The following is a 57,671-nucleotide window of genomic DNA, read 5'->3' on the forward strand; positions in this document are numbered from 1 at the left end:
AGGTGCGAATATTGAAAATGGCCAACTAAATCGAAGCAATGGTGTCGGGCTGCCTAACATTCAGGAAAGGCTTAGCTCATTGTATTCAAATAACTTTTCTTATGTCGTGTCTCACAATCAACCAACCGGTATAAAAGTGAGCATTCGAATTCCTTTTGAGGTGAATGACGGTGACAACTAAAATTAAAGCGTTGATTGTAGATGATGAACCCCTAGCCAGAAAAGGCTTGGCAGTGAGGTTACAAGAGTTCGACAATATAGACGTTTTGGGAGAATGCCAAAATGGTCTAGAAGCTGTCTCAGCCATTCCTCAATTGCGGCCTGATTTAGTGTTTCTTGATATACAAATGCCAGGCTTGAACGGTTTTCAAGTGATTAATAAGTTGAGAGAGTTACAGCAACCTATTCCCATCATAGTATTTGTTACAGCTTACGATAGTTATGCCATCAAAGCCTTTGATATCCATGCTTTAGATTATGTGTTGAAACCCATTGATGAAAAACGTTTACGGGTAGCAATAGATAAAGTAACCGCTGTATTTGGGCAAACGTCTGAAGGTGAGCAGAAAATTAAACTGGCAAAATTGGTGGCAGAATTCACCGGTGATGATTGCGAGGATATTTTACAGCGTTTGGCATCAGGTGAAAGTCTTGAGAATAAGCGTTACCCGTCAATTCTTGCAATTAAAGACGGTTCCGAAGTTACCCGAGTTGCTGTAAACGATATTCAATGGATTGATGCCGCGGGGGATTACATGTGTGTTCATGCGCTTGATGGAACCCACATTATGCGTCGCACCATGAAAGAACTTGAGGAAGAATTAGATCCTAGAAAATTTGTTAGAGCCCATCGCTCAGCAATCGTCAATATTCAGTATGTAACTAAAATGGTCAGTCATGTTAGTGGCGAATACCATCTGGTGCTGAGTAATGATACTGAGCTTAAAGTGAGCCGCAGTCACAGAGATAAAGTGAAGGAAATGATCAGGGTTTAGGCTTAACTCAAAACTTAGGGTAAACAAGTTTAGTTTACATCCTAGCTAGTTCTTTTATGTTTATATATGAACAATTTTAAGTGCCGCTTCTTTGTCATATGCAGCCCTGGCTCATTAGTTCACTGGATGCTATCAAGACGGTCGGTCTCAATAGGTCATTTATGACACAGATTTCAATTTAATTTGCGTTTAGGGACGTTTTAATATGTCGAATAAATCTTGTTGGATTTTAACTAAATAGGGATCTAACGTTTTATTTTGTTGCCAACTGGTTGCTAAATCATGACAAACCAATTGTTGATTTATCTCGCCGACCATAACGCCTGTTTTGCCTTCTAATGCCATTTCAACCGCAAAGGCCCCTAGTTTAGTGGCCAAAACTCTGTCTTGGGATACCGGAGAGCCGCCCCTTTGAATATAACCAAGAATGACTGGGCGGCAATCAATCTGGGTTTTTTCTGTGAGTACTTCAGCAAGGTTAGTGATGCCTTGAGGCCATAAATTTTCGGTTACCACAACAATATAGCTAGAATTTCCCCTGCGTTTTTTTACCGCTTCAATATGGTCTATTAAGTTTTCTAATTCATGCTCACAGCTACGAGATAATTCGGGCAATAAAATATGATCTGCGGCAGAGGCAATGGCAGCATTGAGGCCAATAAATCCTGCGTGACGCCCCATAACTTCAATAAGAAATATTCGTTCAAAGGCATCGGCTGTATCTCTGACTTTATCAATGGAATCTAACGCGGTTTCAATGGCCGTGTAGTAGCCTATTGTTGCGTCCGTTCCATTTACGTCGTTGTCGATAGTGCCAGGTATGCCTATGACTTGGCCTGACCAATGTTGAGATAAGTGCTTCGCGCCTCGAAACGAACCGTCTCCACCAATAACTATTAGTGCCTCAATCCCCAGTGCATCAAGATTTTTAGCTGCCATTTTAGCGGCATCATCTGCTTTAAAACTCAAACATCTAGCACTGTTTAAAATAGTGCCACCGCGTTGAATGATGTTGGTTATGTTTGTAGATCTTAACTTTAAATACTCTTGTTCAAGTAATCCATTGAAACCATGGCGATAGCCATAAACTTGCAGTCCGTAACGTAAACTTGTTAACACTATGGCGCGGATACAAGCATTCATTCCCGGTGCATCACCGCCTGACGTGAGAAGCGCAATTTTACGCATATAAATTATCTCCTTGCTTGGACTAAAATGATAACTCCTTGTTAAACATAGTCCTTATACAAGAAACTATAAAGATTTGCATGGTTCAGGTGGTCAAAATAGCAGGTATTGCAAAACTGTAATAATTCATGAATTACCCTTGCCTCACTGAGTCTTGTAAGCAATGATGTCAAATATATGCATACCACATAGTGAAATAAGAGAATATTTTAATGATGTTTAAACATGTAGTTATCAGTGTTTGTTTAGTCGCAATACTATTGCTCAGCGGCTGTACTTCAAAATTTGCTTATAACAATATTGATTGGATGATGTATTGGTACATAGATGATTATATTGATTTAGATAAATCTCAAAAAGGCTTACTTGATGAAAAAGTTGAAAAATGGTTAAAGTGGCATCGCCAACAAGAGTTAGCCAATTATCGTCAGCATTTAATAGATGTAAAAGCGGATATTCAATCCGGTTATTTAACCTCACAAGAATGGTCGAATCATATGGAGCGCGGCAACCAACACTGGGCGCGCTTTAGAAATGAAATCAGCCCCGAATTAGCTGAGTTATCCATTCATCTTAGTGACGATCAAATACACGAAATGTTTGACGCATTAGAAAAGGAGAACCAGAAAAAAGAAGAAAAGCGGAATAAAAAATCTAAAGAAGAGCGTCGGCAGGACGCCATAGAGGACACCCAAGATCAAATAAAAAAATGGGTGGGTAAATTGTCCAATTCACAAAAAGAACTGATCCGCACACATGCCACTAAATTCCTCTCCACCTTTGAGCAATGGATAGCGTATCGTCGCAGTATTCAAGCATCCGTTAAAAATATCATGTTATCGCGGCATGAAGTGCCGAATTATGCTGAAGAAGTAAATTATATGTTTCAGCACCCAGATCTATTTAAAAGTCAGGAATATCTGCAGGCAAGTGAACACAATCGTAGAGTTTATATTCAATTATTAGTGGAGCTACAACCCACGTTTACTGAAAAGCAAACTAAACATATTCAAAATGAATTAGATGACTTGATTGACGATATAGACGACTTAATTGACGATTAGTCAAATTTCAGTTTCAGTACTTGCACAAATCACTTGATGTTTTGAGTTGCCATCTGCTTACAAAGTGTCGGGCACAACAGGAAGTCTAGCGATTTACCCAGGTGATCCACGTACCCTTGGGATAGATTTTTCAATTAACTATTAAAAACAGCAATAAACACTTTTTGTTTAGATAACAATAGGGTTAAATAGCGCAATTGAACCATCAAGAATAGTTAGCGGTATTAAAAATATGAGATTAAGATTAAATGGATTTTTTCTTTCTTTGATTACGGCTGTTCTGTGGGGAGTTCTCCCTGTATTTTTGCAAATATGTCTGCAAGCCCTAGATAGTATGACTATTACTTGGATTCGTTTTCTGTTCGCTGGGCTTGTGGTGTTTGTGTTGTTAGTGAGTCGCAATGCGTTGCCGAATATATTGAAACAGCTGCCAAGATCTCAATTTATCTTGTTAATTGCCGCATTGGCTTTAGTCGTAAACTATGTATCTAACGTCAAAAGTCTTGATTACGTCAATCCAGAAACTGTGCAAGTGATGATGCAAATAGCGCCTATTTTATTAATGCTCGGTGGCATAGTGTTTTATAACGAACACTTAAATCGCCTTGAAATAATCGGCGCTATTATATTATTCGTAGGCTTGGGTTTATTTTTCAGTCCTAATTTAGGTCGGTTGTTTTCTTCAATTAATGCTTATAACGCAGGGATATTGTTAGTCGTGCTTGCTGCTGTTTCTTGGGTAGCTTATGCGCTTATGCAGAAGGTTCTTTTAAGGTCATTTACTGCTAAACAATTAACCTTACTAATTTACCTAATCGGTATCCTCGTTCTCACCCCTTTTATACATTTATCCGCAATAACCGAATTGAATCATCTGCAATGCTTTGCGTTACTTTTTTGCTGTTTAAATACGGTAATTGCCTATGGTTGTTTTACCGAAGCATTAAATGTATGGAGTGCCGCTAAAGTGAGTGCGGTCATTGCAACTGGCCCCGTGTTTACATTTATAAGTGTGGTGATTGCCCAGCACTTACTGCCAGAGCAATTTAGTTTGATTGCTCTTAATGAATTTGTGATTTTAGGTGCTGCTTGTGTTGTGTGTGGCTCTATGACGACTGCGTTAGCAAAGCGTAAAGTCGTAAAACCCGTTGTTTAGGCAAATTGCTTCACTCAAGGAATTGTATAGTAAAGATGTAAATATCATTTACGTTTAACCATACTCCCTCGAAAACTCACTGTAATGATTAAACTTGTTTACAAGATAACCTTTTTATTAAAGAACATGGGATCATGATCTTTTCCGAAGCGGGGGTTTTACTGTTAATGTTGTTTAGCAATAACTTAGTCGCTTGTCGTCCAATTTCGTAGGGGTTTTGCGTGATAACCGTGATTGGCACCTTAAAGTATTCCGCCATTGGTATATCATCAAAACCTAGCAAAGAAACATCGTCAGGGATGACGATATTAGCAGCATTCAATACTGATAATAATTCCGTAGTAATGGCCAAATGTTGTGTAAAAAACACGCTAGGTGGATTTTCCGTGTGTAAATACTCTATTGGCGATTGTTCAAATCCAGTTTCTCGGTGCCAATATTTAATGAGGCTTTGATCCATTGGAATAGCATGCTTTTGCAAGGCATCTGCATACCCAAGAAATCGATCTTTTCGCGACTTAACTTGATTGAAATCTTGGGTTACAAAGCAAATTCGCTTGTGCCCTAACTGAATAAGGTATTCGGTTGCTTCAAACGCCGCTTTTCGATAATCGGAAATAATAATATTCTTTTCTTGGCCATCATGTTCTAACTGGAAATGCACTATGGGTAAGCCGTTATCACTGTATCGATTAATTAAATCTGTATTCTGCCCAGATGACGCAATAATAATCCCATCTACTCGTAATTGATTAAGGGTGTCTAAGGATTTTGCTTCTACCTTTGGATCCACATCCGTGTTGTAAATTAATAAGTTGTACTCACTATTTTTACAGTAATCGTCAATGCCTCTGATGGTTCGGCTCGTATAAAAACCGGTTATATCGCGAACTATTACACCAATGGTTTTTGTCTTATTCATTTTAAGGCTGCGGGCAATAGGGTTGGGGACGTAATCCAGTTCGCTAATGGCTTTTTGGATCCTCAACTTTGTTTTCTCTGACATATAATCGAAACGACCATTCAAATATTGAGAGACGGTACTATTTGATACTCCAGCTCGTTTAGCCACATCAATAAGTTTTGTTTTTGCCATTTATTTATTTCTTTAAAAAGTACTAATTGGTCGGATATTGACATTTTGCAACAATATGTTAACTTAATCAACTAAATCGTTTTAGTAAAACCTTTTAGTTTTTATATCTTATTGATAATGTTAGATAATGTTTCGAGAGGAAAAGTGTGGAAATTTCTAATATTGAATACCTGGTAATTATTGGTTATCTAGCGTTAATTATTATCGTTGGTTTTGTTTTCAAAAAGTTTTCAGCCAATACAGATGATTATTTTAAAGGCGGCTGTAAGGGCACTTGGTGGTTAGTGGGTAGCAGCGCCTTTATGAGTGCGTTTAGCGCCTGGACGTTCACAGGTGCAGCAGGTATCGCTTACGAATCTGGCTTTTCCGCCATGTTTATCTTCTTTGGTAACGTCCTTGGCTTCTTCGTTAATTTTCTGTTTATGGGGCCATGGTTACGACAAATGCGAGTGACCACCTTTCCAGAGGCGATTGCCAGTCGTTTTGGTGAAACTACCCGGGATTTTTATGCCTACTACGAGGTCCCCATTCGTATTTTATATTCCGCAATGGCACTTTACGGGCTGGGCATATTTTGTTCCGCCGTCTTTGGCTATGACATCAACTACGTGATAGTGGTGTGCGGCATTGTGGTATTGCTCTATTCGGCAACGGGCGGTCGCTGGGCGGTAATGGCCACCGACTTTCTACAAGGGTTAATCTTGGTGCCTTTAACCCTAATTGTTGCTTGGTTGTGTTTGGATGCACTTGGGGGCGTGGGCAATTTATTTGCAGAAATAGAAGCACAAGGTCTCAGTGAAGAATATAGCATGGTCAATTCTGCGACTTTATTTGGAGGGGCGTACACTTGGGGCTGGGCTAGTGCAATGATGGCAAAACAATTCATTGTGTTTAATTCTATGAATGCTGCACCACGTTACTTTTCTGTAAAAGATGGAAAGGAAGCCCGCAAAGCGGCCTTGTTTTGTTCAATATTAATGTTATTAGGCAGTCTGATTTGGTTTTTACCACCAATAACCGCGCGACTTCTCTATCCCGAACTGGTAATGGCCTTTGATATTGCTAAACCGGCAGAGGCCAGTTACGCCGTGGCTAGCATTAGCTTGTTACCGCTGGGATTGGTTGGCTTGATAGTCGTGGCTATTCTTGCTGCAACTATGAGTTCTATGGATACAGGTTTGAATACGAATGTAGCCATTTTAATTAAAGATATCTATCCAAAACTGGCTCGCAGATTACGCTGGCGGTCTAAAGGGGAGTTGGAACTCTTAAACTACGGACGGATGTTAACTTGGGTGATGGGCTTTCTAATTGTTATTTTAGCTCTGTATTTTGCACAACAAGATGGTTCAGGCATTTTTGAGATCATGTTACAGGTGGGCACTCTGCTATCTATGCCCATTACAATTCCGCTGTTGCTTGGCATGTTTATTCGGCAAACACCATGGTGGGCAGCACTGTCTTCTATCGCTTGCGCGTTAATATTTTCTAGTTTGGCATTCTTCGAAGTTCCCTTAAGTTACTTTGGATTTTCCCAAGCTTATAGCGATGGGTTTGATTGGAACTTCCAACAGCAATTTTTTGGGGTGTTGGGTACAGGCACATTTGGCTTTCTAATCTCTATGTTGTTTGCACCAGATGCCAACTCCGCACATCGCAAAATGGTTGATTTGTTTTTCAAAAACATGAAAACACCAATCGATTTTGAAAAAGAAATTGGAGAGGGGAATGATTTAAGTCAATTAACCGCAATAGGTCAGTTTGGCGCGGCAGTAACAGGGTTTATCGCGTTAATGTTGCTCATCCCAAATCCACTAGAAGGCAGAATCGCGATACTGGTGCTTGCAATCATTATTGGAGTCATCAGTGCGTTAATGCTTAGAGCCGGCAGATCATCAGTTAGGCAAGTTAAATCCACCCCGTCTTAGGTTAATTGATGGCGAATGATTATTTAAAAGCTTGCAGCTTATCTATGAAAATGAATTTTGATTACAGGAAGAAACCATGAACTATTTGCTTATCAACGAACAACTCGATGCCCTTAAGGCTGAGATTAAGACCACTCGCAAAGAGCATTTGACTCGTCTTATTGAGCAGTGTCGGTTGTATGAAGATGAGGTACTGTCAAAAGACCATCCCAAAACCAGTATTACCTATATGGGAATGGCCGCTGCAAATTTAAGTTTGGCTTACTTGCTGACTGAACAGGAGCATTATCTGATTGAGGCGAAGCGTTGGATTTTCACCGCCGTAGATTACGATGTATGGGGATATGGCTTCCTCGTGGATGTTGACCTTAGTGCGTCGTGGATGTTGTTTGGACTAGGATTATCTTACGACTGGCTCAAAGATCATCTAACGGAAGAGGAGCGCACTAAGTTTCTTAACAAACTAATTTTACAGGGAAATAAAATATTCGACTATGGTCAAGAAAACCTTGGCCATTGTTGGTCTACAAATTATTGGCAGAATCATAACTGGATAAATTATTCAGGATTGTTGACCACGGCTTATGCTATTCGCCCTGAGCATGAAGGTGCACAGCTATGGATTGACGAAATTAAGGATAACTTCGACAAAGTTTTTGATTATTTACCTGAAGATGGCTCTAACTACGAAGGTACAGGATATTGGCGATTTGCAATGAACTTCTTCTTAGTCGCCGCTGATCTGATCCGCAAAGATGGCGGCACGGATCACTTTAAAACCGGCTTTATGGAAAATACATTTGACTACCGCCTGTACCAATCAGCGCCGAATTGGGAAGAAAATATTAACTTTGCTGATGTACACGACAAGCGCAGTTCCCATTCCATTTGTGCCTATTACAAGATTGCATCAGAGTACAACAATGGCCAAGCGCAGTGGTTAGGGGAAATGGTCCGGACTAAATTTCTGTTTAGAGAAGCCTATCAAAGTAAAATTTTTCCTGGGATCCTGCCTGAGGCGTTTCTTGAATTGATATGGTACAACCCTGAAATAGAGCAGCAATCACCGGAAAATTTACCTCTCACTAAATATTTTCCTGATCTTGGAATGGTAGTGATGCGCTCAAGTTGGGATACGGATGCTACCCATTTATCCTTTAAATCGAGTCCTGCTGGAGGTCATAAACAATGGGAAATGAGTTGGGAGCTGGATAAAAAGAACGATTGGAAGACCCGGAGCCTTACTCATTATCATGTAGATTTTAATCAATTTGTATTGGTGCATAATGGCGCCTCTTTAGTGATTGATGAAGGCTACAATCGTACATCTAAGGCTGAAATTCATAATCTGGTGACCGTGGATGGTACCGGCTGCGTAGGTGAAAAAATATGGGAAGAAGGGGATTTGAGTGATCCTGTACTATTTGATTTAAACTGCAAAGGAATCCATAACGTTTGGCGAGATGTGCCGGAAGAGGCCATTGCCCAAGTGGAAGCTTTTTCTAATGAAGGTGGTTATACCTATGTCGTTGGTGAATCCAGTCGTATGTACTACCCAGAAATGCAACTTACCCGTAACGCCAGGCATATTATTAACAGTGAGTGTGGGTATTTCATTTTATTAGATGAATTGGAAAGTCAGTTGGAACATACCTATACATGGCGAATTCACTCTGAAAAGTATGCCCATAAAATTGCTGAAAATCAGTTTGAGATAGTCAATGGAGAAGGGGCCTTGAATGTGTTTACAGTATTTCCGGAAGCCCGTGAGACAAAAATTGACGAGACGTTAGTTGAAGAGATCATGACTCCTCAACGGCCCGACGACATACGAAGAATTAGTTTAAAAACCCTGTTAATTGAAAATCAGGAAAAAAGTAAGAACACCTATTTCTTGAACGTTTTCCAACCTAAAGATGCAATTCAATCAGACGAGAATCGTGATATTTCAATACGATCCCTTAAAGGAGAAAACTGTATTGGCGTTGAAATTACGTCAAAACAGTTCGTTGAAACCTTTTTATACTCTAGTGACAATAAAATAGCCTACGGCGATATTCATGGCCAAGCGAGGTGGATATCTATCTTACGAGATAAAGCCGGTAAAATTGTTAAAACAACAAGTTATGATGGTGTTTGATAAAAGGTTACTGAAAAATTAACTTAAATGAGATTTATTATTAGGAAGAGTAAATGTTAGATCAATTTAGTTTAGAAGGAAAAGTTGCTTTAGTAACCGGCTGTAAGCGAGGAATAGGCAAAGCAATTGCGTTAGGGTTTGCCGCTGCTGGCGCTGACATTATTGGTGTTTCAGCAAGTTTAGAGCGACAAGGTTCAGAAGTAGAACAAGAAGTGAATGCTCTTGGCCAAAAGTTTAAAGGTTATCAATGTGACTTTTCAGACCGTAAAGCACTCTACAAATTTATCGACGAGGTTAAATCGGACTTCCCCCAAATTGATATTCTTGTGAATAATGCTGGTACGATATTACGCGCACCGGCCGCTGAGCATGGTGATGAACTTTGGGATAAAGTAATTGACGTCAATTTAAATTCTCAATTTATTTTAAGCCGTGAAATTGGTAAGGAAATGGTTGCTCGAGGTCAAGGGAAAATCATCTTTACCGCTTCTTTATTGACCTTTCAAGGTGGCATTACGGTTCCTGGCTATGCCGCCAGTAAAGGCGCCATTGGCCAATTAGTTAAAGCCTTATCGAATGAATGGGCGGGTAAAGGTGTGAACGTTAATGCCATTGCACCAGGTTATATCGATACCGACAATACGGAAGCTCTACGCAATGATCCAGCTCGTGCTGCCAGTATCCTCGAACGCATTCCTCAAAATCGATGGGGAACCCCTGAGGACTTTAAAGGGCCGGCTGTATTCTTAGCTTCTGAGGCGTCTAGTTATGTCAACGGTACTGTTCTGCTAGTTGATGGCGGTTGGATGGGAAGATAATCAGCTGGCAAGGTGATGCAATCATCTAAAATTAACTGTCCTTTGGCCTACCTAATTCACATTTTTGGCAATTAGGTAGATCACCCGTATTCTCAGTCCAATCTGCTCATTGTTCTTTTGGTTTTTGACCAATGGGCGTGCCATCTTTTTTGCAAATTGTATCAAACTCATCGCGATAGTAACGCAAGTTAACACAAGCCTCTTCATATCTGAGCTTAGCCGTTAGCGCTTGCTGAGGATAATCTGTTTTTTGCATGACTTTACGCAGTCTTTCACAATCTTGATGTTGTTGTTTAACTTCCAAAATTTCTTCGCAGGGATTGTCGTTACTCACACAGGCAGATAATGCAATTATGCAAACGCAGGTTCCAACAGTTTTTATTATTTTTTGAAAAGGACGGCAATAATCCATGGAATACTCACAGCTGATTGAAATTCATCAGAAACGTTACTTTCTTTCACCTTAACCGAGTAAGGCGGAAAAAGCCATCGAATAAAAAAGTTACCTGCCTGGGTTACACAACAAGGAGTGACAAAATAGTCGAACTGCGGATTGCAGCTTCTCGTCCGGCCCCTTCAGGGAAAAATTTATTTTTGCGATTTGAGTTTAAACGGATGTCGTTTAAAGAAAAGTGGTGGAGGGGGCAGGATTCGAACCTGCGAAGGCTGAGCCGGCAGATTTACAGTCTGCTCCCGTTGACCGCTTGGGTACCCCTCCAAAGAGGCGCGTATACTAACAGGAAAATTGAGTCTGTAAATAGAATTAAAGATTTTTTTTTAATTAACGATAAAAAGTAGATTAAAAGGAAAATACTTTGGCTGTTGAAATTACCCCAGAATCTAAAGTGGTTGCATCCGATCTTGAATGGTCTGGAACCCTCAATCGTGCCTTGCAGCAAGGGGAAAAGTTCGCATTGTTATTGGCAATGTTGGAAGACAATTATCTGCAACGCCCAAACATTCATGACGAAGACCATGAGCCTAGCCATTTTCCTAGTAGTATTAGCAAACACCACTATCCGCAAACGCCACTTGAAGCAGAACCCCGAGACTGGTCATTTGCGCGCACCACAAGTGAGCTAATGACACAAAATATCAGTGACGCTATTCTTTGGCAAAAAATGCATCCCCAGCCATTGGCCACCTTGAATGATGCGAAAAGAATTGAACCCGAAGTGATTATTAATTGTGGTTTTCAAACTCAACAACGATTCCATTGCAATGAAGCAAGCAAAATTGATGTAGATGAAACCAAACTCTACGATATTTTAAATGGAATGAATTGATTAGTTATATTTAACCTTAATGAAATTATGGTTTTTGCAAAATTATCACTAGTTGGTATAATCCGCGCCGCAAAAATATGCTTTGGTTTTACGTTCCAATTCGCAAAAAGGTAAAATATGTCTAAATTCATTGTTTGCGCAATGTACAAATTCGTTGCGCTTGAAAATTATAAAGAAATGCGTCAGCCACTCCTTGACGTGTTAGAAAGTCACAATATCAAAGGAACTTTGCTACTTGCTAGTGAAGGTATTAACGGCACGGTATCTGGTACTCGGGAAGGCATTGATAGTCTCATTGCCTACCTCAATAGTGATATCCGCATCAACCCCATTTCCTGTAAAGAATCTCTGGACGACGTGCAGCCGTTCTACCGCACCAAGGTGAAACTCAAAAAAGAGATTGTCACTATGGGCGTTGAGGGAATTGACCCGCAAAAAACAGTAGGGACTTATGTGAAACCTGCCGACTGGAACGCGTTAATATCCGATCCAGAGGTGTTACTTATCGATACTCGCAACGATTATGAAATTGAGATCGGGACGTTCGAAAACGCAGTCAATCCTAAAACTGACTCATTTCGAGAGTTTCCACAGTACGTTGCTGATAATCTTGATCCTAAAAAACATAAGAAAGTTGCTATGTTCTGTACAGGTGGTATTCGTTGTGAGAAATCGACTGCGTTTATGAAAGAACAGGGATTTGAAGAGGTTTATCACTTAGAGGGTGGGATCTTAAAATATTTAGAAGACGTTCCCGAACAAAATACCATGTGGAAAGGGGATTGTTTTGTCTTTGATAACCGCGTGGCGGTTGATCATAAATTGCAAAAGAGCCATTACGAAGCCTGTTATGCTTGTCGTTTACCTATTACTGAAGAAGATAAACAGACGCCAGAGTATGAACCAGGGGTAAGTTGCCCTAAGTGTTTTGGCAAACATACAGAAGAGCAAATAGCACGTTTTCGTGAGCGTGAGAAGCAGGTGAATTTGGCTAAAGAGCGAAATGAAGAACATGTGGGTTCAGAAGCGAGAAAGGCAACAAAACTGCGTCGACAACAGAAAGCCGCTGAGCGCAGAGAAAGACGCATAGCAGCAGGTAAGTCAGCATAGACAGACGCAGTTATATCGCGTTAAACTGATGTTTGAATTAATTTAGTAAGTATTATAAGACTTAAATATGACCGACAAAACACCATTGGATCACAGCAAAATTGCTGAAATTCGCAAAGAGTTCGATTTTTTTGACCATGATAAAAACGGTCAAATTGATTTACCTGAGTTTATTGAACTTTTAACCATTCTTTCGCCAAAAACGAAAGCGAGCCATGTGCAAGAAGGATTCTCCCTTATTGATGAAAACAACGACGGGTTCATCGATTTCGAAGAGTTTTTAGAGTGGTGGCAAGAAGCGTGGTGGGAATATTAATTCCATAGATTGATAAATCTATATAAGGGCCCCGTAAGGGGCTTTTTTATGTTCGATAGTGATAATGTGATTTAAGGAAAGCTATTCATGCATGTTGAGAAACATTTTCAACTGACAGATCTCGGTGAGTTGCAAAATATCATTGCACAAAATAGCTTTGGATTGTTGGTAACCGCCGATTTAAGTGCTACTCATTTACCCTTTGTTTGTGAGTTAGACGAAAACGGTAAGCTCTGGTTGTATGCCCATATGGCGAAGGCCAATTCACACTGGAAAACCATCGATAATACCCGTGCACTGGTTGTGTTTAACGGGCCTCATGCTTATATCTCACCTAGCTGGTATGATAAGAAACCCGCAGTGCCAACCTGGAATTATGTAGCCGTTCATTGTTATGGTGATGTTCATTTGTTGGACGAAGGTGAGACGGCCATAAGAATGCACCAATTGGTATCTCACTACGAACCCAGTCTATTGAAAGATGAGGTCACAATGCCCGAGGCGTTTCAACATCGTCTGCGTCAAGCTGTGATCGGTTTTAAACTTGAAGTAAATGACGTTCTAGGAAAAGAAAAGCTGGGGCAACATCGTAGTCATGAAGATCAAGTTGGCGTGTTATCAGGCTTAACCAATAGTACAGATCCCATGGCAAACCTATTAGCTGAATATATGCAAGCTCGTAATCTGGGGAATGGCGAAGCCTAATTGGTAACTTACTTAATATAATGAGTATTGGAAAATGACACCGGCAATCAACCTGGCCAAAAAACGTAAAATTCAATTTACTGTTCATCAATATCAGCATGACGCAGATGCTAAATCTTTCGGTTTAGAGGCTGCTGAAAAGCTCGGTTTAGATGAGGAGCAGGTGTTTAAAACTTTGGTAGTGGAGTTTGATGGTAAAGAATTAGCTGTCGCCATTTTACCCGTCAATACCAGTTTAAATATGAAGTTAATGGCCAAAGCTCTGGGCGCAAAAAAAGCTCAGATGGCCAATAAAGCCGACGTGGAGCGAACTACGGGTTATGTTTTAGGGGGCGTGAGCCCTTTAGGCCAGAAGAAGCGGCTGAAAACCATTATTGATGGCAATGCTCAAAAATTTCCAACGATTTTCGTCAGTGCCGGGCGAAGGGGGTTAGAAATTGAATTAGCAGCCGATGATATGATCAGCTTGCTGGGTGCAAAATACGCCCAAATCAGCCAACACTAGAGTGCTTTGGCATTATTCCATGCAATTGAATTCGGGTTCATCTAATGCGTTTTGAAATTAGTTATTAGCAGCGAAGAAAACAAGGTAATTGTAATACAAGCGGTTTAACTTATTACACCGTTAGTCTTGGAAACTGCTGTTGGGTGTATAAATGTCTGTTATTATTCATCTTTCGATTTAATTGTTAATTGTTGTAATGAACTCAATGCCATCTACTCGCTCCCTTTTTTCCTCTGCCATTTTAATACTAGGCATTTTCTTGATCGCTGCCAATCTGCGGGGCCCCATTACTGGAATTGGTCCAGTATTAGATCAAGTTATTGATAGTTTCCAACTAACAGCTTCGCAGGCGGGGATGTTAACCACATTACCGTTACTGGCATTCGCTGTTGCTTCGCCGTTGGCTCCAAGTTTAGCGAAACGATATGGCCTTGAAATATCCTTATTTGTTGCGCTGGCCTTAATCGGTTTTGGACTTGGTATTCGCTTGTTCGACTCAGTGATTATTCTTTACCTAGGTACTGCAGTCATTGGTATAGGAATCGCCATAGGTAACGTGTTATTACCCAGTTTAATTAAACGAGACTTTCCCCATAAAGTAGCGGTTATGACCTCAGCATATGTATTAGCAATGGGAGTGTTTGGAGGCAGTTACTCTGCTGTGATCATTCCATTGGCTGCTTATCAGGATTTCGGCTGGAAAATGGCCCTAGCCAGTTATGCTTTAATCACATTATTGGGCCTTATAGTTTGGTTACCTCAGTTAAAATTACATACCAAGCCTACCAAAGATCTCACCCAGTCTTTCACTAAAGGGAAGATTTGGCATCATGCCATTGCGTGGTATGTGACCTTGTGTCTTGGTCTCAATTCTTTTTTTACTTATATAATAATTGCTTGGTTACCTAATATATTGATCGAAGGAGGGCAGGAAGCGCAAAAAGCGGCTGTCTATCACGGCGTATTTTTAATAGGTTCAGCTGTACCTGGAATTATCTTAATACCATTATTATCTAAACTAAAAGATCAAAAAATACTGGCGCTATTGTTAGCTATTTTAGGATTCCTATGTGCCTTAGGGTTACTGTATCTACCTAGTTTTGCTTTGGTCTGGTCTGCCACGTTAGGTTTTTGCTCTGGAGCTATTTTTATCTTAGGTTTGTCTTACATCAGTTTGCGCACCCACAATTCAAGACAAGCGGCTTCGTTATCTGGAATGGCACAGTGCATTGGTTATTTATTGGCAGCTATAGGCCCAATGTTTGCCGGGGGGTTACATTCGTATTTCAGCAGTTGGGCACCGGTCTTGTGGCTATGCGCCTTAGCGAGTTTGTTATGCGGTGTGTTTGGTTATTTAGGTGGTCGAAACATCAGTTTACATGAACATGCTTAATGCCTGTGAAAGCGGCTTTTTGCGATAGCTGAACGGACAATAAAGGAATCAAAACCAATTCAAATAGGAACAGATACTCAATTCCTAATTAGAATTAGATGAAATTCAAGGTATAGATAAAGTGGCTTTCGTCAGATCAGGTCTAAATTTCAAGAGATTAATTTCATAAATGATTGAGTTGGGTTATGTGGAGCAACTCGCCAACCGGCCCCCAGAGATAAAACACCTGACCCCAGGACTCAGTTTGAATTTCCGATAATTTTGTCTTGTGTTCGGCATTTTGAGCAAGAGAGTAGGCTTGTTCGATATCCTCTACACATATCTGTAGCATCAAATTTTCGGCTAACTGTTGATTATAGAAACGTTGAATAAAAAAATAACATTCCCCATTTTTGCACAAAGTTAGATCATCGCTGGCGAATTCACAATCGAATCCCAATTGTTGATAAAAACCTATGGAGTTTTCATAATCTAAACTGGGTATAAATACTCTTATATCTTCAACTTGCATGGGATTTCGATTCTCTTAATCTTCAGGCTCGGTAGGTCGGGCTTTTTTACGCATGGGAATGTGACCTACATCAACGCCTTCTTGGGAACGGATCCGTTTTTGTGGTTTAGGCGTGCTTTGTTGTGCTACTTTTTTGGTTTTTTTCTGTACGGCACCTTTTAATGCTCTTTGCTTAGCAGGTTTAAGTCCTTTGAATTTTCCTTCAAGCCCCTCAAACTCACTGAAACTTATGCTTTGTTGCAAGATACCTTTTATGGCAATAAAACTCTGCCAATCTTTAGGGCCAACAAGAGAGGCTGCATTACCTTTACTGCCTGCTCGGCCCGTGCGTCCAATTCTATGAATGTATTCGTCTGCCAATTTAGGCAGATCGAAGTTGATAACCCATTCGACTTTACGTAAATCTAAGCCCCGCGAGGCCACATCCGTGGTAACCAATACCTGATGTTGACCACGACTAAATGAGTTCATAATATTACTACGTTGAGATTGAGTTAAACTCGCGCTCAAGGCTGCACTATCTATGTTATCAGCCGTTAATAGTAATGATAATTTCTCGGTATCTTCTCTGGTGGCAGTAAATACAATTACTTGCTTGTTGTCGGCATTTTTTAGCAGTTTTTTGAGCAGTAAAATTTTATGATCTAAATGATCTGCTAAGTAAAATTGTTGTTCGATGTCGAGATGTTGTTCTCTAGAGTCACCGACACTTATGCGTTGCGGTGCATTCAACATACGTTCTGTTAAGTAATGCAATTCTGCTGAGTCTAATGTGGCAGAAAACATCATTGTTTGGCGCTTTCTATGATCTGCACAGCGGTCTATTAATTTTAACTCATCGGCGAACCCGAGATCTAACATGCGGTCTGCTTCATCTAGGATAAGTAGTTCAAGACCATTCAAATATAGACTTTTGCCTTTAACATGATCCGCTATTCTGCCCGCTGTCCCTACCACAAATTGCGGGTTTCGTTTAAGGGCTTTCACCTGATCATTAAAATTTTCACCGCCTAAAATGAGGGTGGCAAAAATATTTTGATTGGCAATCAACCATTTGAGCTGCATAAATACTTGTTTAGCTAACTCTCTAGTTGGCGCTAGAATCAATACTCTGGGATCTTTTCTACTTAACGCTCGTTGTTTAAAAACCCGTTGCAGCGCTGGAATTAAAAACGCTAGTGTTTTCCCCGACCCAGTTTTAGATGAAGCAAGTAAATCTTTGCCTAGCAAGCCTTGTCCAATGGCTTTTGCCTGGATTTCGGTGGCTTCTTGAAAGCCTTTTACTTCTAAGGCTTTTAAAATTCGATGGTCTAAGGGGAAATCATTAAATTGCAAGGTTAGTTCTCTTTTAAGTCTTGAAATTGAGCTAGTTGAGATATTAACACAGAGATGTAATTATCATCCGAAAACTTCTCCCAATTACACACTGGATATAAAGTTTTTAAGCTATTTCGCTGTACTTCATTTTTAATTGGTATCTCAGCTTGCCAAGCTAAACCATAGGTACCGATAAGTTCTGCCAGAACATCTCTCAGGGCTTTATCTTTTAATAACGTCATATTAGCGCTTATAGTGTCGGTTGATGCAGCTATTTTAGTACTATCAATTCTCGCTTCATAAATGGCTTTTAATATTGCAAAGTAAGCAGTCCGACTGCCGCTTTGAGAACGTTTTAATTTTCGCTTTATACGATCAGATAGACGGGCGAATAAATCTAATTTATCTTGATACAAAAAACTTAATAATAGATTTTCCCCTGATAATACTTCACCAGAACGACGTTGGAGTTTTTCATTGAGTTTTAAAGCTTCACTGAAATGTACTTGTGCTTGTGGATATTTTTTTTCGATTAAACTGATATTTCCGAGCCCATTTTCAACAATAGCAAATACCGATGCGAGTTCATGTTTTTCTGCTATTCCTAGGGCAAGCTCATATAATATCCTTGCTGTTTGAGTATTACCCAATCTTAGTTCCACAATAGCTAAATTCATTATGGGTATGACTTTACCCACTTCCGTGCTGTTATTGTTAGCGCTACACAGGTAACTTATTTTGGCATCCAGTAAGAATCCTGACTTACGCATCCAAATGCCAAGGCCATTTAACCAGGTTGTCCGGTTTGTTTTGGAAAAGTCAGTGTTTTGTAGTTTGCTAAGATGAATTAGTGCATCTTGAATTTGATCTAAGTCTGCGACTCTGATTGACGCAATCATTTTTGCATCATACCAATCGGCTAAAATTTCATGGTTGCTGATGCGCAATAAATGCTCTTTGTTACTTAAAATAGCCAATGATCTCTCTGGTAACACAGATAAATAATCTCTAGCTTCTTGCAACTTATCTTGAATAGGCATGGCAATCATTTGTTTATTTGCAAAACACGGGAAAACAAATACCCAATACAACGCTGCGCTTAATATTCCTTTTTTCAACATAAATCTCAAACTAATAGTTGTTTAAAAATAATCGTGGCCTTTTAGTAGGATTGTAATTGAACCTGGATTAAAAGTAATCAAATTAAGTTAATTGAGAGGGGACAAAAAGGGGCAAATCAAAGGATTATAACAAACATTCAAAGGGAGGAGCTTGCATGTAAAATAGTGTCGTTGAGGGCAGGGAACATATCCCTCAATGACACTTTAAAACGCGACTTAAAATACCATTTCTTTTACTGCATCGCTGACCACTAATTTACCAGCAGTTTTTTCTTTCACTTCATCAACAGAAACGCCAGGAGCAAGTTCTAATAAATGAAATGCGCCGTCTTTAACTTCTACTACGGCTAAATCGGTAATAATTTTATTGATGCAATTCACACCAGTAAGTGGGAGGGTACAACTTTCCAATAATTTTGAATTGCCATATTTATCTGCATGAGTCATTGTTACAATGATATTTTTAGCACCTGCTACTAAATCCATTGCCCCTCCCATACCTTTTATTAGTTTTCCAGGGATCATCCAAGACGCGATATTACCACTTGTATCCACCTCAAAAGCACCTAATACAGTGAAATCTACATGGCCACCTCTGATCATCGCAAAGCTTTCAGCTGAGTTGAAAATTGATGCTCCGGTGATTGTTGTGACGGTTTCTTTTCCAGCGTTTATCATATCTGCGTCTAGCTGCTCTTCTGTTGGGTTGGGACCCATGCCTAAAAGACCATTTTCAGACTGCAACATTACAGCGATATCTTCAGGCACATAATTGGCCGCTAGTGTTGGAATACCAATGCCGAGATTAACATAATCTCCGTCTTGAAATTCTTGAGCTACGCGCATAGCAATTTGATCTCGCGATAAAGCCATTAGATATCTCCTTTGGTTGTTGCAACAACACGACGTTCAATGCGTTTTTCAAATTCACCTTTAATCACTCTATTTACATAGATACCAGGGGTGTGAATTTGACTTGGTGGAATAGCACCAGGTGGCACAATTTCTTCTACTTCAACTATGGTGATTTTCCCCGCAGTTGCTGCCATAGGATTAAAATTCTGGGCGGTATGACGGTAAATACAATTTCCAAAAATATCTGCTTTCCAAGCTTTAACGATTGCAAAATCTCCGGTAATTGACTCTTCCAATATATAAGGGCGACCATTAAATTCTTTAACTTCTTTGCCTTCACCCACCGGAGTACCGTAACCCGTTGCCGTGTAAAATGCAGGGATCCCAGCTCCACCGGCGCGCATTTTTTCAGCCAAAGTGCCTTGCGGAGTCAGTTCAACCTCTAATTCTCCATCTAATAGTTGCTTTTCAAAAAGGGCATTTTCTCCTACGTAAGAGGAAATCATTTTGCTAATTTGCTTATCTTCAAGCAACAAGCCTAAACCGAACCCATCTACGCCACAGTTGTTTGAAACAACGGTAAGATCTTTGGTTCCCATCTTTTTGATCTGGGCAATTAATCCTTCCGGTATGCCACACAAACCAAATCCACCGGCAATCACAGTCATACCGTCTTGCAAGCCTGCTAACGCGTCTTCATAGCTGGTAACAACTTTATTAAATCCGCTCATAAAAGCCTCTTCTTTACAAAAATTTAACTTAGTATTAATCCAACTTGAATTAAAGTAAAATTGATTTAATATGCTTATTAATAAGTTTTATTTATTAATTGGTGCGAACATGTTGTCCTATAAACAATTGCAGTGTTTTATTACATTAGCTCGCTCTAGTACGTTTGCTGAAGCAGCGGAAAAAGTACATCTTTCACAACCCGCTTTATCTACCTCCATCAAGAAATTAGAAGAGTTTTTGGGAGGGGCATTATTTTCACGTACTACTCGCAAAGTTCAATTAAGCCATGAAGGCAAAGAATTTGTACCTATTGCTAAACGTTTAATGCACGATTGGGAAACGGCCATTGCCGATATGCAAGATTTGTTTGCCATGCAAAGGGGGCGGCTAACAATTGCAGCTATGCCATCTTTTGCGAGTAGTATTTTACCGGGGGTATTAAAGTCTTTCCATCAGCGCTGGCAAGATATTAACTTAACCATTCGTGACGTTGTGATGGAAAATGTGATTGATTCCGTGCGCGAGGGTCGTGCCGAAATTGGCTTTACTTTTGAGAATGATCAGTTGGACGGCTTGGATTTCTATCCTCTAATGACCAATAAGTTCATCGCCGTAGTTGCCGCAAACCATCCACTTTCAACAAGTGCAAAAGTCACTTGGCAACAATTATGTGAATATCCATTTGTGGTGTTGAACCGAGGATCGTCTGTACGAAAATGGATTGAAAATTTTGCCCGTACAAATCACATTAATTTGAATATAGTGGCGGAGGCAAACCAATTGGCAACCTTAGGGGAGTGCGTTAAGCAAGATATTGGTGTATCCGTTGTGCCGGGCATTTGTCAGCAACAATTTAGTCATACTGAGCTGGTATGTCTACCCATTGAAGGTGAGAACCTCATCCGTCGAATAGGGATGGTTAAGGCGTCTCGAAAGTCTCTGTCGGTGCCAGCTGAAACACTGTGGCAGTTGTTGATGGAAAAAGGTGAAAACGATATTACCACTTTTTCTTAGGGGCAAATAACTCATCTAGTTCGTCTCTTTCTTCTTCTTGCTTTTTCTGCCTGTCTTTAGCATTGGCATTGCGTAGGTTATCTTGAATAACTTTTAAGCGATCTTCTAGGGCCGCTTTACGCTCAATATTGTATTGGTCAGGTTGGTTTTGTGCTTCCAGAGCGGCAATGGCCTTTTCAAAGTATTGACGAGCGGAGCCTAACATATTGGATTGTAACGCGGTGTTACCCCGTTTCGCCAATGTTTCTACATTCACTTTAATTTGCAGGGCGGAAAGTTGTCTATCTTCTACGCTATATAATTGGGTGTCGACTTTTCCCTTCGCATGCTCTGAACGCAACAGCGAACGAAATTTTTTCACAGCTTGAATATATTGAATCACCATCTTGTCACTATCAGGTAAAACAAAGTTATCGTGACTTGGAGGCGGGGATTCCATATCAACCATTTTTAAACGGTCTTGGCTCTGTTTTATCCGCTGTTTTAACTCCGGAATACCAGGGTTGAGCTCATACATAATTTTGAGGGCATTTAGAATTCGATTTTGTAACACCGCCACTAAACGTTGAGATACAGGAATCGTATCGACAGTCATTAGGATATCTTCCGTCTCATCAATTACCGATTTTTGTTTGGCAATCTCAGTCCGTTTTTCAGCCTCGATTTTTTCTTTGTGCTGTTGCAATGCGTTTACCACAATTGCAACCACAACTAACGAGACGATTAAAATTATTATGATAGGAAAAATCATTTAGCCTTTAAATCCTGTAACAACTGACTTTTTGTTCTATAAAACCGGACGTTAAGGCAACTTAAGTGTAAAAACACTGCCGCCTAATGTTCCGCCATTGGATAACAATATCTCACCTTTTTTATCACCTCTGCGGTGAGCTGAAGCGATTAATCTAGCAAAAAATATTCCTAATCCTGTTCGACCGTTAACCAATTTAATATCCTGCATTTCAATTTTATTGTTAACTAACATTTTACTGGGATAACCTTCACCATCATCTTCTACTTTAATAAATAGCCAATCATCTTCTTCATAGGCAGAAACTAACAACTTAGAACTGCCATAGCGTATTGCATTTACCAAAATGTCATTTAATAAAAGATGAATTAAATCTTGGTCTAAATAACGTACAAGCCCTGGTGTCTGTTCTATTTCAAGGGTCATATTTTTATGTCCCAAATAATGTTCATGGGTAATAAAAATGTTTTCCAATAGATCGTCAATAAAACACTCATCTTCATTTATCGGCAGACTTTCCATTTCCGCCCTATATAAAGACAAAAGTTGTACTAAACCCGTATTTAAGCGTGATGATTCGTAGTGAGCATTAGATAATAACTGCTGTGCAGCGCGATTTTCCGGTTCAATCGTTTTATTTAGACCATCAATAGACTGTTGTAAGAGATTTAGTGAACTTTTCATGTCGTGTACGGCAGCGGCTAGTACGGTGGAAAAGTCGATTAATTGTTGCTCTTTTACGGTCACTATAATACTCATTGAACTGGGCTACAAAAGATTTAGTATCCCTGAACTAAGGGATATTTACCAAAAATTTTACTTAACTGGAATAAAAAAGCAGATTTTTATTAAAATTTTTTGGAATTAATGTAACCTACAGTAAATATGTTTTGCATATATGTATATGTTCTCAAAGGCACTTGGTTAATAAAAATGAAATTACAGCAACTAAGATATATTGTTGAAGTCTTAAACAACAATCTGAATGTTTCTGCTACTGCAGAAAATTTATACACCTCACAACCGGGGATAAGTAAACAAGTTCGCATGTTAGAAGATGAACTCGGCGTCCAGATTTTTGGTCGCAGTGGTAAACATCTAACTCATGTCACTGATGCTGGCCAAGACGTGATTAATATTTCACGAGAAATCCTGGCTAAAGTAGAAAGTATTAAAGCTGTAGCCAGAGAACACACTTTACCTGATCAAGGTAAACTAAATATCGCGACTACTCATACCCAAGCACGTTATGCATTACCTGATGTGATAAAGGGCTTCATGGGTAAATACAAAAAAGTGTCATTGCATATGCATCAAGGTACACCTTCGCAAATAAGTGATTTGGCAGCTAAAGGTGAAGCTGACTTTGCAATCGCTACCGAAGCTTTGCATTTGTATAATGACTTAGTGATGTTGCCTTGTTATCACTGGAACAGAAGTATTATTGTTAATCGCGATCATCCCTTAGCGAAAAAGACCACAATTACTATTCAAGACATTGCTGAGTATTCATTAGTTACCTATGTGTTTGGATTTACTGGACGTTCTGAATTAGACCAAGCGTTTGACCGTGCAGGTTTGGAACCTAAAATAGTGTTTACTGCGACAGATGCTGACGTAATTAAAACCTACGTAAGATTAGGCGTTGGAGTAGGGGTCATTGCCTCAATGGCAGTAGATGACAAACTGGATAGTGATTTGGTGAAAATTGATGCCAGCCACTTGTTCGAATACAGCACCACCAAAATTGGTTTTAGAAAGGGCTCTTTCTTACGTAGCTACATGTATGAATTCATCGAACGCTTTGCGCCTCATCTGACTAAAGACGTGGTAGAACGCGCTATGATGCAAAAGAATAACGATGAAGTAGAGAAAATGTTTAAAGGACTTACGTTACCCGTTAAATAACGGGTAACGTTTTATGTTTAAGAGTGAGTATGTAACGCTAACACTCTATTATGTTTACCGCTAAACCGCCTCGTGCGGTTTCTTTGTATTTAGACTTCATATCGTTACCCGTATCCCACATGGTTTTAATGACTTTATCTAAGGATACTTTGTGTTGGCCTGAACCTCTTAAAGCTAATCGTGAAGCGTTAATTGCTTTAATTGCGCCCATGGCATTGCGCTCTATGCAAGGCACTTGGACTAAGCCGCCTACGGGGTCACAGGTGAGCCCTAAATTGTGTTCCATACCAATCTCTGCGGCATTTTCCACCGCATCAACTGATCCACCGATAATCTCTGTTAATGCACCTGCGGCCATTGAACAAGCAACACCTACTTCACCTTGGCAACCCACTTCTGCACCAGAGATGGACGCATTCTTTTTATACAAAATTCCAATTGCCGCTGCGGTGAGAAGGTATCTTGCAGCCGTGGGCTTTTCAACTTTGCGGACAAATTTGTCAAAATAACACAACACTGCGGGAATGATACCAGCAGCGCCATTAGTCGGTGCTGTTACCACCCTACCTCCAGCCGCATTTTCTTCATTTACTGCCAACGCAAAAAGATTCACCCAATCCATGGCTTGCATTGGATCGGCTGTTTGTTCCGTTTCTAATCGACGGTAAAGGGCGGGGGCACGGCGAGTCACTTTCAGTCCACCAGGCAAAATTCCTTCAGTATGAATTCCGTTATTAACAGACTCCAACATAACCTGCCAAATTTCCCATAGTTTGTCGATCACGTCCGCTTTAGGCTGCACAGTGGATTCGTTCTCTAACATTAATGCGCTAATTGAAAGACCGTTTTCTTTACACTGTTTAATTAATTCGAACGAGCTTGCGAAGGGGAAAGGTAGAGGTTTTTGTTGTTTTTCCAACGACATGTCTTTAACAGATTGAAAATCTTCTTGTTTGACTATGAAGCCGCCACCGATAGAGTAGTAGGTTTGGCTAACAACGAGTTGGTTATCTTGATAAGCATGAATTGTCATGCCATTTGAATGCAAGGGTAAGGTTTTACGGCGATGGAATACAATCGCGCCTTCACGGGGAAATTTGACCTTATGTGTGCCGTTCAAATTGATCTGTTGAGATTGTTCAATTTCCGATAGCCATGTATCAACCTTCGACACATCAACAGTTTCTGGATCGAAGCCCAGTAAGCCTAAAATGACGGCTTTTCCTGTACCATGACCTTTTCCAGTCTGCCCAAGTGAGCCAAATAATTCTACACAGACTTGATCAACGTTGGAAAGCAAATTGTCTGAAGAAAGTTGCTGACAAAAGGCATTTGCGGCGCGCATCGGTCCTACTGTATGTGAACTCGATGGGCCAATACCAACACTAAACATGTCAAAAACGCTGATCATTACCGTATTTTCCTCACTTTAATAAATATCATAATACTATGCTGATAGTTACTCAGGAGGGCAAGTGGTTGGCGGGGATTTTTAAACGAGAATTGTTAATGACAGCGTAAATAAAACTTATACAGTCTCATCGAGTGACTCATAGTCAATGTGATTTGATAGCAGTCTTACAAATGACGCTGTTGCACCCCAAATAGTTTTATCCTGCCAAGTGATAAAATAAATTGGTTGCCTAACCCCTTTACGTTTCGTCCAATGAATAAAGTGGTTTTGTTTGTCCATAAGATGCAAAAATGGCACTTCAAACACATTGTCAACTTCATTTCTATCCAAAGTCAGTTCAAATTCAGGCTCAACAAAACTTAAAAATGGTGTCACTTCAAAACGACTAACGGTACGAAATTTCGGAAGGCTTCCAATTAAGGTTATTTTATCCGCCGTTAGTCCAATTTCTTCTTCTGTTTCACGCAGCGCGGTATGGGCTAGATCAGTATCGCTTTTTTCCAATTTACCGCCAGGGAAACTCACCTGACCAGGATGATTCTTTAAATGCATTGCGCGTTGAGTAAATAATACTGTTAACTGGTCTACTCGCTCTATAATCGGGATCAGTACAGCAGCAGGTTTGCCTACTTCAGTTAAGGGAAAATCTGCTTCTGGTTTGATTTTTCTGATATGTTGAAAGCGACGAACAAACTCTTCTTTATTCATAGTCGTTTTCCAATATGGGTAAAATTTTCGACACCTTATCTAAACTTTCTTGATATTCTTCTTGAGGATTTGAATCTAATACAATTCCTCCGCCTGCCCAACAATATATCTGCGAATCTTCGCATAATAAAGTGCGAATACAAATACTTGTATCCATATCACCGTTTCTATTTATATAACCAATACTGCCACAATAAATATTGCGTCGATCTGGTTCTAATTCATCAATTATTTCCATCGCTCGTATTTTAGGCGCTCCAGTGATTGAACCACCTGGAAACGCGCCTTGTAACAAGCTTAGGCTATCATCATGGCTATTTAAGGTTCCTGTGACTGTGCTAACAAGGTGATGAACGGCTTCGAAGGATTCAATGGCAAAAAGCGCTGGGACTTGAATAGAGTGATCTTCACATGACTTACTCATATCATTTCTTAACAAGTCCACAATCATCAGGTTTTCTGCACGGTCTTTCTCTGAATGTTTTAACGCTTCAATATTTTGTTGGTCAGTTTGTAGGTTGGTTGAACGCGGACGCGTGCCTTTAATGGGTTGGCTTTCTACAAATCTGTTTTTGGCTTTTAAGAATCGTTCTGGTGAAATGCTTAAAACAGTACTGTTAACTAACTGAATATAAGCAGAGAAAGGCGCTCGATTAGCTTGTCTAAGCCGCAAGTAGCCTTGCCAGGTCGAACCATTGAACTGGGCGTTAAAACGTTGTGCCAAATTGACTTGATAACAATCACCGGCGTGTAAGTAATCAAGAATACGCTGCAATTTAATAATATAGTCAGCCTTCGACATATTGGATTGCCAATTTGTTTTCAATTCCCATGGTAATTGCGTTTCATCAGGTGCAGGAGTCATGAACACGTTTTCAATTTCTTGTTTACTTGGCGAGGGGAGGCCAGGAATATTCGTCAGGTAAAACAATCCTGTGTGATTATCTTTGATCACACTCCAACTATAAATTCCCACAGCCATGTCTGGATTGTGATGGCTATTTTTAGCCAAGCTAGGCAAAGTTTCATAACATCGTCCTAAATCATAACCAAAGTAGCCTATGGCACCAGAGGTAAAAGGCAATGGTGTTTCGGTTTCCATCGGCGCTGGGGGCTCTTTTGGTAGACAAGATTGTAATAACGACCGCAAAATACTGATTGGCTGACCGTCTCTTTTTACTGTCTTTTCTGTGGGGATGTATTCATCTAAGGGATCATAAAAATACTCTATTTCGCATACATTTTGATAGGCAGTTATCGCCGCGATGGGATCAGAGACTAGAATATCAAAGCGGGCATTTTTGTGTGTACTTTTAGCTGAATCGAGCAATATTGACCATTTAGTTTGGCAATAATGGGCAAACAATTCCGTAATGTCTGTTGAAGAAGGAATAGCAAGTGTTTGAATACGAGAGCTTTTACAAGCGCTATGCTGCATGGAAATTTTACCAACAAATTTAAATTATACGCGTTTAGCGATGGAGCAATTGATTCCAAGAGGGTATCATATTGGCGGATATTTAAGACACAAAAAACTTCCCTACAATTGATTTAGAGGCACCTATGGCACTCATTCGTCAGCAAGATTTAATTGATAGCATTGAAGATGCATTACAATTTATTTCCTATTACCACCCTATAGATTATGTAAAAGCGGTTGAAGCAGCTTACAACAGAGAACAAAGTCAGGCAGCAAAAGACGCTATGGCTCAGATACTGATCAATTCTCGTATGTCAGCTGAAGGCAAACGTCCCCTTTGCCAAGATACAGGTATCGTAACTTGTTTTGTCAAAGTTGGAATGGGCGTGCAGTGGGATAAGACTGACATGACCATTCAACAAATGGTTGATGAGGGAACTCGTCGCGCTTACCTTAATCCAGATAATCCACTTCGAGCATCCATCGTATCTGATCCTGCCGGTGCTCGTAAAAACACTAAAGATAATACCCCAGCTGTAGTCCATATCGATATGGTACCAGGTGAAGGTATTGAAGTGATGATTGCGGCCAAAGGCGGCGGTTCTGAAAATAAATCAAAAATGGTTATGCTTAATCCAAGTGATGATATCGCTGATTGGGTGGTTAAAACTTTGCCAACCATGGGCGCGGGTTGGTGTCCTCCTGGCATGTTAGGTATAGGTATTGGTGGAACAGCTGAAAAAGCAGCGGTATTGGCCAAAGAAAGTTTAATGGATCCCGTTGATATTCAAGAGTTAATGGAGCGGGGCGCTGAAACGACTGAAGAAAAACTGCGTTTAGATATTTTCAAAAAAGTAAATGACCTCGGTATTGGGGCGCAAGGTTTAGGCGGCTTGACAACAGTAGTCGATATTAAAATTAAATCAGTGCCAACCCACGCGGCTTCAAAACCCATCGCCATGATCCCCAACTGTGCCGCCACGCGACACGCACATTTTCACCTTGATGGCAGCGGACCCGCAGAATTGACGCCACCTAAATTAGAAGACTGGCCAGATATTACTTGGGAAGTGGGCGACAATACCCGTCGTGTAAATCTCGATACCGTCACAAAAGAAGATATTTTGGACTGGAAAGTCGGAGAAACCGTTTTACTCTCAGGCAAAATGTTGACTGGTCGTGATGCCGCCCATAAACGTATTCAAACCATGATGGATAATGGTGAGGGTTTACCGGAAGGGGTTGACCTAACTAATCGCTTTATTTATTACGTGGGGCCTGTTGATGCAGTGGGTGATGAAGCTGTTGGTCCTGCAGGTCCAACAACCGCCACTCGTATGGATAAATTTACCGACATGATGTTGGAGAAAACTGGTTTAATGGGAATGATTGGTAAAGCTGAACGAGGGCCTGCGACGGTTGATAGTATCGCTAAACACAAAGCGGTTTATTTAATGGCAGTGGGTGGCGCAGCGTACTTGGTATCAAAAGCGATTAAAAAATCTCGTGTCGTTGCTTTCGAAGATTTGGGTATGGAAGCAATTTACGAATTTGATGTTGAAGATATGCCGGTAACCGTTGCCGTTGATAGTACCGGAGCCAATGCTCACGAAACGGGTCCAGCTATTTGGAAAGTGAAAATTGAGGATTTAAACAAGGCATAGTAAGCCTCAGTTTAGTTGTTCCAAGAGTGCATCTCGCCTGAGATGCACTGCTTTTATTTCATCAAGTACTTCGCAATTTTACCCATCTTTATTAATTAGAATCCATTAATATGAATGTAGATTTAGACCAAAATACTGTTTTACTGTTAGTCGCTACCGGTTTTTTAGGACTGTTGCTAGGGACGCTTGTGACTAATGTAATTAATCGTCAAAAGCATCTGAGCGACAAAAAAGAGACACAAGAACAACAGGATCTCATTCGGCAACAGCTCGAAAATCAAATTTTGCAGCTACATGATGACATCACAAAGATGCAGATAAAAATTGATGAAGCCCATCAACAGCAACTTCTTGCACAGCGAAAATTTGGTGAGTTAGAGCAAAAAGATTTGCAAATAGAACAATTGTCTATTCAGCTTGCAACTTGGCAAGAAAATGCGCAAAAGGCTAACGACAAGTCGAATCAATATTATTCTCAACTTGAATCCCAAGGGGCCAGTTTTGCCCAAGAACGTATCGCGTTAGAAGACAAACTTGATTTACTGACCAGTGCTGAGAAACGTTTACAGGAACAATTTGAAAACCTGGCAAATAAAATATTTGAACAAAAGCAACAGAAGTTTACGCAATCAAGTCAAGCTGGGCTCGATGCTTTGCTAACTCCCCTTAAAGAACAAATCGAAGGCTTCAAAAAGCAAGTCTCTGATCAGTACGTCAAAGAAGGTCAAGAGCGAGCTTCCCTCAAAACTGAAATTTTAGGGCTCAAGGAACTTAACCAGCAAATTACGCAAGATGCAGCAGCATTAACCAAAGCCTTAAAGGGGGATAACAAACAACAAGGTAATTGGGGAGAGGTTGTTTTAGAGCGCATTTTAACTGAATCTGGTTTACGAGAAGGGCACGAGTTCGACACCCAGGTCAGCCTTAAAAATGAATCTGGAAAACAATACCAGCCCGATGTGGTGGTGCATTTACCTAACGATAAAGACATCGTTATTGATTCCAAGGTATCACTGGCGGATTACGAACGTTATTTTAACTGTCAGGATGATGAGCTTTCCCGTCAGCAGTTTTTAGTGGCCCATACCCACTCTTTACGCAATCATATTAAGGGACTAGGGAAAAAGGATTATCAAGATCTAAAAGGTATACGCACGCTGGATTATGTGTTGATGTTTATTCCCATAGAGTCTGCTTTTTTAGTGGCCATAGATCACGCGCCTGAGTTAGTAAAGTTGGCTCTGGACAATAATATTATGTTAGTTAGCCCCACTAACTTATTGGTGGCACTACGTACCATCAATAATATTTGGCAATACGAATACCAAAATCAGAATGCGCAAAAAATTGCCACTCAAGCTGGCAAGCTGTATGACAAATTTCATGGTTTTGTGGAAGATATGGAGAAGATCAGCAAATCCGTTGAATCGTTGCAAAAAAACGTAGACGCAGCAACCAATAAGTTAGTCTCAGGAAAGGGAAATCTTGTTCGTCAAATAGAACAATTTCGGCACCTTGGGGTGCAAACCAATAAACGTCTTAGGCAGGATTTAATTGATCAGGCCAAAGACGATAATGGAGATGATTAAGCCGTTGACATGGTGAGCAAGTAAAGCCATTGAACGGGTAAATTAACGGGCTGATTATCAGCCCGAATTGCACTTGCGCAGAAGATTTGCTTTGTGCGCGCGCACAAGCTACTTACACTGAGTACTTACGATTCGCATTTGACAGAGCTTGGCAATGAAACCAACAAGGTTGAATTAGTCTTCTACTTTCACTGCCCACATGTCATGTTCGTCTGCATGAATAATTTGCCCCCAAATGAGATCGCCAGGATTAACCTCAAATTCATCCGTTAAATACACTTGACCGTCGATTTCCGGTGCATCAGCAAAACAACGCCCTACGGCACCTTCGCTGGTAACCTCATCAATCAATATTTGGTATTCCAAGCCGATTTTTTGCTGTAGTTTTTCAGCACTAATTTGAGACTGTAAGGCCATAAAACGTTCGAAACGCTCCTGTTTAACCGTTTCTGGCACAGGATCCGGTAGATCGTTAGCTTTAGCCCCTTCAACGTCTGAGTATTTAAAACAACCCACTCTATCGAGTTGAGCTTCCTTTAAAAAGTCTAGAAGTTGTTGAAACTCCTCTTCTGTCTCGCCTGGGAAGCCGACAATGAAGGTGGAACGTATAATTAATTGAGGGCAAATGGCGCGCCAAGCTTTGATCCGTTCGAGGGTTTTTTCTGCCGCAGCAGGACGTTTCATCAACTTAAGTATTCGTGGTGTAGCGTGTTGGAAAGGAATATCTAAATAAGGCAATATTTTCCCTTCTGCCATTAACGGAATGACTTTATCAACCGAGGGGTAGGGGTAAACATAATGCAAGCGCACCCAAATACCCATTTCTGCCAGTTTTTTACATAGTCCCAGCATGTCAGTTTTCACTGGCATTCCATCCCAAAAGCCGGTTTGATATTTTACGTCAACGCCGTATGCACTGGTATCTTGAGAAATAACAAGAAGCTCTTTTACTCCTGCATTTTTTAATCGAGTGGCTTCATCCAACACTTCGCCGACTGGGCGGCTGACTAGATCGCCACGCATGGAGGGGATAATGCAAAAAGTGCATCTATGATTACAGCCCTCGGAAATCTTCAAGTAAGCATAATGTTTAGGAGTCAGCTTAATTCCATGGTCAGGTACTAACTGCATAAAAGGGTCGTGTGTAGGCTTGGGAAGGTGAGAATGAACTTGCTCTACCACGCTTTCATAGGCGTGAGGGCCGGTAATCGCCAACACATTAGGATGCACTTCGCGAATTTCGTCTTCTTTGACACCCAAACAGCCAGTAACGATAACTTTGCCGTTTTCGGCCAGTGCTTCACCAATGGTATCCAAGGATTCCTGTACAGCAGAATCGATAAACCCACAGGTATTTACAATCACTAATTCAGCATCATTGTAGGTGGGCACGACATCGTAGCCTTCAGTCCGTAACTGAGTCAAAATGCGTTCTGAGTCGACTAAGTTTTTAGGGCAGCCTAAGCTCACAAACCCTATCTTGGTGCCTGAAGCTGCTTTCGTTACAGTATTTGATTCCAAGATTTTCACTGGTGTTTCTAGAGTAGTGGTTTGCTTGGGGTTAACGATTTCTACGGTCATCTTACGCCTTGTGCTATTGCAGGTGTTATTTAAATGAGTTGACTTAACCATCTGAAAATATTGGACTAGCTTAAAATGCAGTCAAATTAGACAGCCATGCCTGAATTGGTTATTTTACGCGCAGAATTATACAGGATTGTCCTTTGCGGTGATAGCGTCTAGTAAAAACTAAGTCTAATCAGATATTAACGTCAATTTATAGAGCGCAATGATGTTTACAATGGCTGCTAAAACCTAATTTTTGGTGCTAGAAATTGGCATTAAGGGGACTATCTATTAGCCACGACATTCGCATTTTTAGGCGTTTTCAACTACCTCATTCCATCTTGTGCTTAAAACTAGAAAGAATTAAACTTATAATTAGATTTTCATGGGGCTGATTGTTTAGCTTTAAAACATAATATAAAAATAAGAACAATTAAATCATGTTTATTGACAGCTTCCTTTTTACGCGTGTTCGGATATTACCTTGATTAGAAAATCAGTGTACTTTTATTTTTTAATCGTTTTGCTGATCAATTCTTCGGTGGGTTTTGCTGCCGAAATTAGCGAAATTGATAACTTTATTCTCACCTCAACAATTGAGCCCTATGATTGCCCCGAAGACGATGCAAATCTAGCAATCGACAGTTATTTGAATCTCCCCGAATTGAGCGATACCCAGAAATTTCAACTAATGGTGATGAAAACCCATTGGCAAATTTGTGTTGGAAAACACGAAGAAGCTAAACAAGCATTGATCGCACTTATTAATAATCCCAAAGTAGATAGAGAGATGGAATATTTTGCCTCAGCTACTTACCAGTTAGGTTTCATTTATGATGTTCAAGAAAATTTGGATCGTTGTGAATTTTATGAAAAGGCAGAACAACTTTCGCAGAACAAATTTGAAGGGATTAATCTGAGTGCGCAATTGGGTTTGATCACGGTTTGTCATGCTAACATGGATGATGGTGTCAAACTCGGTAAAATGTACGCTTTGTTGGAAACCTATGCGGTTAAAAATGATCAGGCGGCTTTGGCTCATATTCACAATAATATAGGGCTCCTTTATGGCTCATTAGGTCAACAGGTTTTAGCCGCTGAGCAATTTCAAAAATCTTACGAGTTAGGGTTAAATACCTACACAAGTTCCAACTTACTGGCCACGCTAATGAGCGTTATCTCTTCTCACATGGCCGCTGGGAATTTTGAAAAAGCCGAACAAGCGATTCAAGAATTTAAACGCGTCAATCTTTCCGTTGATACAGCGTTATCTAATGTGTGGTTGTATTTTGCTGAAGCGGGCTACCATTATCGAACCAATAATATTGAACAGTTACGCTATAGTCTTGCAAAGTGGAAAATCTATCTTGAAAGCATCAATAGTTCCACGTTTAATAGTTTGTATCGTTGGTATAGTGCGGTGGTCTGTTATGAAGATAATGACATTGCATGTCTTAAGCAATTTTTAGAAGATGAAAAAAATACCAATGAAGGTTACAAAATCTTTGTTAATAGAAATAAAGACTACTTGAAATTTATTGTACAAGTCTACTTGTATCTGGGCGATATTGAAAACGCTGAAAAAGCCTTCAACACTTTTTCTGAGGTAATGATCAATAAGGCTATTGAGCAACAAGAATCAGGTAAAATATTGGGAGTGGCTAATCTACATAGCCAAATTCAAAGTTTAGAGACTAGTTTGCAAGCGTCAAAAAGTGATCGTATTCAAACCATCGTTATTGTGGTCTGCGTGCTCCTGATTGTTATTGTTGCAATCATATTTTGGCTACGTCACCGTTATCTCAATAGTTTATCTTTTGATACGGTTACTAACCTACTTAATAGTAAAGCCGCATTGGCAAAAATTAAACGAGTACCTGAACCTTCACCTGGACGAACCAATGCATTAGCCTTATTTGATTTAGGCAACTTTCGAGATGTGAATAGGCAAATAGGGGCAACCAATAGTGAGTTAGCGTTAAAACAAATATCCTTAACCCTAAGCCAGGTTACGCGTGAACGCGATATTTTAGGTAGATTTGCACCGGAGCAATTCATCGTCTGCCTAACTGATATAGAAGAAGATTCTGCAAAATCATTTTTTGAACGTATGCGATATGCATTGGAGAATACGATTTTGGGTGAGCAACGTGGTCAACAAGTAAGTATTCGTTCTAGTATGAGTATCTATATTTCCAGTGGAACCTTTGTAGATTTAGATGAAGTGCTTGATGACATGTTACTGTCCCTTGGAATTCAAACTGAAAGTGAATAATTTCCATTGGCTTCGGCCACAGTTTCAGTGCTTAGAAGCTATTCAACTCTAAAATGGCGAAACTACTATTACCTTTAAACCATTATGATGAGGCTGGGCGAATTAAACCGCCACGATTTTTTTGGTGGTGTTGTTTATTTCTCGCAAAAAGTTATGCCATTTTTGTTCTTTCACTCAGTAATTTTCGAGATGCAGATGGATTGCTTGAAATATTTTATCCGCAAAAAAGTGAACTCTACATTGGTTTTGGCATTGGCGGTGGAGCGTTAATTGCGATAATTATTGTGGCGTACAGAGAAAAGTGGTGGGATAGCAAGTGGCAATTTATCAGGCGACTCATAAAACCTTGTTTGATTTTAACCGTTTTACTTGATTTGGCCCATCAAATGCAAATTTCGGTCGGCCAATACTGGCAGTTTTCCTGGCCGGTTGCTTCCATGATGTTAGTTGATGTGGTGATACTTTATTGGATTTTAAAAAGTCGCCATTTACGCTATATGATAGCGGATTGGGCTGATAATCAGCCCTGATAAATTTTCTAAGGGCGCTTTGTATGGTTACTGCACACTATTTGCCACAGCCTGTTGAAAATAATCTTGTACACTTATTTGACTATCATTGACTAGTCTTTGGTAACAAATACCAGCAAATGCATAAGACTTGCCTGAGTACTCCATGACCACATAAGGTGCATCTTTATCTGATTCATCGTAGCGCCAATTTCCGCCCACAAGCTGTTTAAATATTTCGCCTAAATAAGCTCCGTAAATATTCGATATGGTAAAAACAGCGTCATTTTCTAACGCTTGATCTTTGTATCTTTCAATCCAAGCTAAAATCACATCGTCAACTAACGAGATACTTTCAACTGTCCCATCTAATACAAGTTTAAATTCATCCAACGTGGTATCAATCGCATTTTGAGCACTATCTGCCATCAATTGATTGAGTTCTTCTTGGGTCATGCGCATGGAGCATCCTTAAATTAATCAGTATTGTCTTATACAGTAATGTGATTGTGGCGATATAATCGCTTTTTGTCTAATTTTCCATTGGATATTGATCATATGCTTGTTTGATATCGGCAAATTTGCTTATTTCTTTTCTCAAACATTCGATATTTTAATTTTAATATTTTAATAACGAGTTAAAGCCGCTATGTTGATCCCAAAATCTTTGAGTCACGTAAAGTTGATATGAAGTATGCATTTGTTCTACCAACAACCGCGTTATTTGCACTGGGTTTAATTTCATCTTTGGTGCATTTTGACGTTATTCCTGCTGGGATAACTATACTCGAAGACTTAAAGTCATATTTCGGTGAGTACTTTTACGCTTTGATTTTTTTCATTATCTTAGCGGAGTCAATTGTTTACGTGGGGTTTTACTTTCCGGGGCAGTTTTTTGCCGTCGTATTGGTGATTTTATCCAAACCAACCGTCGCGGATATTCTATTCTTAACCTTTGCCATGGTTGCGGCGGCAACGATGGGTTCATACATTAACTACCGACTCGGACAGTTGAGTAGAAACGACGACTCTCAGCATTCTAAAATTAGTTTAAAAGCGCTGTTGTTAGCGATGATACATATTAATTCATTGGCCTTCTTCATGTTTAATCAAGGAAGCAAAAATGGGCCTTTAAGAGTGATTTGGATGGCAGGTTTACTCAATCTTCCATATTACTTACTGCTAATAACCTCAACTGCATTGTTAAGCGAAGAAATCATGCAAGTGGCGGAAAGTACCTGGTTAATGATATCAATAGTTTGCGTTTGGTTAATTATTGCAATTGTTTTAGATGTTAGGAATGCGCGTTCAACTCAACAGAAAACCTAATCACTGTGTCTATTTAAACCCAACTTACAGGGATAAAAACTTATTTATTGCACGAGAAGCGGCGAAAAATCCAAAACAAGCCGTTACCGAAACCGCTGCTCCGAACCCGGTATTACAATCTAATCTAGCACTACTTTGAGCTTCCGATTTTTGGCACGAAACGCTACCGTCACCTTGTGGGTAACGCAGGTGTTCAGTGGAAAATACACATTCAACTGCAAAACGTCTTTTAGGGTTTTGGCTAAAGTTGTGAAATCGTCTTAACTGGCTTCGAAGTTTAGCGGCGAGGGGATCCTGGATGGTTTTAGATAGATCTGAAATGGTTATTTTACTTGGATCAATTTGACCGCCAGCACCGCCTGTCGTAATGATTTTTATTTTGTTTCGTTTACAGTGGGCAATTAAAGCTGCTTTTGCAGGGACACTATCGATGGCATCAATGACATAATCAAATTCTTTACTGATGTATTCTTGCAGGTTTTCTGGCGTCACAAAATCTTCAATGCAATTGATCTCACATTCAGGATTAATTTGCCTAATACGCGCTGCCATGACGTCTACTTTGGCCTCACCAACGGTATCGGTTAATGCATGAATCTGTCGATTGGTATTAGTGGTACAAATATCATCTAAATCAATTAAAGTGATTTTTCCTAACGCTGTGCGAGCCAACGCCTCGGCTGCCCATGTCCCTACACCTCCGATCCCAACAACACAAAAATGCGCATTTTTAAGACGTTGTGTTTCTGTTAAACCATAGAGTCTTTCGGTACCACCGAAACGCGATTTTTGTTCCTGCATAAATGAAAATTGTTTGTCATGTTTTTAATTTCGCGCAGTATAACAATTACTATCAATATTGCTAATTTATGTCACAAAGAGATGTTAAAAGTATGCAGTTTTAAAGTGAATATAATGGGTAACTTTGACGTTATTGTTATGTTTTTTAGCTTATTGCTATTCAATTGTTGATTACTAAGCGCAGCTTTTATAGCATGCTTTTAACTATGTTTGTGGAACGGATGGTTTCAGGTATTTGACGAGCTTTAACGCATTCATTGCGAGTGAGTCATGAGCCTAGACATCATTAAAATATAAAAAAGGAAAAATACATGAAACCAGTAGTATTAGCGGGCGGATCTGGAAGTAGATTGTGGCCAAAATCACGTGCTGCATTGCCAAAGCAGTTTTTAGCGTTAACCGATGAAAACACTATGTTGCAAAATACTGTCAGTCGCCTTGATGGTTTAGACATGGATCCAGCTATTTTTATTTGTAATGAAGCACACCGCTTTCTTGTAGCCGAGCAATTACGTCAGCAAGGCAGGGATCACGGCGGGATTTTGCTTGAGCCTGTGGGTCGCAATACTGCTCCTGCTATCGCATTAGCTGCGTTGCAGGCGTGTAGCGAAGGTGAAGATCCTGTACTACTGGTTTTAGCAGCAGACCATTTAATCAAAGACAACAAGGCTTTCCATAAAGCGATTCAACACGCCAATGCGTTAGCTGAACAAGGGAAGTTGGTTACCTTTGGTATCGTTCCTGATTGTGCTCATACTGGTTACGGTTATATTCGCAGAGGTGAGCAGTTAAATCATTCTGAAACGGGGTTTGCAGTATCGCAGTTCGTAGAAAAGCCAGATATGGAAACTGCTGAAAAGTACGTTGCTAATGGTGATTACTTTTGGAATAGCGGTATGTTTATGTTCAAGGCTAGCCGCTATCTACAAGAGCTAGAAAAGTATGCGCCGGAAATGCTCAAAGTATGTAAAGAAGCGATTTCTTCAGAATCTAAAGATTTAGACTTTGTGCGTGTTGATGCTGATATTTTTGCCACTTGCCCAGATGACTCAGTTGATTATGCGGTAATGGAAAAAACCGACGACGCAGCTATGGTTCCGTTAGATGCCGGTTGGAATGATGTAGGTAGCTGGTCTTCTTTATGGGAAACAGCTGACAGCAAAGATGCTCAAGGTAATGTTTGTGTGGGTGATGTTATGTTAACCAACACAAATAATAGTTACATTAATTCTGAACAACGACTAATTGCTGTAGTAGGTTTAGACGATGTCGTTGTGGTAGAAACCAAAGATGCAATTTTGGTAGCAAATAAAAATAAAGTTCAAGACATTAAAACAGTGGTTAATGAACTCAAAGCGCAACACCGACCAGAGTTTGAATTTCATCGTGAAGTATTTAGACCTTGGGGAAGTTACGATTCCATCGATAACGGTGACCGATTCCAGGTGAAACGCATTACGGTTAATCCGGGTGAGAAACTTTCAGTTCAAATGCATCATCACCGCGCCGAACATTGGATTGTGGTTTCAGGAACCGCAAAAGTAACGAACGGTGAAGAGACCTTCTTAGTCACTGAAAACGAGTCTACATATATTCCAATTGGTATCGTCCATGCGCTAGAAAACCCAGGTAAAGTTCCACTTGAGCTTATTGAAGTGCAATCAGGTAGTTATTTAGGTGAAGACGATATCGTTCGTTTTTCAGATAGATACGGTCGCACAGCGAAGTAAATAAGGACTTAAGATGCAAATTAGTTGTTTTAAAGCGTACGATATTCGTGGCAAATTGTTAACGCAATTGGACGAAAATGTGGCTTATCGAATTGGCCGAGCCTATGCCGAATATTTAAATGCCAATGACGTGGTTGTTGGTGGTGATGTGCGTCATACTTCAGCACCATTAAAATTAGCATTGAGTGCCGGCCTAGTCGATGGTGGTGCTAACGTCATCGATTTGGGTATGACAGGCACAGAAGAAATTTACTTCGCTACCAAACATTTAGGGGTTGATGGCGGCATAGAAGTGACTGCTAGTCATAACCCAATTGACTACAATGGTATGAAGTTAGTTAAAAGTGAGTCTCGCCCCATTAGCGGCGATACCGGCTTGTTTGCTATCAAAGATATTGCTGAACAATATGATCAAGACACAGTTGAATCGCGTTTAAGTTTTTTCTCTGATAAACGCAGTAGCGATGAAGCATTCCTAAAAGGCGAGGGCAGTGTTTCCACTGATAAACTCACCGCTTCTGGTAAATATTCACAACGTTCATGTTTACCTGCTTATGTTGAACATATGTTGTCTTATGTGGATTTGACAAACTTCAAGCCATTAAAGCTAGTTGTAAATGCCGGTAATGGAGCTGCAGGTAAAGCATTAGATAGTATTGAACAAGCGTTAAAATCCCTTAAAGTACCCATTGAATTTATCAAAGTGCATCATCAACCAGATGGTGACTTCCCAAATGGAATACCTAATCCATTGTTACCAGAAAGCCGTGCAGATACAGCCAATGCTGTCATCGCCCATCAAGCTGATATGGGTATAGCTTGGGATGGGGATTTTGACCGTTGTTTCTTGTTTGATGAGACTGGCGAATTTGTTGAAGGGTATTACATTGTAGGTTTGTTAGCTAAAGCATTTTTGGATAAAAATGCTTCGAGCAAAATTATTTACGATCCTCGTGTATATTGGAATACTGAAGACATTGTAAAAACTGCTGGCGGTACGCCGATTAAAAGCAAAACTGGCCATGCCTTCATTAAAGAAAGAATGCGTAAAGAAGATGCTGTTTATGGCGGTGAAATGAGCGCCCATCATTACTTTCGAGATTTTGCGTATTGCGACTCGGGTATGATCCCCTGGTTATTAGTAGCAGAGTTAATCTGCACCAGTGCTCAACCATTGTCTGAATTAGTGAAGCAACGAATAGCGGCTTTCCCTTCATCAGGTGAAATTAACAGTCTATTGGAGGACGCTGATGCTGCACTTAATCGAGTTATTGCTAAATATCAGCCTATGGCAGAAGTGATAGACGATACAGATGGTGTAGGATTGGAGTTTGGCAACTGGCGATTTAATCTAAGAAAATCGAATACCGAGCCTGTTATTCGTTTAAATGTTGAATCCTCAGGAGATATTGCCTTGATGGAAGAAAAAACAGCTGAGTTATTGGCGCTTATTCGCGCTTAACTTTGTTGTAGAAGTGACGATATTAAAAAAATAGCCCTACTGGGCTATTTTTTTTGCTAAAAATTTGATTGAAGAACTGATTTATTTTAACTATTGAGACATTTGGTAAATTAACCAAATTATCATTAAATGGCTGCCTACGGTAATTGCAGTTAAGCGGATCCTCAAGGATTTATACCATGTGGCCAGGCTAGAGAGTTTAAATTCGTAAAAAATAACCAAGATATAACTACAAGCCAGGGTAATTAATGCAGCCTCGGGCGGAAACCAAATAACACTCAACCAACCTACAATCGAAGGCAGCATAGCCAAGTATATTAAGATTATAGAGCGCTTGTTATTAATTCCATCAAACCATAATACACCACCTAAAAAAGATAAAATTATGGCAGAATACTGAATGAAAAAGCCAACTCCTTCAAAGTAGGAAACGGTTTCCCAAAGTATAAAAAAAGGCAGAAAAATAAATGGGGTTAATCCAGCATAACCTAATATTTTGGCGTGGTATTTAAGCATTTTTATCACTTTTTGTGGTGTTATTGATTTGTTAATGTAATCAAACTTGTTTATTTACTTATATTTAACATTTGTTTGCTGCAATAAGCTAACTTATTGACCAGAATTAATTTTTTATTTAACTACAGAGAAAAAAATAGCGCCTTGAGGCGCTATTTTTGAATAGTCAATAATAGTTACTTTTTAATTGGGTTGTACTTTCTAGCATTTTCACCAGTATAAAGCTGACGAGGACGCCCAATTTTTTGTCCAGGTTGACTTAACATTTCGTGCCAATGAGATACCCAACCCACTGTTCTTGCTAGTGCAAAAATACAAGTGAACATGTTAGTAGGGATGCCAATTGCCTTAAGAATGATACCTGAATAAAAATCCACATTTGGGAAAAGCTTTTTCTCAGCGAAATACGGGTCGCTAAGGGCAATTTTTTCTAGTTCCATAGCCACATTCAGCAATGGATCATCAATGTTCATCTCTTCAAGTACTTCATGACAACTTTCGCGCATCACAGTTGCACGAGGGTCGTGGTTTTTATAAACACGGTGACCAAAGCCCATTAATCTGAACGGGTCATTTTTATCTTTAGCACGAGCTATAAACTCAGGAATGCGGTCTACACTGCCAATTTCTTGCAGCATGTTCAAACAAGCTTCATTGGCACCACCATGAGCAGGCCCCCATAAAGATGCAACGCCAGCGGCAATACACGCGTATGGATTAGCGCCTGATGAACCCGCAAGTCTGACTGTAGAAGTAGATGCATTTTGTTCGTGATCAGCATGCAATGTAAAGATACGGTCCATTGCTCTAGAGACAGCAGGGCTTATTTCATAATCTTCAGCAGGTACAGAAAACATCATGTTTAAGAAGTTTTCAGCATAACTTAGATCATTTCTTGGATAAACAAAGGGTTGACCGACATTATATTTGTAACACATGGCCACTAAAGTAGGCATTTTTGCGATTAAGCGGTAAGCACTTCTTAAGCGTTGTTCTGGATCAGAAATATCTAAATCATCGTGATAGAAGCTAGATAGCGCACCAACTGTACCACACAACATGGCCATTGGATGAGCGTCACGGCGGAAGCCTCTAAAGAAGTTTGTTAATTGATCGTGAACTAAGGTGTGACGTGTAATGGTGTTTTTAAATTCAGCATATTCTTCAGAAGTGGGCGTTTTGTCGTGTAATAACATATAGCAAACTTCTATGTAATCGGCGTCTCTCGCCAACTCTTCAATTGAATACCCTCTATGAAGTAATACGCCTTTAGCTCCATCAATAAAGGTGATGGATGATTCGCAAGAACCAGTAGCCATGAAACCAGGGTCAAAAGTGAAGTAACCGCTAGAGCCTAATGCTCGAACATCTATTACGTCGTTCCCAGCAGTTCCCGAAAGTACCGGAAGTTCTACCTCTTTGTCGCCTACCTTTAAAATGGCTTTAGTTTCTGCCATAAGATGTTCTCCTTAGACTAAGTTCTTAAACTGTTAAAAATTTATACAATAATAACAGCCATGAAAAAAAGTGTGCTATTTGTACTTAGAAAGTTAGCGCAAGTCAATTTTAATACACGAATGTTTAATATTTATTCTTAAAATGTGTCCGTATTACTCATAAATACCTAAATCCATAATTAAACCGTTTTTATCAAGAACAAAAATTGTAATTAATCTCTACGGTGGATATACTTTGTGACACTAAATGAAAAAAACGCTTAGTTGTTAAAGGTTTAATACTTAATTAACAAAGTGTTAACAGTTGAGCTAGCTTAACTTTATTTTTCGTTTATGCACTATACAACATAATAACTTTAAATAAATGCGTCAAACCTCAACAATGATTACAGGCACATAAAGTGAAAAAACAAAGACCAGTCAATCTGCAACTCAATACGATAAGTTTTCCCCCTTCAGCTATAGTTTCTATTTTACATCGGGCAACCGGTGTTGCTATGTTCTTCGCCCTGATTTTTGTGATCTGGGCCTGGGCTGTATCAGTATCAAGCCTTGATGGGTTTAATACGGTGCAAGAAGTGATGGCAGGGCCTCTTGGTAAATTCGTTGCTATCGGTACCTTATCCGCATTGACCTACCATATTCTTGGCGGTATCCGTCACGTGATTATGGATATGGGTCATTGGGAAGAAATCGACTCAGGCAACTTAAGCGCACAAGCCACTATTGGTTTGTGGGTATTAGTGACGATCGTTATAGGAGTTATATTGTGGTAACCGAACAAGCGGGTTTAAAACGTAACGGAGTGCAAGATTTTGTTACTCTGCGTGCTACGGCACTTATCATTACCTTATTTTCTTTTTACATGACCTATTTTTTCATTGCCACACCCGTGGTGACATTTGAAATTTGGAGAGATTTATTTTCTAGCATATTTATGAAAGTTTTCACTTTCATTACGCTAGTTGCAATTATGTATCATGTAAGAATTGGTCTATGGCAAGTTTTAACTGATTATGTCAAAGGTCCGGGTTTACGAGCAACGTTACAATATGTACTTAACATTATTGCATTTGTGTATGTTGCAGTTGGTTTATTTGTTTTGTGGGGTGTGAAGTGAGTATTCCGGTTCATGAGTTCGATGCGGTAGTAGTAGGGGCTGGCGGCGCTGGAATGCGAGCAGCTTTACAAATTTCTCAATCAGGTAAATCCTGTGCGTTACTTTCAAAGGTATTTCCAACACGTTCACATACAGTGTCTGCTCAAGGCGGGATCACTGTTGCGTTAGGAAATGCCCATGAAGATAACTGGGAATGGCACATGTACGATACAGTTAAAGGCTCTGATTACATTGGTGATCAAGATGCAATTGAGTACATGTGTAAAACAGGTCCTGAAGCGATTATTGAAATGGAGAATATGGGTTTGCCATTTTCTCGATTCGAAGACGGTAGAATTTATCAGCGTCCTTTCGGTGGTCAATCTCAAAACTTTGGCGGTGAACAAGGCGCTCGAACAGCTGCTGCAGCCGACCGTACAGGTCATGCTTTATTACATTTGCTTTATCAGCAGAATGTGAAAAATAAAACAAAAGTATTCAGTGAATGGTACGCCCTTGATTTAGTCAAAAATCAAAATGGTGATGTAGTCGGTTGTACTGCTATTGACATTGAAAGTGGTGAGGTCGTTTACTTTAAGTCTAAAGCCGTCGTTTTGGCTACAGGTGGAGCAGGTCGTATTTATGCTTCAACTACCAATGCTCACATTAATACCGGTGATGGTGTTGGTATGGCATTGAGAGCGGGTGTACCGGTTCAAGATATGGAAATGTGGCAGTTCCACCCAACTGGTATTGCCGGTGCTGGTACGCTAGTTACTGAAGGGTGCCGTGGTGAAGGTGGTTACCTTCTAAATAAAGACGGCGAACGTTTCATGGAACGTTATGCACCAAACGCGAAAGATTTAGCGGGCCGTGACGTGGTAGCACGTTCAATGATGACTGAGATTCGTGAAGGTCGCGGTTGTGACGGTCCTTGGGGTACGCACATTAAACTTAAGCTTGATCACCTAGGTAAAGACGTCTTGGAATCAAGATTACCAGGGATTCTTGAGTTGTCTCGTACCTTTGCTCACGTTGATCCAGTAAAAGAACCTATTCCAGTTATTCCAACTTGTCACTATATGATGGGTGGTATACCCACTAACGTTGATGGCCAAGCAATTAGCATTGATAAAGATGGCAATGAAAAACCCATTGGTGGATTGTTTGCATGTGGTGAGATTGCTTGTGTATCTGTTCATGGCGCCAACCGTTTAGGTGGTAACTCGCTATTAGACTTGGTTGTTTTCGGTCGTGCTACAGGTCTGCATCTTGGTGAAGCTATTGATAAAATTGATTCTACTGAAGCATCACAAACTGATGTGGAAGAAGCTATGGTACGCTTCAATCGCTGGGAGAGCTCAGAGGTTGGTAAAGGCGAAGATCCAGTACAAATCAAGAAAGATTTACAACAATGTATGCAACTTAACTTTTCTGTTTTCCGCGAAGGGGATGCCATGGCCGAAGGTCTTGCTGAACTGAAAGAAATCAGAGAAAGGTTGAAATTTGCCCGCCTTGATGACAAGAGTAGCGATTTCAATACTCAGCGTATTGAATGTCTTGAGCTTGATAATCTAATGGAAACTGCATTTAGTACTGCGGTAGCAGCGAACTTTAGAACAGAAAGTCGCGGGGCACATAGTCGTTTCGATTATCCAGATCGTGATGATTCACAATGGTTGTGCCACTCTGTTTACCTACCAGAGTCAGAGTCTATGCGTAAGCGTGATGTAAACATGACACCTAAATTACGCGAAGCGTTTCCACCTAAAGCTAGAACTTATTAATTGGAGTAACGAAGATGAATCTTACTTTCTCAATATATCGTTACAACCCGGATGTTGATAACGCTCCACGCATGCAAGAATATTCGCTTGAAGTGGAAGAAGGGCAAGATATGATGGTGCTTGATGCACTTATCGCCCTTAAAGAACAAGACCCTACGTTGTCATTTAGACGTTCATGCCGTGAAGGTGTGTGCGGATCTGATGGCGTAAATATGAATGGTAAAAACGGCTTAGCATGTATTACCCCGCTTTCCGCTTTAGGAAAAGGAAAAATTGTAGTACGTCCTTTACCTGGTTTGCCAGTGGTACGTGATTTAGTCGTTGATATGAGTCAGTTCTATACTCAATACGAAAAAATTAAACCGTTTTTAATTAATGATGATAAACATCCGCCAGCTCGCGAACATCTTCAACTTCCTGAAGAGCGTGCTAAGCTAGATGGTTTGTATGAGTGTATTCTGTGTGCATGTTGTTCTACATCATGTCCTTCATTTTGGTGGAATCCAGATAAGTTTATTGGTCCCGCCGGATTGTTACACGCTTATCGATTCCTAATTGATAGTCGTGATACCGCCACTGATGAACGACTCAGTGATTTGGATGACGCATTTAGCGTGTTCCGTTGTCACGGAATCATGAACTGTGTGAGTGTTTGCCCGAAAGGACTTAATCCAACTAAAGCCATCGGCCATATCAAGTCGATGCTGCTACAACGGGCTGTTTAGTTTAGTCATTTAACACCAGTGGTGTTAATCGTGACAGCAAGTCTAAATAGCCATCCTTTGTAGGATGGCTTTTTTGCTTAAAAAATCGAACCTTAATGGTTTATTTACTTTAATTTTTTGGATATTTACGCATACTAGATATCCGGTTGTTAGCCTTACTTTTTAAAGGGACAATAATGCAACAAAGCGTGATGAAAGCATGGTGGGATTCTTCACACATGGCTGGCGGCAACGCTGCTTATATAGAAGAACTCTACGAAACATTTTTGGACGATCCAAACAGTGTTTCAGAGCAGTGGCGAAGTATATTTGAAAGTTTGCCTAAAGTGGATGGCGTTGAATTAGATACCAACCATTCTTTAATAAGAGAGCAATTCAAAGCCTTAGCTGCTTTAGGTCCTGCGGCCAGAGCAACTAGCAGTGCACCTGCTAAAGCTTCAAGTAGTGATGAAAAGCAAGTTAAAGTATTGCAGTTGATCAATGCCTACCGATTTAGAGGGCATCAACATGCCAATCTAGATCCTTTGGACTTATGGAAGCAGCCTAGGGTTCGAGACCTAGAGTTATCCCACCATAATTTGACTGAAAAAGATTTCGATACCCATTTTAATGTAGGTTCTTACGCCATTGGTCAAGAAACCATGACGTTGAAAGATCTATTCACTTCCTTGAATAGAACTTATTGTGGCTCTATCGGTTCTGAATATATGCATATCACTGATACCGAACAGAAACGTTGGTTACAGCAGCGCTTAGAATCGGTACAGGCAAAACCCGAAATTAGTCGCGATGAAAAAATCAATATTCTAAAGGGCCTAGTTGCTGCCGATGGTATGGAGAAATACTTAGGGGCTAAATTTCCAGGTGCAAAACGCTTTTCATTAGAAGGTGGTGATGCATTAGTGCCTATGCTTAAAGGCTTAATTAACCACGCTGGTGCTAATGGTGCGAAAGAAGTGGTTATTGGTATGGCTCACCGTGGACGACTTAATGTTCTAGTAAATGTCTTAGGTAAGAACCCTTCGGTTTTATTTGATGAGTTCTCTGGTAAACATGATCAATCCCTAGGTGCAGGTGATGTTAAATATCATGCTGGTTTCTCTTCTGACTTTGCTACCGAAGGTGGTAATGTGCATTTGGCGTTAGCATTTAACCCATCTCACTTAGAAATAGTCAATCCTGTGGTCATTGGTTCAGTAAGAGCGCGTCTTGACCGTCGTGAGTGCTCTGATGGTTCAACGGTTTTACCTATTACTATACACGGTGACTCAGCCATAGCTGGGCAGGGTGTTGTACAAGAGACATTTAATATGTCTCAAACCCGCGGATTCAAAGTGGGTGGTACAGTTAGAATCGTAATTAATAATCAGGTAGGCTTTACTACTTCTAAAACAGAAGATACCCGCTCAACACAATATTGTACTGATATTGCGAAGATGGTTCAGGCACCTATATTCCATGTGAATTCTGATGATCCTGAAGCTGTTTTATTCGTCACAAAATTAGCGCTAGATTATCGTAATACTTTTAAACGTGATGTGATGATTGACTTGGTTTGTTACCGTCGTCATGGTCACAACGAAGCTGATGAGCCAAATGCGACTCAGCCATTGATGTATCAAAAAATTAAAAAGCATCCTGTGCCACGTTTATTGTATGCAGATCAATTAACTGCTGAAGGCAGTATTGAAGATCACGAAGTAGAGAAATTAGTCAGTGAATATCGTGCAGCGCTAGATCACGGCGCGTGTGTTGTTCCAGAGTGGCGTCCTATGACAGAACATTCTGTAGACTGGACTCCGTATTTGGGGCATGACTGGGATGCGCCTTACAATGCTCAAATTGATAAAGATAAACTCATTGAGCTTGGCCGATCTATTGTCAATTATCCTGAGAGCTTTAAATTGCAATCGCGGGTGAAAAAGCTCTATGGCGATCGTGAAGCTATGCTTGCAGGAGAAAAGCTTATCGATTGGGGGATGGCTGAGAATTTAGCCTATGCCGATATTGTTTCAAAAGGAACAAATATCCGCCTAACTGGTCAAGATTCTGGTCGAGGTACATTTTTCCATCGCCACGCGGTTCTACATAACCAAAGCGATGGCGCGGAATATATGCCATTGCAACATGTGAGTGAAGACCAAGGTAAAATGGAAATTTACGACTCAGTGCTGTCTGAGGCTGCGGTTGTCGCTTTCGAATTTGGCTATGCAACTGCTGAGCCTGGTACCTTAACTATTTGGGAAGCACAATTTGGTGATTTTGCCAATGGCGCACAAGTGGTTATCGATCAGTTCTTAAGTTCTGGTGAAGCAAAATGGGGACGCTTATGTGGATTAACATTATTGCTTCCACATGGTTATGAGGGGCAAGGTCCTGAGCATAGTTCTGCTAGATTAGAGCGCTTTTTACAATTATGTGCAGATCATAACTGGCAGGTGTGTGTGCCTTCTACACCAGCCCAGGTTTACAACATGATCAGACGTCAAGCGATTCGTCCAATGCGTAAACCGCTAATTGTTATGTCACCTAAGTCACTTTTACGTCATCCTCTGGCAGTGTCTAGCTTTGATGAGTTAACTGATGGTGTTTTCCACACTGTTATTGATGAAGTTGATGATATTAAGCCAGCTGATGTTAAACGAGTTGTAATGTGTTCAGGAAAAGTTTACTACGATTTATTAGAACAACGTCGCAAAAACGAACAACAGGATGTGGCTATTGTTCGAATTGAACAACTTTATCCTTTCCCAAGTGAGGACGTGGTGGCAAAGATCACTAAAAAGTATACTCACGTTAAAGACTGGGTTTGGTGTCAAGAAGAACCACAAAATCAGGGAGCATGGTATTGTAGCCAGCATCATTTCTGGGCATCGCTCCCAGAAGGAGCAAAACTAACTTATGCAGGTAGAACTGCATCTGCTTCTCCTGCAGTTGGCTATAACGCAGTTCACAATCAACAGCAAAAAGCGTTGGTTGATGACGCACTTACTCTATAATTAGGAACCAGTATGACAATAGAAATTAAAGTACCGGTGCTACCAGAATCAGTAGCAGATGCTTCGATTGCCACATGGCATGTCAAAGTTGGTGACAAAGTCAGTCGAGATCAAAACCTTGTTGATATTGAAACCGACAAAGTAGTGTTAGAAGTTGTATCACCAGACGAAGGTACAATTACGGAAATATTGGATGCTGAGGGTGATACAGTCCTTGGTGAACAAATTATTGCAAAACTAGAAGAAGGCGACGGCGCTAGCAGTGCAAAAGCACCTGCAGCACCCGCAGCTAGTCAACCAACTACATCAAGTACAAAGGGTAAATCAGTGGAAATTAAAGTTCCTGTGCTGCCAGAATCGGTAGCTGACGCAACAATCGCAACATGGCATGTACAACCTGGGGAAGCGGTTTCTCGGGATCAGAACCTAGTGGACATCGAAACTGACAAAGTAGTGTTAGAAGTCGTTGCTCCTGCTGACGGTTCACTAACTGACATCGTTGCCCAAGAAGGTGACACTGTTACTGCTGAGCAAGTTATCGCTAATTTTGCTGAAGGTGCAGGTGCATCTGCTCCAGCAGCTAGCGAATCTACAGAAGCTGAGTCTGCAGAAGAGAATGACGCCTTGAGCCCATCAGTAAGACGTTTATTGGCAGAAAAAGGCGTTGATGCGTCGAATATCAAAGGCACTGGCAAAGGCGGTCGTATTACCAAAGAAGATGTTGAAAAACATCTGAAAGGCGCGTCTAAACCAGCATCAAAAGATGCCGCAGTTGCAGCTCCAGCCGCGCTAGTTGGCGAGCGTACTGAAAAACGAGTACCAATGACACGTCTGCGTAAAACCATTGCAAGTCGTTTATTGGAAGCGAAAAACTCTACGGCAATGTTGACTACCTTCAATGAAATCAACATGAAGCCAATTATGGATTTGCGTAAGCAGTATCAAGAAAGTTTTGAAAAGCGCCATGGTATACGTTTAGGTTTCATGTCTTTTTACGTGAAAGCTGTGACAGAAGCATTGAAGCGTTTCCCTGAGGTTAATGCATCAATTGATGGTGATGATATCGTTTATCATAACTATTTTGATATCTCTATTGCGGTTTCAACTCCTCGTGGATTGGTCACTCCAGTTTTACGAGATTGTGACGCTCTAGGAATGGCAGGGATTGAAAGTGGTATTAAATCTCTTGCGATAAAAGGTCGTGATGGCAAATTAGCCATGGATGACTTACAAGGTGGTAACTTTACTATCACTAACGGCGGTGTATTTGGGTCATTATTGTCAACTCCAATTATTAACCCTCCACAAAGTGCTATTCTTGGTATGCACAAAATCCAAGAACGTCCAATGGCGGTAAATGGAAAAGTTGAAATTTTACCAATGATGTACTTGGCACTATCTTATGACCACCGAATTGTTGATGGTAAAGAGTCCGTAGGCTTCTTAGTTACGGTAAAAGAAATGTTAGAAGATCCAACTCGTTTACTTTTAGACGTATAATATTTTGGACTAAATCGAATTGATAGGTGGTAGCTTGAGCTATCATCTATCCAAATGTCGGTATTTTATCGGCACCTTTAATCAAGTCGCTATTATGCGACTTTTAAATTAAATTAAACGGATAGAAACACCATGAATTTGCATGAATATCAAGGTAAGCAATTATTCAAAGAATATGGCTTACCAGTATCTGAAGGGTTTGCTACAGATTCTCCAGAAGAAGCTGCAGCAGCGGCCGATAAAATTGGCGGAAGTGAGTGGGTAGTAAAGTGCCAAGTACACGCAGGTGGCCGAGGTAAGGCTGGCGGTGTTAAATTAGTTAAATCTAAAGATGAAATCAAAGCATTTGCTGAGAAATGGTTAGGTAAAAATCTAGTTACTTTCCAAACTGACGAAAATGGCCAACCAGTTAGCAAGATTTTAGTTGAATCTTGTACGGATATTGCTGATGAACTTTATTTAGGTGCGGTTGTTGACCGTACTTCTCGTCGTATCGTTTTCATGGCGTCTACTGAAGGCGGTGTTGAAATTGAAACTGTTGCTGAAGAAACACCTGAAAAGATTTTGAAAGCTGAAATCGACCCTATTGTTGGTGCTCAACCGTACCAAGCGCGTGATATGGCATTCCAGTTAGGCCTTAAAGGTGTTCAAATCAAACAGTTCACTAAAATCTTTTTAGGTTTAGCGAAAATGTTTGTTGATTTAGATATCGCACTTATCGAAATCAACCCTCTTGTTATAAAAGATGACGGTGATATTCATTGTCTAGACGCTAAAGTGGCTATTGATGGCAACGCTGCATATCGTCAGCCTAAAGTTAAAGCTATGCACGATCCATCTCAAGATGATGCCCGTGAAGCTGAAGCGGCTAAATGGGAACTAAACTATGTAGCACTAGACGGAAACGTTGGTTGTATGGTTAACGGTGCTGGTCTTGCAATGGGAACTATGGATATAGTCAACTTGCACGGTGGCAAGCCTGCTAACTTCCTAGATGTTGGCGGCGGTGCGACTAAAGAACGTGTTGCAGAAGCATTCAAAATCATACTTTCTGACAGCAACGTTAGTGCAGTATTAGTTAATATTTTCGGTGGAATTGTACGTTGTGACATGATCGCTGAAGGTATTATCGGTGCAGTTAAAGAAGTGGGTGTGAACGTACCTGTTGTTGTACGTCTTGAAGGTACTAATGCTGAACTAGGCCGTGAAGTATTGGCTTCATCTGACCTAGATATTATCGCTGCAAGCAGTTTGACTGACGCAGCTCAGCAAGTTGTTAAAGCTGCGGAGGGCAAATAATGTCAGTATTAATTAATAAACATACCAAAGTTATCTGTCAGGGTTTTACTGGTGGTCAAGGTACTTTCCACTCTGAGCAAGCAATTGCTTACGGTACGCAAATGGTTGGTGGTGTTACACCTGGTAAAGGTGGTACAACTCACTTAGATTTGCCTGTATTTAATACAGTACGCGAAGCTGTCGAAGAAACTGGCGCAACTGCTTCTGTCATTTATGTACCAGCACCTTTCTGTAAAGATTCAATTGTAGAAGCTGCTGATGCGGGCATCGAATTGATTATTTGTATCACAGAAGGTATTCCTACCATCGACATGTTATTCGTAAAAGAATACTTGACGGTAAAAGGTGTTCGTATGATCGGACCAAACTGCCCAGGTGTTATCACTCCGGGTGAATGTAAAATCGGTATCATGCCTGGTCATATTCATAAGCCTGGTAAAGTAGGTATCGTTTCTCGTTCTGGTACCCTAACTTACGAAGCAGTTAAACAAACTACAGACGAAGGCTTTGGCCAATCTACTTGTGTAGGTATTGGTGGTGATCCTATTCCTGGTTCAAACTTCATCGACATTTTGAAGTTGTTCCAAGAAGATCCAGAAACTGAAGCAATCGTGATGATTGGTGAAATTGGTGGTTCTGCAGAAGAAGAAGCTGCTGAATTTATCAAAGCTAATGTAACTAAACCTGTTGTTTCTTATATTGCTGGTGTAACTGCACCTGCTGGTAAGCGTATGGGTCACGCTGGCGCAATCATTGCCGGTGGTAAAGGTACAGCTGACGAGAAGTTTAAAGCACTTGAAGATGCAGGTGTTAAAACAGTTCGTTCGCTTGCTGATATTGGTAAAGGCTTGCGTGAAATTACCGGTTGGTAATCTGCAATTAATTTGCTGTGAAAAACCCGCTTTCTAGCGGGTTTTTTTATGCCTATTATTCTTTGTAATTTAACTTAGTCGTAGTATAAAAATCCTCCATTAATTGTCGAAAATACTAGGTTTCCCCCCTTTAAAAAACCGCATCTGAAAGTTAACAAAATATAAATTCTCAAAACGAATTTGTAGTATCAAAGTTAATCAGGATTTAGATGAGTTTCAAAACTTCAGGGGTAATACTGATTGGCAAGCAGCTGACAAATTACCAGTGGCAGCGTACTTTTCTTAATTAAACATGAAATGTGAGTTTAAAACGGTTTCCTAGGGGGATTCGCTAGTGCAGAGGATGAAAGAGGTATACCTTATTTTGACTCTGATATTTCCATTTTTTATTTGTATAATGGCTTATATTTGGCGGATATCGGCTTTAGTCAATTTGACTATTTCTCTGATGTCGATAATGTCTATGTGGCTATATGTGGTAGCTACCCTTGTGAAAATAAGAATGAATTATTTGCATACCGGCTTGATTTAAAATACGAGGTGGATTGGGATACGTCACCTAATTGGGAAATATCCAATGAGGTTGCATTTACTTTCATAATGATTACTTTCTAATATTATTGAGGGATGCTGTTATCTGGAGTTGGTTTAGTCGCTTACTTTTAAGCAGCGGCTTAACCTGTAAAGCTTTATAAATTATTTGATTAAAAAGATTTTGCCTTCCTAGCAAAGTGTTATAATAGCTTCTTTTTTCGTTTCTAATACACGTGTTACAGGGGAACTATTAATGGCCGAGACAGACATTCGTCCGACCAACTTCATACGTCAAATTATTGATAAAGATTTGCAAGCAGGGTTGCACAAACAAATTCACACGCGCTTTCCGCCTGAGCCTAATGGTTATCTGCATATAGGCCATGCGAAGTCAATCTGCCTGAATTTTGGTATTGCACAAGATTATCAAGGAACCTGTAACCTCAGGTTTGATGATACTAATCCTGACAAAGAAGATATTGATTATGTTAACTCAATCAAGAACGATGTTCATTGGTTAGGGTTTGAATGGGAAGGTGATGCCCGTTACTCTTCGAACTATTTTGATCAATTGCATGCCTATGCGACTGAATTAATCGAGAAAGGGTTGGCATATGTTGACTTCTCAACCCAAGAAGCAATGCGAGAAATGCGTGGCACCTTAACCCAACCAGGACAAAATAGTCCTTATCGCGACACCAGTGTTGAACAAAACTTGGAAGAGTTTAGTAAAATGACAGCCGGTGAATATGCTGAAGGGCAGTGTGTTTTGCGGGCTAAAATTGATATGACGTCTGCATTCATGTGTATGCGTGATCCTGTCATCTATCGGGTTAAGTTTGCTCACCATCATCAAACCGGTGATAAATGGTGCGTATACCCAATGTACGATTTTACCCACTGTATATCAGACGCTATCGAAGGTATCACTCATTCTCTTTGCACTTTAGAGTTTCAGGACAACCGTCGTTTGTATGACTGGGTGATAGATAATATTGATATTCAGTCACAACCACGTCAATACGAATTTTCACGTTTGAATCTTGAATTCACGGTATTGAGCAAACGTAAATTAATTCAGTTGGTTGAAGAAGAGCATGTCAGTGGATGGGATGATCCGCGTATGCCTACCATTGCCGGATTGCGCCGTAGAGGGTATACAGCAGATTCAGTGCGTGAATTTTGTAAACGCATTGGTGTGACTAAAATGGACAATATGGTCGAAATGGGCATGCTTGAAGCCTGTATCCGTGATGATCTTAACGAAAATGCAAATCGGGCAATGGCGGTTTTATCGCCAGTGAAGGTGGTAATCGAGAATTATCCTGAAGATCAGGTTGAACAGCTTAGCGCAGCTAACCATCCAAATGATGAAAGCAAAGGAACCCGCAGTATTCCGTTTACGCAAGAAGTATTAATCGAAGCTGACGACTTTCGTGAACAAGCGAATAAGAAGTTTAAACGCTTAGTTCTGGGAAAAGAGGTTCGTTTACGAAATGCTTATGTGATTAAGGCCGAGCGTGTTGAAAAGAATGAGGAAGGGGAAGTCACCACCATTTTCTGTAGCTATGATCCCGATACATTGGGTAAAGATCCTGCCGATGGACGCAAAGTAAAAGGTGTGATCCACTGGGTTAGTGCTAGTAAAGCCTTGCCTGCTGAAATTCGACTTTATGATCGATTGTTTACAACGCCTAACCCTGCTGCTGAAGAGAACTTTGTAGACTGTATTAACCCAGATTCATTAGTTGTCAAAAATGGCTGGGTAGAGCCCAGTTTGTTAGAAGCTGAAATTAATCAAACCGTGCAATTCGAACGCACTGGGTATTTCTGCAAAGATAAAGACAGTACTGAAAGCAAATTGGTATTTAACCGTACCGTGGGCTTGCGAGATACCTGGGCAAAAATTGGCGATTAGGTTGGTATAAGCCTAGTTTACAATTTTAGTTACATGGAAAGAAAAAATGCGGCTTTTATAAGTCGCATTTTTTCTTTAATTATGTTGTTTTTGTTTAACTCAATACCGTGCCTTTGGCATTGCTCAAAATACTAAGACTTTGGTTGAGCAACGAAGGTTTTTCCGTTTTCTTCTTTACTGTCATCCGACATCAAATATAAATATAGCGGCATGATATCTTCTGGTGCTTTCAGTGTACTTGCATCTTCACCTGGAAAAGCTTTAGAGCGCATGGAAGTGCGAGTTGCGCCTGGATTGATACAATTGAAGCGTAGACTGGTACCTGCATATTCATCGGCTAAAACTTGCATCATTCCTTCAGTGGCAAATTTTGATATGGAGTAGGTACCCCAGTAGGCTCTTCCCTGGCTGCCGACAGTGGAACTTGTGAAAACAATCGAAGCGGTAGGGGCAAGTTCAAGGGCTTCTAATAATGCTTGTGTCATTAGAAATTGACTGTTTAGATTCACTTGCATGACTTGCTTAAAAATATCTTCTTCAATCTGCTTGAACGGTTCTAAATGTCCCAGCACACTCGCATTTTGTAACACACCATCTAATTTTCCAAACTGATTTATAATGGTGTTGGCCATATCCTGATAGTGCTTTTTTGTCGCGCCTTGCATATCTAATGGCACTATGGCGGGCTCTGGATAACCCTCATTGACTATTTCATCGTAGACTGATTCAAGTTTTTTAACTGTGCGGCCTAACAGTATAACTGTGGCCCCATGTTTGGCAAAGTGAATAGCAGCCGACTTACCAATGCCTGCTCCGGCACCAGTGATTAATATTGTTTTATTTTGTAGGGCATTTAAAGGGGCAGAAAAATTGAGCATGTTAAAATGTGAGTTAAACAAAAGGTATGGAATTCTAACATTTATGGGCTTTTTGAGGTATTCATTTTTAAATTAACTGGGGAATCAAATAAGCTCAAGAAAGAAATCGTTGAAAGTCTAATGTGACGGTTATTTATACATAACCAGCAAAACATAACTCTTTTACAAGTAGCCAGTCTAACATTATTTTAACAAACTCATTTGCAAAAAACTAACAAAGCCAATACTATGGGGGCAATGACAACTGGTCATACTTGTTGAAAGGTGGAAGGCACAAACAATGTACAGATGTTGCCTAAAAAATCGACTTTTCACATGTGTATCAATGAATTAACTGTATTTGGGAGAAATAATGAAAAAACTGTTAATCAGCACAAGTATCGCTGCAGTGTTTGTGCTCGCTGGTTGCGGTGGTGGCGACGAACTCAAAGAAATCCAACAAGATACAACGAAAACAGTTCCCGCTTCACGTATTATGTTTGACCCCTCCAATAGTGTATTGAACGTACCAAATGACTTATTTTTTGCGTTAGTGGAAGTGACTGATGATGGTACTTTAGAAATGCCGGATGAGGTTGCGGGTCAGGCTAATGGCGGGACCCCTGATTTTGACAACCCTTCAGCCGCCTTGGGGGCGCTAGATGGTTGGTCAACGCAACACCCGTTTACTTTTTCAACTTCTCATCCAGAAGGCGTGAGTTTAGACGCTGAGTCGGTCGCTAGTGCTGGCGCAGTTAGGATATTCGAAGGTGCCATTGGTGGTGATTTGAATGATCCCGATTGCACATATGTTTCACCGATTACAGGCTGTAAGGTGGGCGAAGAGTTGACCTTTGGGGTTGATTTTATCACCACAGCAAGTGGTGATGATGTGGCCATCGTGCCCCTTAAACCTTTCAAAGAGTCTACTTCTTATTATGTGGTAGCAACCAATAAATTGACCGCCGGTGGTCAAGCGTTAAAGCCGTCAACAACCTATGAGTTAGTAAGACAAGACATCAACACCTTACCTTTGGCAACCGAATCTCAGCTTAGTTTACAAGGAATAATCAATTCTTATGAAGCTGTATTAACGAGCCAAGGGGGCTTGAGTCAGGATGAGATAATATTTAGTTATACTTTTACTACTCAATCAACTACGCAAATCATCAATACCGTTAAACAATTGCAAATTGCACCTTTTGCACAAGCTCTTCAATCTGGGCTTTCGGTTGAAGATGCTGCGGCATTTTTACCAGTTATTCCGGTATCGGACGCACCGGTTTCTACGGCGTTTGATATGTTGGCACCAAGCCTTTTGGGAGAAGAGCAAATGGCCGGCCTTACGGCGGTAGGACTCAATACCTGTGATGGTATGATTTCCGCGATTTCTGATCCTTCGTCGCCTTTATTCGAAACTGCTGCTAGCGTTTTCCCGCAAGTCGGGGCGTTTTGTGCCGCTTCTCTGAAAGCCGGAGTTATTGACTTACCTTATTACAGTGATCCAGCCGATCCGTTAAATGGACGTTGGGAAGCCGCTTGTACAAATGGCTTAGCTTTACAAACTTTAGGCAGTGAGCAGATAGCGACATTAATCGCTAATGGCACTATTTCTGTTGGGCCGAATAACGACTTATGTCAAGCAGCATCAGACGGCCAACTCCTTGATTTGGATTTGACTAATGTGGGCGTCAATGACTTACGTCATGTAACCCGCTACAGCCCAATACCA

51 protein-coding genes and 1 tRNA gene (2 of these 52 cut by a window edge) are annotated in these 57,671 nt (G+C 40.4%); 32 read left to right on the forward strand and 20 right to left on the reverse strand.

What is annotated here, in order from left to right:
* Positions 1–181: the 3' end of a sensor histidine kinase gene (locus Q4574_RS08995; RefSeq protein WP_303473720.1), read on the forward strand. Its footprint begins 899 nt before the window's first position; 181 of the gene's 1,080 nt are visible here — the last part of the coding sequence; its start codon lies off the left edge, out of view; the stop codon is at positions 179–181.
* On the forward strand, positions 165–995 hold the full coding sequence (locus Q4574_RS09000; protein ID WP_303473721.1) for a LytTR family DNA-binding domain-containing protein: 831 nt from the start codon (positions 165–167) through the stop codon (positions 993–995). Before Q4574_RS08995 ends, Q4574_RS09000 begins: the two co-directional genes overlap by 17 nt.
* Before the next feature lie 189 nt (positions 996–1,184).
* On the opposite strand, the gene Q4574_RS09005 is transcribed toward Q4574_RS09000, so the two are convergent.
* Positions 1,185–2,183, reverse strand: a complete 999-nt coding sequence (locus Q4574_RS09005) for an ATP-dependent 6-phosphofructokinase (protein ID WP_303473722.1) — start codon at positions 2,181–2,183, stop codon at positions 1,185–1,187.
* A 212-nt stretch (positions 2,184–2,395) separates the two neighbouring features.
* On the opposite strand from Q4574_RS09005, the gene Q4574_RS09010 reads away from it, so the two are divergent.
* A complete protein-coding gene (locus Q4574_RS09010) occupies positions 2,396–3,247 on the forward strand; it encodes a DUF6279 family lipoprotein (protein ID WP_303473723.1) in 852 nt (283 codons plus the stop codon).
* Between the two features lie 232 nt (positions 3,248–3,479).
* Positions 3,480–4,403: a DMT family transporter gene (locus tag Q4574_RS09015; protein ID WP_303473724.1), complete on the forward strand. Its 924-nt coding sequence runs from the start codon at positions 3,480–3,482 to the stop codon at positions 4,401–4,403.
* 88 nt (positions 4,404–4,491) lie between these two features.
* Here the strand turns inward: Q4574_RS09015 and Q4574_RS09020 are convergent, their stop codons facing one another.
* Positions 4,492–5,499, reverse strand: coding sequence for a LacI family DNA-binding transcriptional regulator (locus tag Q4574_RS09020; RefSeq protein ID WP_303473725.1), 1,008 nt, complete (start codon positions 5,497–5,499; stop codon positions 4,492–4,494).
* Between the two features lie 146 nt (positions 5,500–5,645).
* On the opposite strand from Q4574_RS09020, the gene Q4574_RS09025 reads away from it, so the two are divergent.
* The 3 genes from Q4574_RS09025 to Q4574_RS09035 all read left to right on the forward strand — a co-directional run bounded on the left by Q4574_RS09025 (position 5,646) and on the right by Q4574_RS09035 (position 10,385).
* Positions 5,646–7,427, forward strand: a complete 1,782-nt coding sequence (locus Q4574_RS09025; RefSeq protein WP_303473726.1) for a hypothetical protein — start codon at positions 5,646–5,648, stop codon at positions 7,425–7,427.
* Positions 7,428–7,503: 76 nt separating this feature from the next.
* Complete coding sequence (locus Q4574_RS09030; RefSeq protein ID WP_303473728.1) at positions 7,504–9,567, forward strand: DUF4962 domain-containing protein; 2,064 nt, start codon at positions 7,504–7,506, stop codon at positions 9,565–9,567.
* Positions 9,568–9,620: 53 nt separating this feature from the next.
* The gene (locus Q4574_RS09035) at positions 9,621–10,385 is read left to right on the forward strand and encodes a 2,5-didehydro-3-deoxy-L-galactonate 5-reductase (RefSeq protein ID WP_303473729.1); all 765 of its coding nucleotides are present in this window, start codon (positions 9,621–9,623) and stop codon (positions 10,383–10,385) included.
* 106 nt (positions 10,386–10,491) lie between these two features.
* Here the strand turns inward: Q4574_RS09035 and Q4574_RS09040 are convergent, their stop codons facing one another.
* The gene (locus Q4574_RS09040; RefSeq protein ID WP_303473730.1) at positions 10,492–10,797 is read right to left on the reverse strand and encodes a hypothetical protein; all 306 of its coding nucleotides are present in this window, start codon (positions 10,795–10,797) and stop codon (positions 10,492–10,494) included.
* A 221-nt stretch (positions 10,798–11,018) separates the two neighbouring features.
* Positions 11,019–11,103: transfer RNA gene (locus tag Q4574_RS09045), tRNA-Tyr, on the reverse strand.
* A 97-nt stretch (positions 11,104–11,200) separates the two neighbouring features.
* Between Q4574_RS09045 and Q4574_RS09050 the strand changes: the two genes are divergently transcribed.
* The 6 genes from Q4574_RS09050 (at position 11,201) to Q4574_RS09075 (ending at position 15,700) form a co-directional block, all read left to right on the forward strand.
* Positions 11,201–11,671, forward strand: a complete 471-nt coding sequence (locus Q4574_RS09050; RefSeq protein WP_303473731.1) for a VC2046/SO_2500 family protein — start codon at positions 11,201–11,203, stop codon at positions 11,669–11,671.
* A 117-nt stretch (positions 11,672–11,788) separates the two neighbouring features.
* Entirely contained in the window at positions 11,789–12,781 is a 993-nt protein-coding gene (locus tag Q4574_RS09055) for a rhodanese-related sulfurtransferase (RefSeq protein WP_303473732.1), read from the forward strand.
* A 67-nt stretch (positions 12,782–12,848) separates the two neighbouring features.
* Positions 12,849–13,097 (forward strand): EF-hand domain-containing protein, encoded by a 249-nt coding sequence (locus tag Q4574_RS09060; protein ID WP_303473734.1) that lies wholly within the window; start codon positions 12,849–12,851, stop codon positions 13,095–13,097.
* A gap of 87 nt (positions 13,098–13,184) precedes the next feature.
* Entirely contained in the window at positions 13,185–13,802 is a 618-nt protein-coding gene (locus Q4574_RS09065) for an FMN-binding negative transcriptional regulator (protein ID WP_303473735.1), read from the forward strand.
* Positions 13,803–13,836: 34 nt separating this feature from the next.
* Positions 13,837–14,307: a Cys-tRNA(Pro) deacylase gene (gene ybaK / locus Q4574_RS09070; RefSeq protein WP_303473736.1), complete on the forward strand. Its 471-nt coding sequence runs from the start codon at positions 13,837–13,839 to the stop codon at positions 14,305–14,307.
* A gap of 196 nt (positions 14,308–14,503) precedes the next feature.
* On the forward strand, positions 14,504–15,700 hold the full coding sequence (locus Q4574_RS09075) for an MFS transporter (protein WP_303473737.1): 1,197 nt from the start codon (positions 14,504–14,506) through the stop codon (positions 15,698–15,700).
* Positions 15,701–15,863: 163 nt separating this feature from the next.
* Here the strand turns inward: Q4574_RS09075 and Q4574_RS09080 are convergent, their stop codons facing one another.
* From Q4574_RS09080 to Q4574_RS09100, 5 genes are all read right to left on the reverse strand, one after another.
* A complete protein-coding gene (locus Q4574_RS09080; protein ID WP_303473738.1) occupies positions 15,864–16,211 on the reverse strand; it encodes a lactoylglutathione lyase in 348 nt (115 codons plus the stop codon).
* A gap of 15 nt (positions 16,212–16,226) precedes the next feature.
* Positions 16,227–17,546 (reverse strand): DEAD/DEAH box helicase, encoded by a 1,320-nt coding sequence (locus tag Q4574_RS09085; RefSeq protein WP_303473740.1) that lies wholly within the window; start codon positions 17,544–17,546, stop codon positions 16,227–16,229.
* A 2-nt stretch (positions 17,547–17,548) separates the two neighbouring features.
* Entirely contained in the window at positions 17,549–18,649 is a 1,101-nt protein-coding gene (locus Q4574_RS09090) for a tetratricopeptide repeat protein (RefSeq protein WP_303473741.1), read from the reverse strand.
* Between the two features lie 216 nt (positions 18,650–18,865).
* Entirely contained in the window at positions 18,866–19,522 is a 657-nt protein-coding gene (locus Q4574_RS09095; RefSeq protein ID WP_303473742.1) for a CoA transferase subunit B, read from the reverse strand.
* Entirely contained in the window at positions 19,522–20,235 is a 714-nt protein-coding gene (locus tag Q4574_RS09100; RefSeq protein WP_303473743.1) for a CoA transferase subunit A, read from the reverse strand. The genes Q4574_RS09095 and Q4574_RS09100 overlap by 1 nt, the downstream gene beginning before the upstream one ends.
* Positions 20,236–20,344: 109 nt before the next feature.
* On the opposite strand from Q4574_RS09100, the gene Q4574_RS09105 reads away from it, so the two are divergent.
* Positions 20,345–21,250, forward strand: a complete 906-nt coding sequence (locus Q4574_RS09105; RefSeq protein ID WP_303473744.1) for a LysR family transcriptional regulator — start codon at positions 20,345–20,347, stop codon at positions 21,248–21,250.
* Here the strand turns inward: Q4574_RS09105 and Q4574_RS09110 are convergent.
* Together Q4574_RS09110 and Q4574_RS09115 are read right to left on the reverse strand one after the other, a co-directional pair.
* Positions 21,234–22,001 (reverse strand): hypothetical protein, encoded by a 768-nt coding sequence (locus Q4574_RS09110; RefSeq protein ID WP_303473745.1) that lies wholly within the window; start codon positions 21,999–22,001, stop codon positions 21,234–21,236. The two genes, Q4574_RS09105 and Q4574_RS09110, sit on opposite strands and share 17 nt — an antisense overlap.
* A gap of 51 nt (positions 22,002–22,052) precedes the next feature.
* Positions 22,053–22,760: a sensor histidine kinase KdpD gene (locus tag Q4574_RS09115; RefSeq protein ID WP_303473746.1), complete on the reverse strand. Its 708-nt coding sequence runs from the start codon at positions 22,758–22,760 to the stop codon at positions 22,053–22,055.
* Positions 22,761–22,934: 174 nt separating this feature from the next.
* On the opposite strand from Q4574_RS09115, the gene cysB reads away from it, so the two are divergent.
* The gene (gene cysB / locus Q4574_RS09120) at positions 22,935–23,909 is read left to right on the forward strand and encodes an HTH-type transcriptional regulator CysB (RefSeq protein ID WP_216046411.1); all 975 of its coding nucleotides are present in this window, start codon (positions 22,935–22,937) and stop codon (positions 23,907–23,909) included.
* A gap of 37 nt (positions 23,910–23,946) precedes the next feature.
* Here the strand turns inward: cysB and Q4574_RS09125 are convergent, their stop codons facing one another.
* From Q4574_RS09125 to pabB, 3 genes are all read right to left on the reverse strand, one after another.
* A complete protein-coding gene (locus tag Q4574_RS09125; RefSeq protein WP_303473747.1) occupies positions 23,947–25,320 on the reverse strand; it encodes an L-serine ammonia-lyase in 1,374 nt (457 codons plus the stop codon).
* A 117-nt stretch (positions 25,321–25,437) separates the two neighbouring features.
* On the reverse strand, positions 25,438–26,031 hold the full coding sequence (locus tag Q4574_RS09130) for a CoA pyrophosphatase (protein WP_303473748.1): 594 nt from the start codon (positions 26,029–26,031) through the stop codon (positions 25,438–25,440).
* Positions 26,024–27,469: an aminodeoxychorismate synthase component I gene (pabB, locus tag Q4574_RS09135; protein WP_303473750.1), complete on the reverse strand. Its 1,446-nt coding sequence runs from the start codon at positions 27,467–27,469 to the stop codon at positions 26,024–26,026. The genes Q4574_RS09130 and pabB overlap by 8 nt, the downstream gene beginning before the upstream one ends.
* A gap of 125 nt (positions 27,470–27,594) precedes the next feature.
* Here pabB and Q4574_RS09140 point away from each other — a divergent pair, with 125 nt between their 5' ends.
* Together Q4574_RS09140 and rmuC are read left to right on the forward strand one after the other, a co-directional pair.
* Positions 27,595–29,115 carry a fumarate hydratase gene (locus Q4574_RS09140; RefSeq protein ID WP_303473751.1) on the forward strand — a complete coding sequence of 507 codons (1,521 nt, stop codon included), beginning with the start codon at positions 27,595–27,597 and terminating at the stop codon, positions 29,113–29,115.
* A gap of 110 nt (positions 29,116–29,225) precedes the next feature.
* Positions 29,226–30,704, forward strand: a complete 1,479-nt coding sequence (gene rmuC / locus Q4574_RS09145; RefSeq protein ID WP_303473752.1) for a DNA recombination protein RmuC — start codon at positions 29,226–29,228, stop codon at positions 30,702–30,704.
* Positions 30,705–30,878: 174 nt separating this feature from the next.
* Here the strand turns inward: rmuC and rimO are convergent, their stop codons facing one another.
* Positions 30,879–32,285, reverse strand: a complete 1,407-nt coding sequence (rimO, locus tag Q4574_RS09150) for a 30S ribosomal protein S12 methylthiotransferase RimO (protein ID WP_303473753.1) — start codon at positions 32,283–32,285, stop codon at positions 30,879–30,881.
* 469 nt (positions 32,286–32,754) lie between these two features.
* On the opposite strand from rimO, the gene Q4574_RS09155 reads away from it, so the two are divergent.
* Together Q4574_RS09155 and Q4574_RS09160 are read left to right on the forward strand one after the other, a co-directional pair.
* Positions 32,755–34,545 (forward strand): diguanylate cyclase, encoded by a 1,791-nt coding sequence (locus Q4574_RS09155; RefSeq protein ID WP_303473754.1) that lies wholly within the window; start codon positions 32,755–32,757, stop codon positions 34,543–34,545.
* 53 nt (positions 34,546–34,598) lie between these two features.
* On the forward strand, positions 34,599–35,075 hold the full coding sequence (locus Q4574_RS09160; RefSeq protein WP_303473755.1) for a DUF2919 domain-containing protein: 477 nt from the start codon (positions 34,599–34,601) through the stop codon (positions 35,073–35,075).
* Between the two features lie 27 nt (positions 35,076–35,102).
* Here Q4574_RS09160 and Q4574_RS09165 read toward each other — a convergent pair whose 3' ends face one another.
* Complete coding sequence (locus Q4574_RS09165) at positions 35,103–35,516, reverse strand: hypothetical protein (RefSeq protein ID WP_303473756.1); 414 nt, start codon at positions 35,514–35,516, stop codon at positions 35,103–35,105.
* A 225-nt stretch (positions 35,517–35,741) separates the two neighbouring features.
* On the opposite strand from Q4574_RS09165, the gene Q4574_RS09170 reads away from it, so the two are divergent.
* Positions 35,742–36,383, forward strand: a complete 642-nt coding sequence (locus Q4574_RS09170) for a hypothetical protein (RefSeq protein WP_303473757.1) — start codon at positions 35,742–35,744, stop codon at positions 36,381–36,383.
* Positions 36,384–36,407: 24 nt separating this feature from the next.
* Here Q4574_RS09170 and tcdA read toward each other — a convergent pair whose 3' ends face one another.
* Positions 36,408–37,184, reverse strand: coding sequence for a tRNA cyclic N6-threonylcarbamoyladenosine(37) synthase TcdA (gene tcdA / locus Q4574_RS09175; RefSeq protein ID WP_303473758.1), 777 nt, complete (start codon positions 37,182–37,184; stop codon positions 36,408–36,410).
* A gap of 311 nt (positions 37,185–37,495) precedes the next feature.
* Here tcdA and Q4574_RS09180 point away from each other — a divergent pair, with 311 nt between their 5' ends.
* Together Q4574_RS09180 and Q4574_RS09185 are read left to right on the forward strand one after the other, a co-directional pair.
* Positions 37,496–38,914 (forward strand): mannose-1-phosphate guanylyltransferase/mannose-6-phosphate isomerase, encoded by a 1,419-nt coding sequence (locus Q4574_RS09180; RefSeq protein ID WP_303473759.1) that lies wholly within the window; start codon positions 37,496–37,498, stop codon positions 38,912–38,914.
* 13 nt (positions 38,915–38,927) lie between these two features.
* Positions 38,928–40,376: a phosphomannomutase CpsG gene (locus Q4574_RS09185; protein WP_303473760.1), complete on the forward strand. Its 1,449-nt coding sequence runs from the start codon at positions 38,928–38,930 to the stop codon at positions 40,374–40,376.
* A 90-nt stretch (positions 40,377–40,466) separates the two neighbouring features.
* Here Q4574_RS09185 and Q4574_RS09190 read toward each other — a convergent pair whose 3' ends face one another.
* Positions 40,467–40,892 carry a DUF3429 domain-containing protein gene (locus Q4574_RS09190; RefSeq protein ID WP_303473761.1) on the reverse strand — a complete coding sequence of 142 codons (426 nt, stop codon included), beginning with the start codon at positions 40,890–40,892 and terminating at the stop codon, positions 40,467–40,469.
* 176 nt (positions 40,893–41,068) lie between these two features.
* Positions 41,069–42,349, reverse strand: coding sequence for a citrate synthase (gene gltA, locus Q4574_RS09195; RefSeq protein ID WP_303473762.1), 1,281 nt, complete (start codon positions 42,347–42,349; stop codon positions 41,069–41,071).
* Between the two features lie 401 nt (positions 42,350–42,750).
* Between gltA and sdhC the strand changes: the two genes are divergently transcribed.
* The 9 genes from sdhC to glnS all read left to right on the forward strand — a co-directional run bounded on the left by sdhC (position 42,751) and on the right by glnS (position 55,082).
* Complete coding sequence (gene sdhC, locus Q4574_RS09200) at positions 42,751–43,125, forward strand: succinate dehydrogenase, cytochrome b556 subunit (RefSeq protein WP_303473763.1); 375 nt, start codon at positions 42,751–42,753, stop codon at positions 43,123–43,125.
* On the forward strand, positions 43,119–43,469 hold the full coding sequence (gene sdhD / locus Q4574_RS09205; protein WP_303473764.1) for a succinate dehydrogenase, hydrophobic membrane anchor protein: 351 nt from the start codon (positions 43,119–43,121) through the stop codon (positions 43,467–43,469). Before sdhC ends, sdhD begins: the two co-directional genes overlap by 7 nt.
* Positions 43,466–45,235, forward strand: a complete 1,770-nt coding sequence (gene sdhA, locus Q4574_RS09210) for a succinate dehydrogenase flavoprotein subunit (RefSeq protein WP_303473765.1) — start codon at positions 43,466–43,468, stop codon at positions 45,233–45,235. The genes sdhD and sdhA overlap by 4 nt, the downstream gene beginning before the upstream one ends.
* A 14-nt stretch (positions 45,236–45,249) precedes the next feature.
* Entirely contained in the window at positions 45,250–45,960 is a 711-nt protein-coding gene (locus Q4574_RS09215; protein ID WP_303473767.1) for a succinate dehydrogenase iron-sulfur subunit, read from the forward strand.
* A 176-nt stretch (positions 45,961–46,136) separates the two neighbouring features.
* Positions 46,137–48,959 (forward strand): 2-oxoglutarate dehydrogenase E1 component, encoded by a 2,823-nt coding sequence (gene sucA, locus Q4574_RS09220; RefSeq protein WP_303473768.1) that lies wholly within the window; start codon positions 46,137–46,139, stop codon positions 48,957–48,959.
* Between the two features lie 12 nt (positions 48,960–48,971).
* Positions 48,972–50,459: a 2-oxoglutarate dehydrogenase complex dihydrolipoyllysine-residue succinyltransferase gene (odhB, locus tag Q4574_RS09225; protein WP_303473769.1), complete on the forward strand. Its 1,488-nt coding sequence runs from the start codon at positions 48,972–48,974 to the stop codon at positions 50,457–50,459.
* 132 nt (positions 50,460–50,591) lie between these two features.
* Positions 50,592–51,758: an ADP-forming succinate--CoA ligase subunit beta gene (sucC, locus tag Q4574_RS09230; RefSeq protein WP_303473770.1), complete on the forward strand. Its 1,167-nt coding sequence runs from the start codon at positions 50,592–50,594 to the stop codon at positions 51,756–51,758.
* Positions 51,758–52,630, forward strand: a complete 873-nt coding sequence (gene sucD / locus Q4574_RS09235) for a succinate--CoA ligase subunit alpha (protein WP_303473771.1) — start codon at positions 51,758–51,760, stop codon at positions 52,628–52,630. The genes sucC and sucD overlap by 1 nt, the downstream gene beginning before the upstream one ends.
* Before the next feature lie 787 nt (positions 52,631–53,417).
* A complete protein-coding gene (glnS, locus tag Q4574_RS09240) occupies positions 53,418–55,082 on the forward strand; it encodes a glutamine--tRNA ligase (protein WP_303473772.1) in 1,665 nt (554 codons plus the stop codon).
* Between the two features lie 131 nt (positions 55,083–55,213).
* Here the strand turns inward: glnS and Q4574_RS09245 are convergent, their stop codons facing one another.
* Positions 55,214–55,960: a YciK family oxidoreductase gene (locus Q4574_RS09245; RefSeq protein WP_303473773.1), complete on the reverse strand. Its 747-nt coding sequence runs from the start codon at positions 55,958–55,960 to the stop codon at positions 55,214–55,216.
* Between the two features lie 352 nt (positions 55,961–56,312).
* Here Q4574_RS09245 and Q4574_RS09250 point away from each other — a divergent pair, with 352 nt between their 5' ends.
* Positions 56,313–57,671: the 5' portion of a VolA/Pla-1 family phospholipase gene (locus Q4574_RS09250; protein WP_303473774.1), read on the forward strand. 1,221 nt of this gene lie beyond the right edge of the window; only the first 1,359 of its 2,580 coding nucleotides appear in the window; its start codon is at positions 56,313–56,315; its stop codon lies off the right edge, out of view.

It is taken from the genome of Aliiglaciecola sp. 3_MG-2023, assembly GCF_030548205.1.
GTDB lineage: Bacteria > Pseudomonadota > Gammaproteobacteria > Enterobacterales > Alteromonadaceae > Aliiglaciecola.

What these genes read in the sequence shown, in the direction of transcription:
- Q4574_RS09160 (WP_303473755.1), top strand. Translation starts at nt 34,599, where the DNA reads ATGGCGAAACTACTATTACCTTTAAACCATTATGATGAGGCTGGGCGA.
- Q4574_RS09030 (WP_303473728.1), top strand. Translation starts at nt 7,504, where the DNA reads ATGAACTATTTGCTTATCAACGAACAACTCGATGCCCTTAAGGCTGAG.
- Q4574_RS09075 (WP_303473737.1), top strand. Translation starts at nt 14,504, where the DNA reads ATGAACTCAATGCCATCTACTCGCTCCCTTTTTTCCTCTGCCATTTTA.
- Q4574_RS09100 (WP_303473743.1), bottom strand. Translation starts at nt 20,235, where the DNA reads ATGAGCGGATTTAATAAAGTTGTTACCAGCTATGAAGACGCGTTAGCA.
- Q4574_RS09185 (WP_303473760.1), top strand. Translation starts at nt 38,928, where the DNA reads ATGCAAATTAGTTGTTTTAAAGCGTACGATATTCGTGGCAAATTGTTA.
- Q4574_RS09245 (WP_303473773.1), bottom strand. Translation starts at nt 55,960, where the DNA reads ATGCTCAATTTTTCTGCCCCTTTAAATGCCCTACAAAATAAAACAATA.
- pabB (WP_303473750.1), bottom strand. Translation starts at nt 27,469, where the DNA reads ATGCAGCATAGCGCTTGTAAAAGCTCTCGTATTCAAACACTTGCTATT.
- Q4574_RS09190 (WP_303473761.1), bottom strand. Translation starts at nt 40,892, where the DNA reads ATGCTTAAATACCACGCCAAAATATTAGGTTATGCTGGATTAACCCCA.
- rimO (WP_303473753.1), bottom strand. Translation starts at nt 32,285, where the DNA reads ATGACCGTAGAAATCGTTAACCCCAAGCAAACCACTACTCTAGAAACA.
- Q4574_RS09055 (WP_303473732.1), top strand. Translation starts at nt 11,789, where the DNA reads ATGTCTAAATTCATTGTTTGCGCAATGTACAAATTCGTTGCGCTTGAA.
- sucA (WP_303473768.1), top strand. Translation starts at nt 46,137, where the DNA reads ATGCAACAAAGCGTGATGAAAGCATGGTGGGATTCTTCACACATGGCT.
- Q4574_RS09140 (WP_303473751.1), top strand. Translation starts at nt 27,595, where the DNA reads ATGGCACTCATTCGTCAGCAAGATTTAATTGATAGCATTGAAGATGCA.
- Q4574_RS09015 (WP_303473724.1), top strand. Translation starts at nt 3,480, where the DNA reads ATGAGATTAAGATTAAATGGATTTTTTCTTTCTTTGATTACGGCTGTT.
- rmuC (WP_303473752.1), top strand. Translation starts at nt 29,226, where the DNA reads ATGAATGTAGATTTAGACCAAAATACTGTTTTACTGTTAGTCGCTACC.
- Q4574_RS09010 (WP_303473723.1), top strand. Translation starts at nt 2,396, where the DNA reads ATGATGTTTAAACATGTAGTTATCAGTGTTTGTTTAGTCGCAATACTA.
- Q4574_RS09000 (WP_303473721.1), top strand. Translation starts at nt 165, where the DNA reads ATGACGGTGACAACTAAAATTAAAGCGTTGATTGTAGATGATGAACCC.
- Q4574_RS09110 (WP_303473745.1), bottom strand. Translation starts at nt 22,001, where the DNA reads ATGATTTTTCCTATCATAATAATTTTAATCGTCTCGTTAGTTGTGGTT.
- gltA (WP_303473762.1), bottom strand. Translation starts at nt 42,349, where the DNA reads ATGGCAGAAACTAAAGCCATTTTAAAGGTAGGCGACAAAGAGGTAGAA.
- Q4574_RS09215 (WP_303473767.1), top strand. Translation starts at nt 45,250, where the DNA reads ATGAATCTTACTTTCTCAATATATCGTTACAACCCGGATGTTGATAAC.
- Q4574_RS09105 (WP_303473744.1), top strand. Translation starts at nt 20,345, where the DNA reads ATGTTGTCCTATAAACAATTGCAGTGTTTTATTACATTAGCTCGCTCT.
- Q4574_RS09180 (WP_303473759.1), top strand. Translation starts at nt 37,496, where the DNA reads ATGAAACCAGTAGTATTAGCGGGCGGATCTGGAAGTAGATTGTGGCCA.
- Q4574_RS09080 (WP_303473738.1), bottom strand. Translation starts at nt 16,211, where the DNA reads ATGCAAGTTGAAGATATAAGAGTATTTATACCCAGTTTAGATTATGAA.
- ybaK (WP_303473736.1), top strand. Translation starts at nt 13,837, where the DNA reads ATGACACCGGCAATCAACCTGGCCAAAAAACGTAAAATTCAATTTACT.
- Q4574_RS09125 (WP_303473747.1), bottom strand. Translation starts at nt 25,320, where the DNA reads ATGATCAGCGTTTTTGACATGTTTAGTGTTGGTATTGGCCCATCGAGT.
- sucC (WP_303473770.1), top strand. Translation starts at nt 50,592, where the DNA reads ATGAATTTGCATGAATATCAAGGTAAGCAATTATTCAAAGAATATGGC.
- sucD (WP_303473771.1), top strand. Translation starts at nt 51,758, where the DNA reads ATGTCAGTATTAATTAATAAACATACCAAAGTTATCTGTCAGGGTTTT.
- glnS (WP_303473772.1), top strand. Translation starts at nt 53,418, where the DNA reads ATGGCCGAGACAGACATTCGTCCGACCAACTTCATACGTCAAATTATT.
- Q4574_RS09090 (WP_303473741.1), bottom strand. Translation starts at nt 18,649, where the DNA reads ATGTTGAAAAAAGGAATATTAAGCGCAGCGTTGTATTGGGTATTTGTT.
- Q4574_RS09005 (WP_303473722.1), bottom strand. Translation starts at nt 2,183, where the DNA reads ATGCGTAAAATTGCGCTTCTCACGTCAGGCGGTGATGCACCGGGAATG.
- Q4574_RS09020 (WP_303473725.1), bottom strand. Translation starts at nt 5,499, where the DNA reads ATGGCAAAAACAAAACTTATTGATGTGGCTAAACGAGCTGGAGTATCA.
- Q4574_RS09040 (WP_303473730.1), bottom strand. Translation starts at nt 10,797, where the DNA reads ATGGATTATTGCCGTCCTTTTCAAAAAATAATAAAAACTGTTGGAACC.
- cysB (WP_216046411.1), top strand. Translation starts at nt 22,935, where the DNA reads ATGAAATTACAGCAACTAAGATATATTGTTGAAGTCTTAAACAACAAT.
- Q4574_RS09165 (WP_303473756.1), bottom strand. Translation starts at nt 35,516, where the DNA reads ATGCGCATGACCCAAGAAGAACTCAATCAATTGATGGCAGATAGTGCT.
- Q4574_RS09170 (WP_303473757.1), top strand. Translation starts at nt 35,742, where the DNA reads ATGAAGTATGCATTTGTTCTACCAACAACCGCGTTATTTGCACTGGGT.
- Q4574_RS09115 (WP_303473746.1), bottom strand. Translation starts at nt 22,760, where the DNA reads ATGAGTATTATAGTGACCGTAAAAGAGCAACAATTAATCGACTTTTCC.
- Q4574_RS09060 (WP_303473734.1), top strand. Translation starts at nt 12,849, where the DNA reads ATGACCGACAAAACACCATTGGATCACAGCAAAATTGCTGAAATTCGC.
- Q4574_RS09035 (WP_303473729.1), top strand. Translation starts at nt 9,621, where the DNA reads ATGTTAGATCAATTTAGTTTAGAAGGAAAAGTTGCTTTAGTAACCGGC.
- tcdA (WP_303473758.1), bottom strand. Translation starts at nt 37,184, where the DNA reads ATGCAGGAACAAAAATCGCGTTTCGGTGGTACCGAAAGACTCTATGGT.
- Q4574_RS09130 (WP_303473748.1), bottom strand. Translation starts at nt 26,031, where the DNA reads ATGAATAAAGAAGAGTTTGTTCGTCGCTTTCAACATATCAGAAAAATC.
- Q4574_RS09065 (WP_303473735.1), top strand. Translation starts at nt 13,185, where the DNA reads ATGCATGTTGAGAAACATTTTCAACTGACAGATCTCGGTGAGTTGCAA.
- odhB (WP_303473769.1), top strand. Translation starts at nt 48,972, where the DNA reads ATGACAATAGAAATTAAAGTACCGGTGCTACCAGAATCAGTAGCAGAT.
- Q4574_RS09095 (WP_303473742.1), bottom strand. Translation starts at nt 19,522, where the DNA reads ATGGCTTTATCGCGAGATCAAATTGCTATGCGCGTAGCTCAAGAATTT.